60 protein-coding genes (1 of these 60 only partly in view) are annotated in these 57671 nt (G+C 34.0%); 29 read left to right on the forward strand and 31 right to left on the reverse strand.

Features of this window, described 5'->3' with window-relative positions:
* Nucleotides 1-1084, forward strand: partial view of an acetate/propionate family kinase gene (locus EKM77_RS03990; RefSeq protein ID WP_125592766.1) — the 3' portion only. The gene continues 110 nt to the left of window position 1, outside the view; 1084 of the gene's 1194 nt are visible here — the last part of the coding sequence; the start codon falls outside the window, past its left edge; its stop codon occupies nucleotides 1082-1084.
* Here the strand turns inward: EKM77_RS03990 and EKM77_RS03995 are convergent.
* A complete protein-coding gene (locus tag EKM77_RS03995; protein ID WP_125592767.1) occupies nucleotides 1081-1995 on the reverse strand; it encodes a 1,4-dihydroxy-2-naphthoate polyprenyltransferase in 915 nt (304 codons plus the stop codon). The two genes, EKM77_RS03990 and EKM77_RS03995, sit on opposite strands and share 4 nt — an antisense overlap.
* Before the next feature lie 82 nt (nucleotides 1996-2077).
* On the opposite strand from EKM77_RS03995, the gene EKM77_RS04000 reads away from it, so the two are divergent.
* Nucleotides 2078-3049 (forward strand): polyprenyl synthetase family protein, encoded by a 972-nt coding sequence (locus EKM77_RS04000; RefSeq protein ID WP_125592768.1) that lies wholly within the window; start codon nucleotides 2078-2080, stop codon nucleotides 3047-3049.
* Between the two features lie 519 nt (nucleotides 3050-3568).
* Nucleotides 3569-5215, forward strand: a complete 1647-nt coding sequence (locus EKM77_RS04005; RefSeq protein WP_125592769.1) for a hypothetical protein — start codon at nucleotides 3569-3571, stop codon at nucleotides 5213-5215.
* A gap of 68 nt (nucleotides 5216-5283) precedes the next feature.
* Here the strand turns inward: EKM77_RS04005 and cydC are convergent, their stop codons facing one another.
* The 6 genes from cydC to thiD all read right to left on the reverse strand — a co-directional run bounded on the left by cydC (nucleotide 5284) and on the right by thiD (nucleotide 13196).
* Nucleotides 5284-7014 (reverse strand): thiol reductant ABC exporter subunit CydC, encoded by a 1731-nt coding sequence (cydC, locus tag EKM77_RS04010; protein ID WP_125592770.1) that lies wholly within the window; start codon nucleotides 7012-7014, stop codon nucleotides 5284-5286.
* Entirely contained in the window at nucleotides 7011-8750 is a 1740-nt protein-coding gene (gene cydD, locus EKM77_RS04015) for a thiol reductant ABC exporter subunit CydD (protein WP_125592771.1), read from the reverse strand. The genes cydC and cydD overlap by 4 nt, the downstream gene beginning before the upstream one ends.
* Before the next feature lies 1 nt (nucleotide 8751).
* On the reverse strand, nucleotides 8752-9765 hold the full coding sequence (gene cydB / locus EKM77_RS04020; RefSeq protein ID WP_125592772.1) for a cytochrome d ubiquinol oxidase subunit II: 1014 nt from the start codon (nucleotides 9763-9765) through the stop codon (nucleotides 8752-8754).
* Nucleotides 9762-11204 (reverse strand): cytochrome ubiquinol oxidase subunit I, encoded by a 1443-nt coding sequence (locus EKM77_RS04025; protein ID WP_125592773.1) that lies wholly within the window; start codon nucleotides 11202-11204, stop codon nucleotides 9762-9764. Before EKM77_RS04025 ends, cydB begins: the two co-directional genes overlap by 4 nt.
* 176 nt (nucleotides 11205-11380) lie before the next feature.
* Nucleotides 11381-12358, reverse strand: a complete 978-nt coding sequence (locus EKM77_RS04030; protein WP_125592774.1) for a hypothetical protein — start codon at nucleotides 12356-12358, stop codon at nucleotides 11381-11383.
* 28 nt (nucleotides 12359-12386) lie between these two features.
* On the reverse strand, nucleotides 12387-13196 hold the full coding sequence (thiD, locus tag EKM77_RS04035; protein WP_164507726.1) for a bifunctional hydroxymethylpyrimidine kinase/phosphomethylpyrimidine kinase: 810 nt from the start codon (nucleotides 13194-13196) through the stop codon (nucleotides 12387-12389).
* Nucleotides 13197-13338: 142 nt separating this feature from the next.
* On the opposite strand from thiD, the gene EKM77_RS04040 reads away from it, so the two are divergent.
* From EKM77_RS04040 to EKM77_RS04060, 5 genes are all read left to right on the forward strand, one after another.
* Entirely contained in the window at nucleotides 13339-14097 is a 759-nt protein-coding gene (locus EKM77_RS04040) for a MerR family transcriptional regulator (protein WP_125592776.1), read from the forward strand.
* 88 nt (nucleotides 14098-14185) lie between these two features.
* Complete coding sequence (locus EKM77_RS04045; RefSeq protein ID WP_125592777.1) at nucleotides 14186-15565, forward strand: DUF3329 domain-containing protein; 1380 nt, start codon at nucleotides 14186-14188, stop codon at nucleotides 15563-15565.
* 110 nt (nucleotides 15566-15675) lie between these two features.
* Nucleotides 15676-16443: a pyrroline-5-carboxylate reductase gene (gene proC / locus EKM77_RS04050; protein ID WP_125592778.1), complete on the forward strand. Its 768-nt coding sequence runs from the start codon at nucleotides 15676-15678 to the stop codon at nucleotides 16441-16443.
* A gap of 104 nt (nucleotides 16444-16547) precedes the next feature.
* Nucleotides 16548-17138 (forward strand): ECF transporter S component, encoded by a 591-nt coding sequence (locus EKM77_RS04055; protein ID WP_125592779.1) that lies wholly within the window; start codon nucleotides 16548-16550, stop codon nucleotides 17136-17138.
* Between the two features lie 13 nt (nucleotides 17139-17151).
* Entirely contained in the window at nucleotides 17152-17817 is a 666-nt protein-coding gene (locus tag EKM77_RS04060) for a type 1 glutamine amidotransferase (protein ID WP_125592780.1), read from the forward strand.
* A 207-nt stretch (nucleotides 17818-18024) separates the two neighbouring features.
* Here EKM77_RS04060 and EKM77_RS04065 read toward each other — a convergent pair whose 3' ends face one another.
* The 4 genes from EKM77_RS04065 to EKM77_RS04080 all read right to left on the reverse strand — a co-directional run bounded on the left by EKM77_RS04065 (nucleotide 18025) and on the right by EKM77_RS04080 (nucleotide 23227).
* On the reverse strand, nucleotides 18025-18870 hold the full coding sequence (locus EKM77_RS04065) for a DUF3737 family protein (protein ID WP_125592781.1): 846 nt from the start codon (nucleotides 18868-18870) through the stop codon (nucleotides 18025-18027).
* 20 nt (nucleotides 18871-18890) lie between these two features.
* Nucleotides 18891-20678, reverse strand: a complete 1788-nt coding sequence (locus EKM77_RS04070) for an ABC transporter ATP-binding protein (RefSeq protein ID WP_125592782.1) — start codon at nucleotides 20676-20678, stop codon at nucleotides 18891-18893.
* A complete protein-coding gene (locus EKM77_RS04075) occupies nucleotides 20671-22431 on the reverse strand; it encodes an ABC transporter ATP-binding protein (RefSeq protein WP_125592783.1) in 1761 nt (586 codons plus the stop codon). Before EKM77_RS04075 ends, EKM77_RS04070 begins: the two co-directional genes overlap by 8 nt.
* Before the next feature lie 118 nt (nucleotides 22432-22549).
* Nucleotides 22550-23227 carry a type 1 glutamine amidotransferase gene (locus EKM77_RS04080; RefSeq protein ID WP_164507710.1) on the reverse strand — a complete coding sequence of 226 codons (678 nt, stop codon included), beginning with the start codon at nucleotides 23225-23227 and terminating at the stop codon, nucleotides 22550-22552.
* Between the two features lie 48 nt (nucleotides 23228-23275).
* On the opposite strand from EKM77_RS04080, the gene EKM77_RS04085 reads away from it, so the two are divergent.
* Complete coding sequence (locus EKM77_RS04085) at nucleotides 23276-24598, forward strand: C1 family peptidase (RefSeq protein WP_225425182.1); 1323 nt, start codon at nucleotides 23276-23278, stop codon at nucleotides 24596-24598.
* Between the two features lie 43 nt (nucleotides 24599-24641).
* Here the strand turns inward: EKM77_RS04085 and deoC are convergent, their stop codons facing one another.
* Nucleotides 24642-25364 (reverse strand): deoxyribose-phosphate aldolase, encoded by a 723-nt coding sequence (gene deoC / locus EKM77_RS04090; RefSeq protein ID WP_125592785.1) that lies wholly within the window; start codon nucleotides 25362-25364, stop codon nucleotides 24642-24644.
* Between the two features lie 73 nt (nucleotides 25365-25437).
* Nucleotides 25438-26154 (reverse strand): EAL domain-containing protein, encoded by a 717-nt coding sequence (locus EKM77_RS04095; RefSeq protein ID WP_225425183.1) that lies wholly within the window; start codon nucleotides 26152-26154, stop codon nucleotides 25438-25440.
* 90 nt (nucleotides 26155-26244) lie between these two features.
* Here EKM77_RS04095 and EKM77_RS04100 point away from each other — a divergent pair, with 90 nt between their 5' ends.
* Nucleotides 26245-26973, forward strand: coding sequence for a MerR family transcriptional regulator (locus EKM77_RS04100; RefSeq protein WP_225425184.1), 729 nt, complete (start codon nucleotides 26245-26247; stop codon nucleotides 26971-26973).
* A gap of 175 nt (nucleotides 26974-27148) precedes the next feature.
* Here the strand turns inward: EKM77_RS04100 and EKM77_RS04105 are convergent, their stop codons facing one another.
* The 3 genes from EKM77_RS04105 to EKM77_RS04115 are packed head-to-tail and all read right to left on the reverse strand — an operon-like array spanning nucleotide 27149 to nucleotide 30023.
* Nucleotides 27149-28270: a zinc-ribbon domain-containing protein gene (locus tag EKM77_RS04105; RefSeq protein ID WP_125592786.1), complete on the reverse strand. Its 1122-nt coding sequence runs from the start codon at nucleotides 28268-28270 to the stop codon at nucleotides 27149-27151.
* A complete protein-coding gene (locus tag EKM77_RS04110) occupies nucleotides 28260-29078 on the reverse strand; it encodes an SGNH/GDSL hydrolase family protein (RefSeq protein WP_125592787.1) in 819 nt (272 codons plus the stop codon). The genes EKM77_RS04105 and EKM77_RS04110 overlap by 11 nt, the downstream gene beginning before the upstream one ends.
* A 3-nt stretch (nucleotides 29079-29081) precedes the next feature.
* On the reverse strand, nucleotides 29082-30023 hold the full coding sequence (locus EKM77_RS04115; protein ID WP_125592788.1) for a zinc ribbon domain-containing protein: 942 nt from the start codon (nucleotides 30021-30023) through the stop codon (nucleotides 29082-29084).
* Between the two features lie 183 nt (nucleotides 30024-30206).
* Between EKM77_RS04115 and rsmG the strand changes: the two genes are divergently transcribed.
* The 16 genes from rsmG (at nucleotide 30207) to EKM77_RS04190 (ending at nucleotide 43394) form a co-directional block, all read left to right on the forward strand.
* Nucleotides 30207-30932: a 16S rRNA (guanine(527)-N(7))-methyltransferase RsmG gene (gene rsmG / locus EKM77_RS04120; protein ID WP_125592789.1), complete on the forward strand. Its 726-nt coding sequence runs from the start codon at nucleotides 30207-30209 to the stop codon at nucleotides 30930-30932.
* 40 nt (nucleotides 30933-30972) lie between these two features.
* The gene (locus EKM77_RS04125) at nucleotides 30973-31749 is read left to right on the forward strand and encodes a ParA family protein (protein ID WP_125592790.1); all 777 of its coding nucleotides are present in this window, start codon (nucleotides 30973-30975) and stop codon (nucleotides 31747-31749) included.
* Nucleotides 31730-32602 (forward strand): ParB/RepB/Spo0J family partition protein, encoded by an 873-nt coding sequence (locus EKM77_RS04130; RefSeq protein ID WP_125592791.1) that lies wholly within the window; start codon nucleotides 31730-31732, stop codon nucleotides 32600-32602. The genes EKM77_RS04125 and EKM77_RS04130 overlap by 20 nt, the downstream gene beginning before the upstream one ends.
* Before the next feature lie 10 nt (nucleotides 32603-32612).
* Nucleotides 32613-32876, forward strand: a complete 264-nt coding sequence (locus EKM77_RS04135) for a DUF951 domain-containing protein (protein ID WP_125592792.1) — start codon at nucleotides 32613-32615, stop codon at nucleotides 32874-32876.
* Nucleotides 32877-32878: 2 nt separating this feature from the next.
* A complete protein-coding gene (gene ychF, locus EKM77_RS04140; protein WP_125592793.1) occupies nucleotides 32879-33979 on the forward strand; it encodes a redox-regulated ATPase YchF in 1101 nt (366 codons plus the stop codon).
* Between the two features lie 15 nt (nucleotides 33980-33994).
* Nucleotides 33995-34738, forward strand: coding sequence for a DUF1129 family protein (locus EKM77_RS04145; RefSeq protein WP_125592794.1), 744 nt, complete (start codon nucleotides 33995-33997; stop codon nucleotides 34736-34738).
* Between the two features lie 207 nt (nucleotides 34739-34945).
* Nucleotides 34946-35071, forward strand: coding sequence for a hypothetical protein (locus EKM77_RS11125; protein ID WP_263852890.1), 126 nt, complete (start codon nucleotides 34946-34948; stop codon nucleotides 35069-35071).
* Nucleotides 35072-35414: 343 nt separating this feature from the next.
* Nucleotides 35415-36101 (forward strand): response regulator transcription factor, encoded by a 687-nt coding sequence (locus tag EKM77_RS04150; RefSeq protein ID WP_125592795.1) that lies wholly within the window; start codon nucleotides 35415-35417, stop codon nucleotides 36099-36101.
* A 3-nt stretch (nucleotides 36102-36104) separates the two neighbouring features.
* Nucleotides 36105-37232: a sensor histidine kinase gene (locus EKM77_RS04155; protein WP_125592796.1), complete on the forward strand. Its 1128-nt coding sequence runs from the start codon at nucleotides 36105-36107 to the stop codon at nucleotides 37230-37232.
* 2 nt (nucleotides 37233-37234) lie between these two features.
* Nucleotides 37235-38467, forward strand: coding sequence for a D-alanyl-D-alanine carboxypeptidase family protein (locus EKM77_RS04160; RefSeq protein ID WP_125592797.1), 1233 nt, complete (start codon nucleotides 37235-37237; stop codon nucleotides 38465-38467).
* Between the two features lie 20 nt (nucleotides 38468-38487).
* Nucleotides 38488-40002 carry a UDP-N-acetylmuramoyl-L-alanyl-D-glutamate--2,6-diaminopimelate ligase gene (locus EKM77_RS04165; RefSeq protein ID WP_125592798.1) on the forward strand — a complete coding sequence of 505 codons (1515 nt, stop codon included), beginning with the start codon at nucleotides 38488-38490 and terminating at the stop codon, nucleotides 40000-40002.
* 4 nt (nucleotides 40003-40006) lie between these two features.
* Nucleotides 40007-40741 (forward strand): aspartate/glutamate racemase family protein, encoded by a 735-nt coding sequence (locus tag EKM77_RS04170; RefSeq protein ID WP_125592799.1) that lies wholly within the window; start codon nucleotides 40007-40009, stop codon nucleotides 40739-40741.
* A 70-nt stretch (nucleotides 40742-40811) separates the two neighbouring features.
* Nucleotides 40812-41360, forward strand: a complete 549-nt coding sequence (locus EKM77_RS04175; RefSeq protein ID WP_125592800.1) for a hypothetical protein — start codon at nucleotides 40812-40814, stop codon at nucleotides 41358-41360.
* A gap of 122 nt (nucleotides 41361-41482) precedes the next feature.
* On the forward strand, nucleotides 41483-42154 hold the full coding sequence (locus tag EKM77_RS04180; RefSeq protein ID WP_125592801.1) for a metal ABC transporter ATP-binding protein: 672 nt from the start codon (nucleotides 41483-41485) through the stop codon (nucleotides 42152-42154).
* 1 nt (nucleotide 42155) lies between these two features.
* Nucleotides 42156-42953, forward strand: coding sequence for a metal ABC transporter permease (locus EKM77_RS04185; protein WP_125592802.1), 798 nt, complete (start codon nucleotides 42156-42158; stop codon nucleotides 42951-42953).
* An 18-nt stretch (nucleotides 42954-42971) separates the two neighbouring features.
* Entirely contained in the window at nucleotides 42972-43394 is a 423-nt protein-coding gene (locus tag EKM77_RS04190) for a GtrA family protein (RefSeq protein WP_125592803.1), read from the forward strand.
* A gap of 45 nt (nucleotides 43395-43439) precedes the next feature.
* Here EKM77_RS04190 and scrK read toward each other — a convergent pair whose 3' ends face one another.
* The 3 genes from scrK to EKM77_RS04205 are packed head-to-tail and all read right to left on the reverse strand — an operon-like array spanning nucleotide 43440 to nucleotide 46346.
* Nucleotides 43440-44318, reverse strand: coding sequence for a fructokinase ScrK (gene scrK, locus EKM77_RS04195; protein WP_125592804.1), 879 nt, complete (start codon nucleotides 44316-44318; stop codon nucleotides 43440-43442).
* A gap of 21 nt (nucleotides 44319-44339) precedes the next feature.
* Nucleotides 44340-45947 carry a putative polysaccharide biosynthesis protein gene (locus tag EKM77_RS04200; protein ID WP_125592805.1) on the reverse strand — a complete coding sequence of 536 codons (1608 nt, stop codon included), beginning with the start codon at nucleotides 45945-45947 and terminating at the stop codon, nucleotides 44340-44342.
* 30 nt (nucleotides 45948-45977) lie between these two features.
* Nucleotides 45978-46346, reverse strand: coding sequence for a DUF1304 domain-containing protein (locus EKM77_RS04205; protein ID WP_125592806.1), 369 nt, complete (start codon nucleotides 46344-46346; stop codon nucleotides 45978-45980).
* A 178-nt stretch (nucleotides 46347-46524) separates the two neighbouring features.
* Here EKM77_RS04205 and EKM77_RS04210 point away from each other — a divergent pair, with 178 nt between their 5' ends.
* Nucleotides 46525-47079: a TetR/AcrR family transcriptional regulator gene (locus EKM77_RS04210; RefSeq protein ID WP_225425185.1), complete on the forward strand. Its 555-nt coding sequence runs from the start codon at nucleotides 46525-46527 to the stop codon at nucleotides 47077-47079.
* A gap of 314 nt (nucleotides 47080-47393) precedes the next feature.
* Here EKM77_RS04210 and EKM77_RS04215 read toward each other — a convergent pair whose 3' ends face one another.
* The 6 genes from EKM77_RS04215 to EKM77_RS04240 all read right to left on the reverse strand — a co-directional run bounded on the left by EKM77_RS04215 (nucleotide 47394) and on the right by EKM77_RS04240 (nucleotide 49676).
* The gene (locus tag EKM77_RS04215) at nucleotides 47394-47690 is read right to left on the reverse strand and encodes a nucleoside triphosphate pyrophosphohydrolase (RefSeq protein ID WP_125592808.1); all 297 of its coding nucleotides are present in this window, start codon (nucleotides 47688-47690) and stop codon (nucleotides 47394-47396) included.
* 68 nt (nucleotides 47691-47758) lie between these two features.
* Complete coding sequence (locus tag EKM77_RS04220) at nucleotides 47759-47962, reverse strand: helix-turn-helix domain-containing protein (RefSeq protein ID WP_125592809.1); 204 nt, start codon at nucleotides 47960-47962, stop codon at nucleotides 47759-47761.
* On the reverse strand, nucleotides 47959-48441 hold the full coding sequence (locus EKM77_RS04225) for a DUF2975 domain-containing protein (protein WP_125592810.1): 483 nt from the start codon (nucleotides 48439-48441) through the stop codon (nucleotides 47959-47961). The genes EKM77_RS04220 and EKM77_RS04225 overlap by 4 nt, the downstream gene beginning before the upstream one ends.
* 9 nt (nucleotides 48442-48450) lie before the next feature.
* On the reverse strand, nucleotides 48451-48927 hold the full coding sequence (locus tag EKM77_RS04230) for a DUF2975 domain-containing protein (RefSeq protein ID WP_125592811.1): 477 nt from the start codon (nucleotides 48925-48927) through the stop codon (nucleotides 48451-48453).
* 98 nt (nucleotides 48928-49025) lie between these two features.
* On the reverse strand, nucleotides 49026-49340 hold the full coding sequence (locus EKM77_RS04235; RefSeq protein WP_125592812.1) for a DMT family transporter: 315 nt from the start codon (nucleotides 49338-49340) through the stop codon (nucleotides 49026-49028).
* Entirely contained in the window at nucleotides 49341-49676 is a 336-nt protein-coding gene (locus EKM77_RS04240; RefSeq protein ID WP_125592813.1) for a DMT family transporter, read from the reverse strand. It abuts the gene before it with no gap.
* 212 nt (nucleotides 49677-49888) lie between these two features.
* Between EKM77_RS04240 and guaB the strand changes: the two genes are divergently transcribed.
* Nucleotides 49889-51367 (forward strand): IMP dehydrogenase, encoded by a 1479-nt coding sequence (gene guaB / locus EKM77_RS04245; protein WP_125592814.1) that lies wholly within the window; start codon nucleotides 49889-49891, stop codon nucleotides 51365-51367.
* Between the two features lie 53 nt (nucleotides 51368-51420).
* Here guaB and EKM77_RS04250 read toward each other — a convergent pair whose 3' ends face one another.
* Both EKM77_RS04250 and EKM77_RS04255 read right to left on the reverse strand, forming a co-directional pair.
* Entirely contained in the window at nucleotides 51421-51924 is a 504-nt protein-coding gene (locus EKM77_RS04250) for a GtrA family protein (RefSeq protein WP_125592815.1), read from the reverse strand.
* Between the two features lie 90 nt (nucleotides 51925-52014).
* The gene (locus EKM77_RS04255; RefSeq protein WP_164507711.1) at nucleotides 52015-52443 is read right to left on the reverse strand and encodes a MarR family winged helix-turn-helix transcriptional regulator; all 429 of its coding nucleotides are present in this window, start codon (nucleotides 52441-52443) and stop codon (nucleotides 52015-52017) included.
* Between the two features lie 229 nt (nucleotides 52444-52672).
* Between EKM77_RS04255 and EKM77_RS04260 the strand changes: the two genes are divergently transcribed.
* The gene (locus tag EKM77_RS04260) at nucleotides 52673-53221 is read left to right on the forward strand and encodes a GNAT family N-acetyltransferase (protein ID WP_164507712.1); all 549 of its coding nucleotides are present in this window, start codon (nucleotides 52673-52675) and stop codon (nucleotides 53219-53221) included.
* A 114-nt stretch (nucleotides 53222-53335) separates the two neighbouring features.
* Here the strand turns inward: EKM77_RS04260 and EKM77_RS04265 are convergent, their stop codons facing one another.
* From EKM77_RS04265 to EKM77_RS04280, 4 genes are all read right to left on the reverse strand, one after another.
* The gene (locus tag EKM77_RS04265) at nucleotides 53336-54001 is read right to left on the reverse strand and encodes a YoaK family protein (protein ID WP_125592818.1); all 666 of its coding nucleotides are present in this window, start codon (nucleotides 53999-54001) and stop codon (nucleotides 53336-53338) included.
* A 4-nt stretch (nucleotides 54002-54005) separates the two neighbouring features.
* Nucleotides 54006-54944 carry an AEC family transporter gene (locus EKM77_RS04270; RefSeq protein WP_125592819.1) on the reverse strand — a complete coding sequence of 313 codons (939 nt, stop codon included), beginning with the start codon at nucleotides 54942-54944 and terminating at the stop codon, nucleotides 54006-54008.
* 223 nt (nucleotides 54945-55167) lie between these two features.
* On the reverse strand, nucleotides 55168-56544 hold the full coding sequence (locus EKM77_RS04275; protein ID WP_125592820.1) for an amino acid permease: 1377 nt from the start codon (nucleotides 56542-56544) through the stop codon (nucleotides 55168-55170).
* A gap of 253 nt (nucleotides 56545-56797) precedes the next feature.
* Nucleotides 56798-57580, reverse strand: a complete 783-nt coding sequence (locus EKM77_RS04280) for a WxL domain-containing protein (RefSeq protein ID WP_125592821.1) — start codon at nucleotides 57578-57580, stop codon at nucleotides 56798-56800.
* Nucleotides 57581-57671: the final 91 nt, after the last annotated feature.

The following is a 57671-nucleotide window of genomic DNA, read 5'->3' on the forward strand; positions in this document are numbered from 1 at the left end:
AAAATCAGTCTTTAAGCTAAAATATAATGGTGAAAAAATTGAGTATGAACAAGCAATTGAATCAAACGAAATTGCGGTTTTATCAATCCTTGATGCGCTTAAAGATAAAAATATTATTGAAAGATTTGAAGATATTGTTGCTTTCGGTCATCGTGTTGTAGCTGGTGGGGAAGAATTCAAAAAGTCAGAAATCGTTACTGATGAGAATCTTGATAAGATTTTGAAACTGTCTGAATACGCACCTCTTCATAATAGAATTGAAGCTTACTATATCGATGTCTTTAAAAAATTAGTACCTAAAGCAATCCAAGTCGGTGTTTTTGATACTTCATTCTTTACAGATATCCCTGAAAAAAATTATTTATACAGTATAGACTTAGAGGACTATAAGAAATATAAAGTTCGTCGTTATGGTGCCCATGGAACAAGCCACCGTTACATTGCTCAAAGATTAGAGCAAATTGTTGATGGTGGTATTCAAGATAAAAATGTGATCGTTTTACATCTTGGAAGTGGTGCTTCGATCAGTGCTATTAAGAATGGTAAGGCTTTTGATATTTCAATGGGCTTCACACCTTTAGCTGGGATCACTATGAGTACTAGAAGTGGTGACCTTGACGTATCAATGATCCCTTACTTGATGAAGAAGCTTAATCTAAAGGATATCGACGATATGATCGATATTTTAAATCATAAATCTGGCTTATTAGGTATTTCCGGTGTATCAGCTGATATGCGTGATATTGAAGCCGTAGAAGATACAAATGAACGTGCTTCCTTGGCACTAAAAATTTTCCGCAATCGTATTGTTAAATATGTCGGATCATACATTGCTGAAATGGGTGGAGTTGACGTTTTGGCATTCACTGCCGGCGTTGGTGAAAACTCTAAAGAAGTTCGTGAGGATATTTTGAACAGTTTCAGTTATATGGGTGTCAAAGTTGATCCTGAAAATAACAAACTTCGTGGCAAAGAAGTTAAGATCACAACAGATGATTCTAAAATTGCTGCTTATACGATCCCAACAGATGAAGAATTGATGATTGCTCAAGATACTTATGGTTTTGCTAAGCTATTAGACTAGAAATTAAATAGGACACCTAAACCAAAAGTAACGACCTCGGTTAAAGTTATTATTAATAAATTTTTGATTATTAGTGGGAAAGTCTTTTTCTTGATAGGATTTTTAGAAAAGTTTTTAGCGTTTTTATAAACTATCGGTGTAACTAAAAATGTTAGTAACATCATTTTTGGAAGTAATCCGATAATAACTGAACAAGCTAATGCTAAATAACCTAAAACGTATAAAGATTTTAAAATGAAAATGGAATTACTTTTACCTAGATAATAAACAAGAGTTTTACGTCCTAATCCAATATCTTCTTTTTCGTCAGCAATATTGTTTGCTAATAGAAGATTTGAAATTGCAAAGACGGTTAATAGTGATGACAATAGTGCATCACCATAAAATTTAAAATCGAGAATTGCTGTTGGAGAATTATAGGTGTTGATATAAATTGCAATCAAATAAATTACATACCCCATGGTAAATCCAGAAAAGAACTCGCCTAGTGGTCCACGATTAATAGGCTTAGGTCCTCCAGCATATAAAAAGCCAACGGCAAATGAGAATATTCCCATAATTAATAGCGGTATTCCAGTTTTATATACGATAAATAGGCCAATAAGCGCTGAAACTAGACTAAATGAAAAGTCTAACCAACCGACTAGATGTATGTTTAAATTGTTTACACCGATAACGTTAGTTTCACGTCGAAAACTTTCGCTACCAGTGGCATTTTTGTAATCCCAATAGTTATCGTTGATGTCTACTGCCATATTGAATAGAAACATTGCAATAAAGAAGAGAATCAACCAAAGGGTGTTAATTGAATGCCAGTGATAATATGAATACAGGGGACCCATTAAAAATGGAAAGACGCTAGCTGTTTTTGCTTTTATTTCAACTAGTTCGAAGAAAATTGATGGTTTCAAATAATCATTCCTTTTAATTTGATATATTATATTATAAGGTTATTTAAAATATTACTACAAGTAATGGGTAGAGAGGGATTACATGGCGCATTCAATTTGGAAAAAATATTCGCAGATGGGGAAAAGAATCGATCAAACTACCGAATATATTCACCGTATTGTTGATATAAAGAACGAGGAAATAAGATCTATGATCGAGGACCTAACTTCTGGTGGTAAGATGTTGCGCCCAGCTTTTTTTCTCATGTTTAGTGAAATTGGCCCTGAAAAAAAAGATGATTCAAAATTGATACCGTTAGCGGCATCACTAGAACTATTGCACGTAGCAACATTGATCCATGATGATGTCATCGACGATTCACCGTTGCGTCGTTCCAAAACCACGATTCACACCCGTTACGGAAAACGTAACGCTATATATGCTGGGGATTACCTGTTCACTGTTTACTTTGAATTAGCATCGAGATATTTGCCAGAACAAAAATATGTTGTCTTGAATGCATTAAGTATGAAAAAAATCTTAACAGGTGAGTTAGATCAAATGCTGATCAATTATAACGTCAACGCCACAACGAAGATGTACCTGACAGAGATTGCAGGCAAGACGGCTGAATTATTCAGTCTAAGTACGATGATGGGTGCAATTGTTTCGGGTGGAGATGAAAGATTAGTTAATCTGGCAAAAAATATTGGACATGATATTGGAATGTCATTTCAAATCATTGATGATGTATTAGATTTTGGAAACAGCAAGGATACTGGTAAGCCTAATTTTGAAGACCTTCGTAATGGTGTGTATTCTTTACCTTACATATTAGGACTCCAAGATAAAAATACTGATTTAATTGAAATTTTATCCAGAAATAATTTAACAGATGAAGAAATAATTGAAGCAGCTCAAATTGTTGTTGATCAAGGCTATTTAAAAAAAGCCAAGGAGATTGCTTTAACATATAGTAATCATGCACTAAGAAGAATTAACAAATTGCCCAATAAAGAAAATAGTAAATTATTGAGTAAAGTTGTTCAAAAACTAATTGATAGAATAAATTAAAAGGTTCGCCGACGTTATAACGCCAGTGAACCTTTTTGCTTTTTATTAGAGTTTATTTTTTATTAATGTTGTCAAAAAATTCCTTTTTAATGTGCTGAGTTTTTCGTAGAATCTGAGCTCGTTCTTTGATAGTCAAATAAATAGTTACACTGAATAAGATAAGAAATGACAAAGGATCCAATAAAATACTGTCAGAGTAGAGCAAATTGAACCAAAACATAACAAAAATAAATAAACCAGTAATGTAGAAATAATCCCACTTTAGCATTTCAATCACTTCCAGTATTTTTGATCTAACTTCACTCTATGTCGAAAATAGCAACGAAGCAAAGAAGTGATTCTAAATATTTAAAAGTAATTAATGAAGATATATTTTTATTGATATAATCATGATTATGGCTTATTTTTAATAAAAATTAGTAGATGAGATAATTATTTTTGGATTTAGAACAAAAAAGTCGAAATTTATAGTAGAATTAAAAAATTGATGTAATAAATATGAGGGTGAATATTATTTTTATGGGGAAGAATTATAGTCAATTTATTCGAAAACATGTTCCAATGCTTTTGATACTAATATTACTAGTAATATTTGGATTTTTTTTGGTATTTAATTTGGGCAAGATACCTGGATTATATATTGATGAGACCAATTATATGAATGAAGTGGTCAGTAAAGTAAATTATGGAACGGATATACACGGTCTAAGTCATCCAATTTATTTTGCAAGTGTTTGGGGACAAGGACAGTCGATCTTATATTCTTGGATCGTGATTCCTATAATTAAATTATTTGGATTTTCGGTATTTTTATTTAGAATCCCAATGGCGGTATTAAGTTTTCTAACTATCTTGGGTATTATTTTAGCAATTTATTTTAGTTCAAAAGATAAATTTTTAGCAGTTTGTACTACAGTGTCACTAGTAACTACACCTTGGTTATTTATATCTAGCAGGTGGGTTTTAGATGCCAATATTTCTCCTATTTTTGTCATGTTGGGACTTGTTTCATTGTATGGAGCAATGATTTATTCTTCAAATCGTGTTAGATATGTATTACTGGTAGTTTCTTCAGTTCTTTTGGCATTATCAGCTTATGTCTATATCGCTGCTTGGATATATCTTCCATTCTTGATAGTTGCCATATTTATTCTAAGTATCGTGAAGAAATGGTTCTCAATCAAGGAAATGCTAGTATGGATATTTATCATCTTTCTGATAGCATTGCCACTAATAGTGTTTGCGTTTAGAGTCAATATTCAACATATTGATAAATTCTCGAAATTCTTATTTTTTGATTTACCATATTTAAAATCAAATAGAGTTAGTTCACTAATTAGTTTTAAGGGATCTATCCTAAGTAGTATCAAAATAAATGTTGCTGAAGGGGTACGACAAGTAATATTTGGAACTGATAACTTACCTCAAAATAGTGTTGCACCATATGGAGCAATTTTCCCATTTATGATCATCTTTACTTTTATAGGAATGTTTGGAAAGAAATCATTATTTAATGAAAATATTGCAAATTTGCGATTGATTATCCTAGTATCATTATTTTCTTTCTTGCCAGGAATGATGGTTATTAAGCCAAACTATAATCATTGGAATTTCATTTGGTTTCCATTAGCTATTTTAACGGGTTATGGCATTTATTTATCCTTCCAAATGATCAATAAGATTAGTTGGAGTGTTTTTCTTGCTGTCCCAGTTATTGTTTTCTGGTTTTTTGTATTTAATTCTTATTTTGGATTCAATAATCAGGAAAATAGTTTTAATAATTCCAAAGGATCGATTGCGGAGACACAAGTAATTAATGACGAAATGAGTAAAAATTATAAGCATAGTAAGCTTTATATCGAAAGTCTTCCAGAAACATTTAATATTTTTAGGTTAGTTCAAAATCCCATCAGTGATTCTAAATATTTGAGTATGCAAGATAAGGCCACCCGAGTAAGTGGCGGTATTGTTCCGGCACCAAGTTCTTCTTATGGATATTTGAGAGACGTAACTAATATTTCTAAAGCTTCAGATGGAGATTTAGCTATGATCTATGAGGACGATTTAAATAATCAAGGTGCATTTTTATCTAAAAATCACGATTGGCATTTTGTTGCTGATTCATACTTCAATCATCGCAAAGTTAAAATTTTTCAAAAAGAATAGATAACTATTAGACTTTTAAAGTACATAAAAACCGTAATCCGGTAGGATTACGGTTTTTTGTATTACTGTTACAATCCTTGATCCATTTTATACAGTTCCTGAAAATGGGTATTTTTTTGGTAAAGTTCTTTAGGAGAACCTTGCATTTCAATTTTTTCGTCATTCATAAAAACAACTTGATCAACATATTTAATACCTTGAAGATGATGTGTGACCCAGATAATAGTTTTATCATTTAAAACATTAAAGAAAGTATCCAGTAGATTATTTTCAGTAATTGGATCTAAACCTACCGTGGGTTCATCTAGTAAAACAATAGGGGCGTCTTGCAGTAAGATTCTGGCTAAGGCAATTCTTTCTTGTTCACCACCAGAAAAGCGTGCGCCGTTTTCTCCAACGTTAGTATTGTATTTATCAGGTAGTGATTCAATTAAATCTTTTAGACCTACACGTTCAATCGCCTCAATAACATCGGCATCGGAACGGTTTTCATTACCTAAACGTACATTATTTATAACTGAGGTGTTAAATAAAAATGGTTTTTGATTTAGAACGGAAAAAATCTTGTCCCGACTATTCTGGATAGCTTGAATATCAATATCATTTATTTTAATTTCCCCAGATTGAGGAACTAAATCACCTAATATAAGCTGCAAAATAGTAGTTTTACCAATACCGCTCGGACCTAGTAATGCTAACTTTTCTCCACGTTTGATATTTTGAGTAAAGTGTTTAATTAAAATTGGTGAATCACTACTATACTCGAAATTAACGTCGTTTAAATCTAAAGATTTAAAATCATTAGGAGCTAGTTCAATTTGTTCAGGCAATTGATCTGAAACTGGTTGAATTTTATTTAAACGTTCAATAGAGTCACGATACTGGGGCCATTCCTCGAAACCTTGACTAACAGGAATCAAGGTATCAGATAGTGGAAATAAACTTAGAACAACAGCAGCAACGAAGTTAGCTTGTTCCTGATTGTCAGTCATTGTTAAATTTGTAAAAACCAAGAAGCAAATGGCAATGGCAGCAAAGATAAGTTGTAAAACAAAATCACGATTGCGACGAAATGATTTTGATTTATCTTTTGAGCTATTTAATTCTTTGACGTTTTTAGCGGATAAATTTTTGAAATCGTTAAAACGTCCAGAAATGATCCAGTCGTCAACACCCAAAATATTATCCGTCAATTTAGTATACAGAGAGCTCTTTAATTGTTTCTGACGTTCTTTACGGTTTCTCTCGATGGCGACTGAGACAAAGGGAACAACCACAACTTCGATCACTAGAAGTAGAAAAACAAAAATTCCAAAAGCGGGTGTATAAATACCAAGAGCCAAAGATCCTAAGAGTGTCAGTAAATAGGCGATAACAGTTGGGAAGACAGTTCTTAAATATAGATTTTGTAAATGATTAATATCTTCAGATAAAAGACCCATAATATCACCAGATTTATGATGCTCGTTAAAAAATGAAGCATCACTTTCTAGTGTTTTGTATAATCTAGTTCTTAGATTTGAGGTAACTTTTAAAACCCAGTTGTGACTCTTAAGACGTTCAATATATTTAAAAGTAGGTCTACCAATACCAAATGCTCTAGTCAAAAGGATAGGAACATATATCAGCAAAATATTGACTGGCTGGGTTGCAGCTTTATCAATTGTATAACCTGAAGTAAACATTAAAGCGGCTGCACAAAATGAAGTTAATAAGCCTAACAGTAATACGCTGACTAATAAACCTTTATATTTTTTGATGTACGGCTTGACCCAAGTATCATGTTTGAAAACTTTCATATTTGATCACCCCGCATATTATTGATTAATTGACTAAATGCACCGTTATGATCATAAAGACTATCAGGAGTACCTTGTTCAGCTATTTTTCCATTATCCATAACGATAACGTAGTCCATTTCTTTAATCCAGTGAAGTCGATGAGTGGCAAAAATAACTAAATGATTTTCAAATAATTCCTTCATTGTTTTCTTTAAGGCGTACTCGGTCTCAATGTCCAAATGAGCTGTCGGTTCATCAAAAATTAGGATTCGACGTTCGTTAGCTAAGAAAGCTCTGGCAATCATGATCCGTTGTTGTTGACCGCCGGAGATCCCTCGTCCACCTTCGCCGATAATCGATTTGTATCCGTCTGGCAAAGTTGATATAAAGTCTTTTAATCCTGATTTTTCACTCGCGTATTCGATTTCTTTTTCAGTCGCACTAGGCTTGTAAAAAGCAATATTTTCAGCAATCGTTCCTGAGAATAAATAAGGAGATTGTGGCAAAAATGCCAATTCATCTTGCCAGCTACGTTGTTTAAGTGAGTTTATCGACTGATCATTGACTTTGATATCTGCTTTGTCAGGATTTAAAAATCCACCTAAAGTTCGTATCAATGTAGTCTTGCCTGATCCGGATTTACCTATAACGCCGATATGTTGATAACCATGCAACTGAATATCTTTGATATCTAAACTAGCGTCATGATTATTCTGACCGTCAGCATAATTAAAAATCATATCCTTAACAGTTAGACTTGAATTCTGATCCCAAGTTAATTTTTGAAGATCATTGTCGCTATTTTCCTGTTTATCTTTTTCAAGTATGGAAAAGATCGAACTAAGAGCATTCTTACCATCTAAAGTAGCGTGATAATCACTTGAAAAATCTCTTAATGGCAAAAAGTATTCAGGAGCGAGAATTAATGTTACTAAAGCTGGAAAGAGCGGCAAACTACCGTTAATTAATCCTAGGCCGAGAAATACAGCTAGAATGGCAATTCCAAGGGTTGTCAGCCAGTCTAAAGCAAAAGTAGATAGAATAGCAATACGTAAAGTATTCATCGTACGGCGACGATATTCGTCACTGACAGTGTAGATGTTTTTAGCATAACGTTTACTCAATCCCAGCATTTTCAAAGTAGGCAATCCTCGAAGTGCATCCAAAAAGTGATTGGAAAGGATTGTGTATTGATGGTATTGAGCATCGGCTTTAGATTGTGCGGCCAAGCCCAAAATGATCATAAACAAAATAACTAGTGGAACGATAATAGTCAAAGTTATTCCAGAGGCAATATTTTGTGTGTAAATATAAATCAGTAAAATTGGTGGGATAAAAGTCATATTCATCAATTTTGTAAAAATCAATTTGAAATAATTTTCGATCAAATCAATACCATCTAATGAGGCTGTAACGATATTACCAGTTCCCTTTTCAGATAGCAGTGATGGACCAACATCGTAAACACGATCTAATAATTTGGACCGAATATTTTCAGATGTTTTACTAGCATAGTTTTCGACGATTTTGTTGTTAATAAGATTTAGTAAATGACGCAGAATAAAGGCAATCGCAAAAAATGTCATTGGCGTGATGATAGTTTGTAACGCCTTTTGATTCCATGAATTTACTAAAGCTTCTGCTAAATACTTACCTTGAAATAAAACAACAAATGCTTGCAAGAGAGTTAATCCTGCAAGCACAAGTAAGAGTTGTTTTGTTCCTGGTAAGCGAAATAATCGCTTATCAATCATATTAATATTTCACCGTATTACCTTTTGGATTTATTCTCTTAGTAAATAGAGTATAAGACCAAATGAAGTAAATTAGTATGATCGGTACTAATACACAAGCGACAATCGTCATAATCGTTAATGTATAGTGCGAGTTAGCAGCTGTTTTGATCAAGATACTGTGTGCTGGATTTGTAGCAATCATTACACGAGGGAATAATCCGTTGAATAATAGAACGATTACCATACTTAAAGATAATCCACTACCAGCAAAGCTCCAGCCTTCATGATTCTTTAACACACCATAATAGCCTAGAAGTGAGAAGAGGACGATCAAAACTGTAATAAGTAATGATGAGGCAAATCTCTTAGTAAAGAAGTCTGTTTGGAAAAATACCAAAACTGCAAAGACAACTTCACCTGCAAATAAGATCGGATAAACTATTTTATTTAAAGCACGTGCACGGTCACGAAGTGGGCCATCAAGTCTTAATCTGATAAAGTTTAATCCGTGAACTAGTGATAACAATACACCAGCAACACCACCGACTAATGAAAGCCAGTTAACTACATCAAAGAATTTAGGAAAGGCATCACCGTTTGCGTTCATAGGAATACCTTGAACCATGCTCAAAAGCATCATACATAATAAGAACGGTGGTATAACGCTTCCAAGGAAGAATGCCCAAAGCCAGATATTTTTACCAGCTTTAGTTTCGGCATGTTTTGTAAATTCAAATGAAACACCACGAATGATCAAACCAACTAAAACTAGCATTAATAAGTAATAGTAACCTGAGAATAAAGATGCATACCAGAGTGGCAATGAAGCAAACATGGCACCACCAGCGGTAACAAGCCATGTTTCATTTCCATCCCAGTGTGGACCAATGGATGCCATCAAAGCTTCTCGTTCGTCTAGGTCGTGGGCAATTAATCTAGTTGCCATACCGACACCGAAGTCGAATCCTTCGAGGAATAGAAAAATCGCAAACAGAAGTCCGATTATTAGAAACCACAATATACTGAGTGTCATTTTTCAAAGGCCTCCTTTGCAAATGGATCAACATTTTGTATAGAATCCTTCTCTTCAAAATAAGGTCCATGATGAAGAGTCTTTCTACTGTACCAAACCATCACACCACCAAGTAATGTGAATAGGCAGAAGTATAGAATATTACTAAATAATAAACTAGCAACAGTAGATGTAGGAGATACCGCTTGAGCAATTGTGAATAGTCCGTAAACGATCCATGGATAACGTCCAAATTCCGTAATGAACCATCCAGCAGAGTTACCAATAAATGGAACCCAGATACAGATACCTAGTACAACTAACATCCACTTGTGATTTTCAATTGTATCTTTATTCTTACGTGAGAAGATCAAACCGACAAGTGAAACTAGCATGATCAAAGCATCAATACCAGTCATAACTCTAAAACTCCAGAAGAGAGTCTTAGGTGGAACATAGTAATCCATGTTCTTACCGAATTGTTTATCGTACTTAGCATGCAGTTCTTTGTTAATTTCATTCATACCTTTAACAGAACCGCTTGTCTTATGATATGCCAAGATACTCAATACTTTAGGAATCTCGATCGAGTTAGAAGATTTATGACCCTTAGCATCGATCGATTCAACTACAGTCCAAGGAGCTGGATCTTTAGTTGTCTTATAAATACCTTCAGTTGCAGCAAATTTCATAGGTTGATCTTTGATAATTTGTTGTGTTTGAAGATCACCTGCACCAGCAGATAAAATAGCAAAAATTAAACTTGCCCATAATCCAAAGCGAAGTGATTTTTTGAAGAAGTGATTTTCATCTTTCTTCTTTCTAAGCAGTCCCCAGGCACTCATACCTGTAATAACAACTGCGGCTGTCATAAAGGCAGCTATGATAACGTGTGGAAATACCTTCCATAGCTGAGGATTAGCTATAACAGAACCAAAATCTGTTAATTGAATCCTACCGGTTGTGTTATTAATTTTGAAACCTGTTGGATGTTGCATGAAACTATTGGCAGCTAAAATCCAAATGGCAGATAACATAGTACCAATGGAAGTCATCCAAATCATAAATGCGTGAACACCTGGTTTGAAACGATCCCAAGTAAACATCCAAATACCAATAAAGACAGATTCAATAAAGAATGCTAATAAAGCTTCAATAGCTAATGGAGCTCCGAAAACATCACCCATGAATCTAGAGTATTCAGACCAGTTCATACCAAACTGGAATTCTTGAATAATACCAGTAACAATACCTACGGCGAAACTTAATAGGAATATTTTTCCCCAGAATTTCGCCATATCTAAATATACTTTGTCTTTTTTAACAGCGTAGATAGTCTCCATGATGGCGACAAGAAAGCCCATTCCGATTGAAAAAGGAACAAAGAAGAAATGGAAAACAGTCGTCATAGCAAACTGAAAACGTGCTAAAGAGACAATACTTAAACCAATACCTAGCATGGTAAATAGCCTCCTTATAACTTATTTAGAAATCCCTATTTCTACGTTTATCATATGATTAATTAGGGTATTAATCAATATGGATCATTTGAATATAAATATACTTTTTTACGAAAAAAATATCCCAAAAATCGTTTGATTTTTGAGATATTTTTAATAAAAATTTTCACACAATGTTAACGTTTACTACGACGTTTAGAAGGATCAAAATTATTTAAGGCATAAGGATTGTTATTGTTTGATCCTTGAGGTTGGTTATTAGGTTGACTTTGCGGTTGTTGACCTTGTGAAAGTGGTTGATTGTAAGAACCATTATTTAGATTCTTATTAGGTTGATTATTGAACTGGTTATTTGGAAATTGATTTTGCCGACTTTGATAAGAATTATTTACAGAATTTGGTTGATTTGCTTGATTCTGGTTCATTCTGTTCATCGGTCTTGAATTAGATTGATAGTTATTTGGAAATTGGTTTTGTGGTTGTCGTCCTTGATTAAACTGATTATTGTTAGCACCAAAGTTTGAATTAGGATTCATATTGTTTTGGTTCATATTATTTGGATAAGGGTTATTTTGGACAGGTTGATTATATCCATAATTATTATTTTGACCAGAATATTGTTGATTCATATTTGGTGTTTGGTTTGGTTGCTGATATTGATTTGGATACTGTTGATAATTATTTGGATATTGATTGAATTGATTAGGGTACTGGTTCATTTGCTGATTCTGTCCATTGTAATCGTAAGGCTCATTTTGATCCGGTTCTTCATCTTCATCATCGGAAACGGGATGTAAAACAAGATCTGCGATACTAACAATTAAAACAATGGCACCAATAGCAATTCCTACCCATGCCCAAATGATCAGAAAATGAGTTCCAGGGATATTAGCATTAAATAGTCCCATCAATCCACCTAGGATCAAGATGATAAAGCTGACAATATCTGGAACGACACTATATGTTCGATTGGTCAAAATGTAGATAGCGGCGGCAATGATGTATGTGATCGCCATCAAAATTCCAGCAGCACCTCCAATATCACCGGTACCGACTAGAGCAGCAATAAAGTTTTCAAATCCTGATCTAACCATTAAGATAATTGACAAAATGAGTAGTAGAATACCGACAGATATTTTAGTAATTCTTACCATAAATAGATCTCCTCTTTCCTCATTTCAATTATAGTTCATCGTTAATGAAATGATTAATGGGACCAAATTTATGACCTACTTCAATTTCATTTTTGATAGCTCTATAAGTGAATGTTTTTGAAATTCTAATAGCTTCTTCCATGTTTGAACCTTTTGCCATTTCGGCAACAATACTTGCTGACAAAGTATCACCAGTTCCATTAACATGATCTGTTTTGATGTATGGTTCAGAAATCCAGAATGATTGGCCATCTTCTAGCAATACAAAATCTTCAACAGCATCTAATGAATCATCAGCATGTTGTCCCTTGATCAAAATATTTTTAGGACCTAAAGTACGAAGCTTGTGGGCTGCTTGAACGATTTCCTCTTTACTATTTAATTCTAGACCTGATAACTTTTTGGCTTCATAGAAGTTAGGCGTGATCAAATCTGCAAGAGGGAATAATTCATCGATCAAAGTTTGATACGCTTCTTCTTCTAGCAACATTGCACCATGTTTGGTGATGATAACAGGATCGAGAACGAAAGTACCAAATGATTTATCCTTTATTTCTTCGGCAACAGTATGGATGATCTTTGAATCAGATAACATACCTGTTTTAAAAGCGAGAACTTTAAAATCATCTTTGATGTCTTTTATCTGGCTCTTAATGAAACTAGTAGGCATGTTAATACTGTCGTGGATACCGTAGGAATTTCCAGCTACAGCGGCAGTTAAAACTGACATTCCGTAAACACCACGAGCCATGAACGTCTTTAAATCAGCTTGAGCACCGGCGCTTCCGTCGGAGTCGGAGCCTGCAATTGTTAATACTTGAGTAAATTCATTCATAATTTTCACCAACCTATAAAATACCTTTTGTTTTTAATATTAACGTAAATTTTCTTATTTGAGGATAAAAAGCTTCAATTTTTAAAAATTAACTTGACCTTGACGTTACGTCAGTCTTTATTATGAATTTTGCTAGGAGGAAATTATGGAGTATACAGTTAAACAATTGGCCGATCTATCAGGAGTTAGCGCTAGAACATTACGGTATTATGACCAAATTGATCTATTGAAACCAAGTTATATTACTGAAAAAAACTATCGAATTTATGAAGAAAAGCAAGTGGATCGTTTACAGCAGATTCTTTTCTTTCGATCGTTAGATTTTCCCCTGAACAAAGTTAAAAAAATCATGGACGATACTAACTATTCAGAACTTGGTGCCTTGAATACACAAAAGCAACTATTGATCACGCAAAGAAAGCATCTAGATTCACTCCTAGCAAATATCCAAAATACTATTGATAACTATAAAGGAGACATTACTATGACAGATACCGAAAAATTTGCTGCCTTTAAAGAAAAAGCAATCGAAGAAAATGAAAAAGAATTTGGCAAAGAAATTCGTGAGAAATACGGGGATGAAGAGGTTAAACAATCTAATTTAAAATATGGTAATTTAACTGAGATTCAGTTCGATCAAATGAAAACCCTTGAAAAACAAATGATAGCTGATTTAAATAAACTAGTCTTAGTCCCTGAGATGGATTCAAAATTAGCTAAAAAGATTTATCAAGAACATAGAGACTGGTTAGGATTTTCTTGGCCTAATTACAGTAAAGAGGCCCATCGCGGACTTGTTCAAATGTATGTTAATGATAGACGATTTGCCAAATATTATGACAATAAGGCGGGGCAACCTGTAACTGAATTGTTGAAAAAGGTAGTAGATTTTTACACTAAATAGTTAAATTATTTGAAAAAACCGTAAAAGTTTCCTAAGTTCATGATATATTTGTTCTATCCTTGCGTGAAATAAGGGGGATAAAAAACGCATGAATTCAAGCAATAAAAGGAAATACGTACTACCAGCATTGTTATATTTGATCACTTTCTTAGTAGTATTTACACTAAACCATTTTTCATTATTAACGGCGGATGATTTTATTTATCATTTTTTCTATGATGGACCGTCTGTTACGCCGCACACTAGAGAATTTCATAGTATATTTGACATTTTTGCTTCACAGTACAATCATTATTTTATGTGGAATGGACGAATCCTAGCACATAGTTTTGTACAAATTATAATGCAATTTCCAAAGTGGGTCTTTGATATTGTTAACTCGTTTGTCTTTTTAGGATTAGTAGTTCTAATTAAACAAATAGTCCAAACTTTAACTAAAAATGTATTGCCTCTTTTCATAGAGTTTCTAGTTGTAATTGCTTTATGGTTCTTCTTACCATTGCCTGGAACGACCATTTACTGGATTTCAGGTGCTGGAAATTATCTTTGGATGAGTATTTTTTATCTTAGTTTTATGTTATTTGTTCTTAAAAATTTGAAAAAGAATAGTTCCATTTGGATGGTACTTGGAGCAATTGTTTTAGGATTTTTAGCAGGTACAAGTAGTGAAAACAGTGGTCCTAGTGTAGTGATCATGTTGGTTTTATTTGGAATTTATTATTTAAGAAGTTTCAAAGAGATCAGAGTCTGGCATGTTTTGGGAGTAATTTTCAGCATGCTCGGCAGTATACTGATTATTATTTCGCCATCATCTCAAGGCCGCGGTGATAAGAACACAATAATGTTATTAATTATCAAATTTTTAGACATATTAAAACTTATCAAACACAACTCGATGCCACTAATGATTACTTTTCTAGTAGTAATTATTTTGACTTTGATGGTCAGAGTATTGAATCGCAACGATTATGCCAATCTAATAATTCTATTTATCGGATTCTTAGCATCACTATTTTCATTAATATTGTCACCAGCCGGTCCGCTAGAAGTAGTCTCTGGTTCTTACCGAGCATTCTTTGGGCCATATGTTTTCATGATCATTATGATGGCATATATGCTGTATCGAGTGTACCAAAGGAGCAATATTTTTAGCAGTAACGGTATTAAGATAACTATAATGGCGTTATGCTTAGTAGTTTTTGCAATTAGTTTTTCTAGAGCATATTCCGATATTCACTCTGACTATGTTATTCAAACTAATAATGTTAAAAAGATCGCGGCGGCTAAAGCCGACCATAAAAAGAATGTTACGATCAAGATCCTTCCTAATTTGGAAAATGCTGGTCGAACAAATCAATATAATTCCATTAACTATACGGCTAATACCTTAGAAGATCCGGCTTCTTGGATGAATATCTGGATGGCTAAGTATTATGATATTAATAGTATCAGTGGCACGTTTAAATAGAGTCGCCTTTGGGCGGCTTTTTTTGTTGCCATTATAGCTAAATATGAATTTGTATTTATTTATTAATCATTTAAAATAGGGATAATGAAATATGAAAAGGAGATCTGAATATGATTGGTTTTATCGGTGCAGGCAGTATAGGTGGAGCAGTTATAACCGGTTTAGTAAAGAATGGTTATGATGCAAATGAGATTCTTGTCAAAGGTGGCAAATCTTCACGTACGAAAGATTTAAAAGAACAATTAGGATTTCAAATTGCTTCTAAGATCAAACAATTAGCAGACGCTGAAGTTATTTTTATCGGTGTCGGATCTAATGCATTGGATAGTGTCTTACTTGAACTAAAAGATATCGTCGAAGGTAAATTAGTTGTTGCCTTCACAGGTACTGGTACTGTGGCACATTTAAAACAGATTTTGGAATATGACAAGGTAGCACATGCTATTCCTAACACTCCTGTAAAAGTTGGGGCTGGTTTCACAGGTATTACGTATTCTGAAAAATTCACTCCTGAAGATAAGAAAAAAATTGCTTCAGTTCTTGGTTATACAGGACAATTAGTTGAAGTTCCAAGCGAGCAATTAGGTATTTTAGGAACGGTTGCCGGATGCAGTCCAGCATTTTTGGATTTGTTTATTGAAGCTTTGAGTGATGCTGGTGTAAAACACGGATTAAGTAGAAAACTTGCTTATGATGCCGCTATCGGAATGGCTATTGGAGCAAGTAAATTGGCTAAACAATCAGATCTGAATCCATCTGCTTTGAAAGATGAAGTAACATCTCCAGGTGGGTCAACAATTAAAGGAGTCGCAGCTTTGGAAGAAAATGGATTTCGTAGCGCCGTTATAAAGGCTGTAGATGCTGCTGAAGGTGAATAGATTTAAGTAAAGTCTGAAGTCACGTAAATTTTTTACGCTGGACCAAGGACTTTTTTGTATAATAGGATAGAATTAAAGAAATAAATTTGAGGGGTTTATAGTAAATGCAACGAAGAAAAGCTTATCGCATTGCTATTCTAGGCATTTTGATGGCAATAATCTTTGTACAATCATTAGTGCCTTTTTTGGGATTCATACCAACAGGTTTCATTAACATAACGATCATTCATATAACGGTAATTGTAGCTGCCATTGTTTTAGGACCAAAATACGGATCGATCGTAGGTCTTGTTTGGGGACTGGGAACTATGATACGAGCTTTCACAAGTCCAACTTCGATTATTGATACAATGGTATTTACTAATCCGATCGTTGCCATTTTACCGAGAATAATTGTTGGTGTGGTAGCAGGATATGTATATATTGGTTTGAAAAAACATTTTAAAAATCGTTTAATTTCAATGGGAATTGCCGCTGCGGCCGGATCTATAACGAACACAGTTCTTGTTTTGAGTTTAATGAGAGTTATGTATGCTAGTGTTTTATCACAGGCATATGCGACTCAAACTGATCTCTTGAATAAATTATTGCTGATCATTGTGGGAACTAATGGTGTTCCGGAAATGATTGCAGCAATTATTATTGCCCCAGCAATTTCGACAGCTATATTAAAGGCTAATAAATTTTTAGACTAAAGAGGCTTTATTTATGAGGATCAATATTTTACAGCACACACCAAACGAGGGTCCAGGTGCTATTAAAGACTGGGCACATCTTCACGGATATGAGATCTATGTATATCATCCCTATGTATTTGGAATTTTACCAAGTGCACAAGAAACCGACATGTTAGTAATTCTAGGTGGACCGATGAGTCCAAATGATGATCTAGATTGGATCAAAAAAGAACGTGACTTGATCAAACAGTTATTAAAGGATGATATTCCCATGTTTGGTGCCTGTTATGGTGCACAACAAATTACTAAAACTCTTGGCTATCCGGTTGGTAAATCACCAGCAAAAGAAGTCGGTTGGGCTCCAGTTTATTTACAAACTCATGAAATCCCAGAGATTCCAGAAAAATTAATGGCATTGCATTGGCATGAAGAGATGTTTGAGATACCTAAAGAGGCAGAATTGCTCTTTTCAAGCGATTTACTGAAGAATCAAGGCTTCGTTATGAATCATCGAGTTATTGGCTTACAGTTTCATTTTGAGCCACAGGAGGATGATTTAAAAGAGATCGTTGTTAACGATGGAAGCTATGCCGCTGATTCTGAATTGAACCAAACTCCCAAAGAGATTATGGATTACAAAGTACCAGAAGAAAATAAAATCGTTATGTTCAAACTTTTAGATTATATTACCGAATAAGAATATGACTTTTTCTGTTTAAAACAAATAGTAGTGTGACTTAAGTCACACTACTATTTTGTATTACGATTATTGTTTATTGAAACGCGTGCCATAAGGCAGAGACCTCCGCTTATCTACGAACATCAAACAATTGAAAGTACACAATTATTCGATGTTCTAGGATATGCTCATTCTCTAACCGCCTTATGTCACGCTCTAATTTTTTTATTTTGCTGTTACAATTTTTGTTTTATTGGAATCAATTTCAGGATCATCAAAAATAATATCATCAACTGATTCAACTTTGATCGTTCCGCTGATTGGATTCTTAATACTCATAACATTTGTTGTAATCTCAGCATCAATATTTGAGCAGTATTCAAATGCTAAATCGGTTCTTAGAACCTTACAGTTGACCATCTTCAAGTTATCTAGGTAACAAAGACCTTGTTCACTTTCGATCGTACAGTTTACTAAAGTGAGGTTCTTAGTATTCCACGCTAAATATTCACCACTGATTTTTGAATCATAGATCGTTACATTTTCACAATTCCAAAAAGCATCTTTAGAAACAAAAGTAGAATTATGAACTTCAATATTCTTAGCACCGTCAAAGACATAATTACCAACAACATTAATATTTTCAGCGTAGATGTTTTCACTATTCATTCCAAAGTAATTACCGTTGATTTGGACATTTTTTAGATTGATATCCTTACAACTCCACATAGTTTCTTCGGCATCTGAAAAATGAACATTTTCTAATTTTATTTGGCTAGCACGTCTAAATAATTTAGGTGCTTGTAATGCGGAATTTGTGATCTCAATGTTATCGGTATACCAAATACCAGAACGTGACATTGTTTCAAAAATAGAGTCGTCCACTTTAATATTTTTTGAGTACCATAATGGGTATTTCCATTTAAAGACTACGTCACTTAAATTTAAATCATGTGTTTCTTTTAGAGGTGATTCACCCTTGCCAAAAGTTGTGTCATCGATCTCATCATCATGATCCTTAAATAAAGGACGTTCGCCTTCAAAGTAATCTTCTTTAGTTAATTTCTTCATCTTTTCCACCTATTCCCTTTTTAATCTAAAGATTGTAGTTCATAAAGCTCTGAATAAAGTCCACCTAATTTTAGTAATTCATCATGACTACCTCGTTCGGCGATTTTTCCATGATTAAGAACTAAAATTTGATCGGCATCTTGCACTGTGGACAATCTATGAGCAATAGCGATCGTTGTACGATCATCTCTCATTTTTGATAGTCCACGGGTAATACTTTGTTCTGTTTGCGGATCGATATTTGCCGTAGCTTCGTCCAGGATCAATATTTTAGGATTACGGACGATAGTTCTGGCAAATGAGATCAATTGTCTTTGACCAGTTGAAAAACTACTTCCACGTTCAATTACTTTAGCGTGATATTTATTAGGTAATTTTTCGATAAAACTATCCGCATCAACAAATTTTGCTGCTTGTTCAACTTGTTGATCAGAAATATTGTCGTCATACATTCTAATATTTTTAGCAATATCACCGTAGAACAAATATGGTTCTTGAATAACTAAACCTAATTTTTGGCGAAGTTCATTAGTCGAGTAATCACGAATATTACGATCATCGATTAGAATCTCACCTTCGCCAAACTCATAAAATCGTAACAGGATATTTATGATGGAACTTTTCCCGCTACCAGTATGACCAACTAGTGCCAAAGTCTGTCCTGGTTCAACTACAAAGGAAATATCCTTCAAAATCGGTTCACCGGGGACATAGCCAAATGTCACATGTCTAAATTCAATCTTCCCAACAGTTATTTTGGAAGTGCTATTTTCATTTTGAATCGGAGTGGTCGTTGGATTATCAAAGAGTTTCATGATTCTGTATCCAGCAACCATCCCATCTTGAAAATAGGACATGTAATTCATAACGTTGGACAGGGGATTGAAGAAGTTTTGCTGGTATGAAATAAATGCATAAATAACACCGGCCGCCACGATAGTGTGTGTACTCTCCAATCCAAATCCACCTAATGAGATAACTTCTGACAAAGTGAACATCAACGTTATCGTTGGATAAAGTAAGAATGAATTAACATTGATCATTTTATTGCGCTGATTAAAATATTGATTATTCTTATGTTCAAATTCAGAGATCATTCTCTTTTGTTGTCCAAATTGCTGGATGATACTAATACCCATCAATGATTCGTTTAACTTTGTATTTATTTGACCTAAATATTCACGTAAGCGTTGGTATATTTTGGAACTCAAACGTTGATATAACCAAACTAATAAATATAGGGCAATTACAAATAACAAAGTTGCAATCGCTAATATGACGTTCACTGACATCATTGCAAAAAAGGCCGAGATCATCGAGAAGGCTGCGACTAAGATCATTAAAAATAACGTCCAAAAATCATATAGCGTTTTGGTATCATTGGTAACTCTGGAAACGATCGATCCAGCCGGAGTCTTATCAAAATAATCCATGCCTAAAGTATGTAATTTACGAAATAATTGGCTGCGAATTTTTTCTAGAGTTCTTTCTGCACCCATGGAAAAAGCAAAATTTTGAATGAATTGAACAATTGCTTTAATCACAGTTCCTATAAAGTAAACTAAGGCAAAACCAATAATAATTTTGATCCCGGTACTTTGGTGTACTAGATAATGATCCATGTAGTATTGCAATAATCTAGGCAAAATTATATTAATAATACTTAATCCAATCGCAAAAATTATTGCCGTGATGAATTGACGTTTAAAAGCCCAAGCAAAGCTGAACAATCTTTTTAGGATATTTCTTTGCTGCTTTCTAGAAAGTGCATGGATATCGTTAATTTTTTCTTGTTCTTTTTTATCCACGATTATCCAACCTCCCAACTAGTTCAGCATTTTTAGCCTGTAAATTGAAGGTATCATAATACCAACTCTTATTTGCTAATAACTCTTGATGTGTTCCATGTTCAAGAATTGTTCCATTATCAACTACTAAAATTTGATCAGCATGTTCAATTGAACTCAATCTACTTGCCGCAATAATGGTTGTTCCACTGTGTCTGTTCTCAGATATTCTTTGTTCAATGTTGCGTTCAGTCTTTGAGTCGACAGCAGACAGTGAATCATCTAAAATCAGCAGTTCCGGATCACTTAAAATTGCTCTGGCGATAGCTAAACGTTGTTTTTGACCACCGGATAAAGATACCCCCAGTTCACCAACAAACGTGTCATATCCCTTTTCCATATCAATAATGTCATCATCTAGATCGGCAATATGAGCAGCATTTTCAACTTGTTGTTGAGTAGCGTCGATGTTCGCGAATCTAATATTGTCCCTGATATTTGTTGAAAAGAGAAAATTGGTTTGAGGGACGTATCCAATAGTGTCCAAATAATCATCCAATTTAAAATCACGAATGTCATGATCTCCAACGGTTATTTGGCCATTATAATGATCAAAATCTCTCATCAATAAGCCGATTATGGTTGATTTTCCACCACCGGTAGGACCAACAATTCCCATCGTTTGTCCTTCTTTTAGTTCAAAGTTAACGTTATTTAAAGCAGGTGCATTATCGTCAGGGTAATGGAATTTCTTTATTTCAAAATCTAAAGTTCCCTGTGGCGATGTTTTAACTTCATGTCTTGGAGTTACTAGGGATGACTTTTCGCCAAGTAGTTCAGTGATTCGATCATAACTTGCAGAACCACGTTCTAAAATATTGAACAAACTACCGATCGCAAACATTGGCCAAGTTAATTCCGCCATATAGGTAATAAATGAAACCAATTCACCAATAGTAATTTGTGAATGAATAACTGCTAAACCACCTAAAATAATGGTAATAACATATGAGATACCCATTATTATTGAAGTCAGTGGATCAAATAGGGCATCTAATCTATATGACTTCTTGTTAGCTTTTATATTTTTATTAACGTATTTGTCAAAATCTTGTTCATCTTGTTTTTCCTGACCTAAGGCTTTTAATACCTTAATACCAACGATACTTTCTTGTGTTTTGTTATTGATGCTAGAAAAAGCGGCTTGTGATTTCATAAATGCATCATGGATTTTATTACCTAAAACATTTGCCATAACTGCCAATAAGATTAATGGTAGAATCGCATAAAATGTTAACTTCCAGTTAACAAACATCCCCATGGCAAAGATCATCGAAAGACCAGTGATCAATGAGTCAGCTAACGTTAAAACCCCCGGACCGGCAACTTCACGCACTGCATCTATATCATTAGTCGCATGTGCCATGAGATCTCCAGTTCGCCATTTTTTATAGAAGGTAGTGTCCATCTTCATGAAATGACGAAATAAACGATTACGGAGATCACGCTCTAAAACATAAGAACTTCCATAAATCATTTTTTGCCACACAAATCTGAGAAAATAACCTAATATCGCAACCAATACTAATAAACTTAAATTCATTAGTAAGAAACGGATAGTCATTTTTCTGTTGCTTACGGCATCAACTACAATACCAACTATACGTGGTGGGATCACATTACAAATAGCCACTAAAATTAACGCTAAAACACCAAAAGAGTACTGTTTCCAGCGATGTTTAAAAAACCAACTTAAACGAGAAAAAATCCCCATATTATTCCACCCAATTATTAATAATTTAATACAATTTTCACTTTACACCTTAGAGTGGACTACAAGGCAATAGTTAATTTTTAAAAAATTTAAATTTAAACAAAAAAAAGCCTGAAACCTAGGCTTCAGACTTGTTTTCCATGCGTTCTTTATGAGATTTAATTATTTTATCAGCAATTGCACGAGCAATATTTTCATTTTTTAAAATTGGTCCATGGGAGTAACTTCCTATAACGTTCTTATAGCGCATACCTTCTACACCATCTTCCGGATTGTTACCATAACCTTCGATCATTTTGCCTAAAGGTTTGAGCATTGTTTTATCATCGAAATATGTTCTACCACTGTGATTTTCAAAGGCTTTAACAGTACCCCATTCAGTCTTATACTCAGTATCTCCGATCATTCGGCTGTCTGCTTTAAAGACAGTATGGAAGGGTAGGATATCTAAACATTGAATCGTTTCGCCACCACTAGTTTCATAAAATTTACCTAGAAATTGATAGCCACCACAAATACAAAGCATTGGTTTGTCATCTTCAATGTATTCAGTAATAGTCTGCTTGTGTTTAGCAATATCTTTAGCAACGACAGACTGTTCAAAATCCTGTCCACCGCCGAAGAATAAAAAGTCGTAATCAAAGGCATTGAATTCTTCATCTAGGCTAACGTTATCCACTTGTGTATTGTAGCCTTGTTCTTTAAGAAGAAATGACAAAATTTTAACATCGCCACTATCTCCATATGTGTTCATTAAATCTTCGTATAAATAAGCAATTCTAATTGTTTCAGGCATAATTCTCTCCAATATGAATCTTAATATTGTAATATATTTAACTATGAGGTGATTAAGTTGAATAAAGAAATTAATAAAGAAATTTTAGCAGATTTTCGTAAGAACTTAAATCAAGATGCAACTAATAATGTTTTAAAAAATTCGGTTGCGCAAGTAGGTATTTTTAAAACTGCTCAAAATATTGAGGCTAACAGACTAAATCCAACTTTTAACATTGAGGTTCCCACAGGCAGAGTTTCTAATCAAAAACGATCAGGACGTTGTTGGTTGTTTTCAGCACTTACCAATTTGAGAACTGAGTTTGCGATCAAGTATAAAATGAAAGATTTTGAATTATCTCAAAATTATCTTTCATTTTGGGATCGTTTAGAGAAAGCTAATTATTTTTACCAAAATATTATAGAAACGGCAAATTTGCCAGTTGATGATCGTAAAGTTAATTTGCTCTTCACTTATCCTAACGGTGATGGCGGTCAATGGCAATACGCAGCTGATTTAATTAATAAATATGGCGTTGTACCCACATACGCAATGCCAGAAACAAGTGTTTCTGAGAATACATCTGAATTTAATTCCGTTTTGAAGAAAATGATGCGCAAAAATGGGATTGAATTACGTCAATTAGTAAATGAGGGATCAGCTAATATAGATCAGCAAATAGAAGAAATGTTGTCAGAAGTTTATAAGCTATGCGTATACTCATTTGGACAACCACCGGTTGAATTTGAATTATCATTGCGAAATGATGATGATAAATTGATTGAAGAGACAAGTATTACACCAAAAGACTTTTTAAACAAGTATTTCAATATGAAATTAAGCGATTATGTTAATGTGATGAACTCACCACAAAAAAGTAAGAAATATAATCAAGTTTATACGATTGAAACAGATGGAAATGTTGTTGGTGGTACAACTGAAAAATATTTAAATCTACCTATCAAAAGACTAGAAGAATTAAGTATTGAGCAGTTGAAGTCTAACGATACTGTCTGGTTTGGAAATGATGTCTTAAATCAATCACAAAGAACCAAAGGTTTATTGTATGGAAACTTGTACCAAGTTGATAAATTGTTTGGTATGGATATGAAGTTGGATAAAGGGGATGCTTTGGATTACAGACAATCAGAAGTTTCTCATGCGATGGTCTTAACCGGCGTTAATTTAGTTGATCCAAAGCCTAACCGCTGGAAGGTAGAAAATTCTTGGGGTGAAGCCAATGGTGATAAGGGATACTTTACTGCCGATAATGCTTGGTTTGAAGATAATATTTATGAAGTTGTTATTAATAAAAAATTCTTAACTGATGAAGAATTAATTGCGTTTGGTCAAGAACCAGTTGTTTTACCTGCTTGGGATGCAATGGCTTAGTTGAATATCACAGTAAAATAAAAAGCTGCCGTAAGGCAGCTTTTTAACGTCCAATTTTAATTGAGTCAACGTCGTCATCTTTCATACGTTGTTTTAGAGCCTCAATAATTTTAATTCCGCTACTAGTACCAATACGGTCAGCGCCGGCAGAAATCATAGCTATGAAGTCATCAGAATTTCTAATTCCACCTGCTGCTTTAACTAAAACATCATCGCCAACAACTGATTTCATCAATTTAACATCTTCAACTTTTGCGCCACTAGGACCAAAACCGGTTGAAGTTTTAATAAAGTCAGGTTTAACTTTTTTGGCAATTTGAGCGACGGTAGTTATTTCTTCATTCGTCAAATAAGTGTTTTCAAAAATTACCTTTATTAAAACAGAATTTTTACGGCAAATTGCTACCATTTCTGACATTTCTTTTTCAATGTAATCATAATTTTTGTTTTTTAATTCCGTAATATTAATAACGTAATCTATTTCATTAGCGCCATTTTCAATAGCATTTTTAGTATCAAATAGTTTAGACTCAATTGTTGTTTGACCTAGTGGAAAGCTGATTGCTGCTCCAACATCAATATCTGTATCCTTTAATTGCTCATGGCATATTTTTGATTGTACTTGATTGATAGCAACCATTTTAAAATGATATTTTTTTGCTTCATCGCAAAGCTTGATCATGTCCTCATTGGAAGCGTCGGCGTGCAAGTTTGTATGGTCGACCAATTGTGCTAGATTATCTAAAGTGTATTTTTTTATTATCATTGTTCCCTCCGGTAAAACGTTTACATAACCATTTAATTATAAAAAAAACATCAGTTAAATAGCAACTGATGTTTTACACTAAACTGGGTTTTCCGTAGAGATAACCTTGTTGAATATTAATACCAAATTTTTCTGCCAGATTTTGGTCAGAATTGTCTTCTACACCTTCAAGAATTAAGTTTAAGCAATATTTTTTGGCTTGACTGACCCAAAATGAGAGACATTCAGGAATCTTTTCAGCTTCGCCAGACATACGAAGATTTTGCATAGCAAATTTTATTTGATCTACATATGGTAATAAATTTCTAACATTCTTATAAGTATTAGAACCAGTACCAACATCATCCAAAACTAAATCAATATCATACTGATGAAGCATCATACTAATTTCTTTTATTTCTGGTAGAGTTGGTGCTTCAGTTAACTCGATGGTTAGAGAAGCGGGATCGATTCTTTTTTTGAGAGTAATAATTGCGCCAATAGTTAGTGGATCATTTGCTTGCTCATTGTTTAAATTGAAAGCTAAAACTTTATCCTTTGTAGCGGTTTGTAGGATACTAGATGTTTTTTCTACTAAGGCAGTCTGTTCTTTGATCGGTAGTTCGGTAAAATCACTCGGAACATTCCAGTTTCCTTCATCATCTTGTTTACGAAGTAAAACTTCGTATCCGAAAATGGAGTTATTCTTGTAGTTAATTTGTGGTTGAACAAAAAATGTATACGTATAATCAACTCCTTTCTGATTTGATAGTGGTCTATTCCTTTTAGTATACTTTAAAATAAAATTCAATATTTAACAATTATAACGTATCTATAACGTTAAAAGACTTGCTCATGACCTTAGGAGATAATGTATAAAGTAGTCAAGGAGGTGAAGTTTATGTCATATACAACTGGAGAACTTGCTAGATTAGGCAATGTGTCTGTAAAAACTATCCAATATTATGATAAGAAGAATTTACTTAAACCAGTTTCTAGAACAGAAGGTGGTCGTCGGTTATATGATGAACATAATTTAAAGAGATTAAAATTGATTTTATTATTAAAAAGTATGGGTTTGACGTTAGATTCAATACATCAAATTTTATCAAAAAGTAATTCTAGTAAGATTTTAACTCTTTTATTGGATGAACAAGCTAAAAAATTGAAAAATGAGTTAAATGAAGCAGAAATTCAGATAAAGATTATCGAGAATGTTAAAAAAAGCCTGCCTAGTTTAAATAATTTTCCTATAAATTCAATAGATGACATAGACTACATCATGGATAACAAAAAATCTTTGAGAAAATTACATTTTAAAATCATTGGTGGGGGATTAGTAATGGATATTATTGAAGTTGCTACTTTAGTAACTTCAATAATAACGGGAAACTGGATCTGGTTTGGATCGGGAATTTTGTTGGCGTTAGTTGTGGCAGCAATTTTAACTAAAATATATTTTCAGAATACTAGATATATTTGTCCCAACTGCAACACAGAATTTAAACCTGATTTTAAGCAAGCATTTTTTGCAAAACATACATTGAAAACTAGAAAATTAACTTGCCCCAATTGTGGCAAAAAAGATTTTTGTGTGGAAGTTTATAATGCCAAAACGACTTCCGATTAAAACGAATAGAGTCTGGGACCAAATTATTTTGTCTCGAAATATGCAGCATAAACGTGGAACAAAACATAGCTTTTTCCGCTTAAAATAAAAATTACCAGTAATCCAAAATCGGATTACTGGTAATTTTTATCTTAATGCTCGAAAGCTGAACATGTTTTGTCCCACTCTCTAATACCTATCTATACCAAGTCATATGATTTGAATTAAGTTCCAATGAGTCATCGTCTAAGGTATATGAAGCTGTCCAGCCGGGACCGGATTTGCCATCTTCATAATAAGTTATGGAAATTTGATCACCATCCCAAGAATTAACTTTGTAAGTACCAGTTTTGTCATCAAGGCTATAAGTACCGTCACCGCTAAAACTAACTGTGGAAGTATCATTAGTCCAAGTACCTAAGAAAGTATCATCGTCATCATCTGATTCATAATAATCATCGTCGTCATCTTCAGTATAGGTACGTCTATTTGAAGAATTTGAACTTGAATAGTCATTTGAGTCATTGGTTGTTAAATTATCATCATCATCGCTAGTTAAAACCTCTTTGTTGATGGTATATTCGTCTGAATCACCAGCAATAGGAATTATAACTTGTTTAGTTTTTTTGCTGCTAACTGAAACTTTGTATAATCCTGGAATCTTTTTAGCTAGTTTATATTCTCCATCATCATTTCTTGAAGAAATGGTCTTCCCATTAAGTTTGAAGGAAGGATTATTGATGTTTGTTTCAATTTCGATAGCTTGCTTGATTACAACAACTTTATACTTAGGAAAAATTCCTAAATATTTTCCAACTTCAGCTACTTTAAAGTTAGTATCTTGACTGTCTTTTAAAATTGAATTCTTTACTTTATTACTAGTAGAACTCTTTTTCAAATATAGCTTACTTAATGGTTTAAGCTCACTTTGAGAAATTTTGTCACCATCTTCTGTAACGGCAGCAGATGCCATCTTAGAAGTAACGCCACTGGTCAAATTATCAGCTAAAGTTTGAGTTTGTCTGGACTTGCTAAAGTACCAATCCCCTCCAAGATAAGCTGCTATTAATAAAACGATAACCAAGATAATTGGAACAAGTGGAGATTTCTTCTTTTTTTGATTATTTTTTGAGTTGCTCTCTTGAACCGCCGTTTTTGTTTGTACTGGAGTTTTTGGTTGCTCAGATGCAGCAGTATCAGGGGTCTCTGTTTTTGTTTGGTTACGATATTTTTTTAAATCATATCCACAGTTTTGACAGAAATCATCACTTTTAGAAACTGGTTTACCACAATTTGGACAAAATTCTTTATCGTTCATAAGTACCCTCCCTATTTAATTCTTTATTTAAAAGTTCGGCAATTTTATCATGCCCTAATTGGTTGGGGTGGAAATTGTCTCTGGTTAGATAATCTGAAAAATCACTTATAGTTTTTCCGGCAGGACCCGTTACGTCATCGTTATGCTCCCAAATAGTAGACAAATCAGCAACAGGTAAATTTTTTTGTTTAGCAATTTTATAAACTATTTGGTCAAATTGCTTATCATCTGCCGCATGCTCTCCACCTTTAGGCGACCACGTTGTCATTAAAATAATTTGTGCTTTAGTTTTTTCCTGTAAAGTATCAACTATTTGATTCATGGAATTTTCATAAGCATTTAAGGCGCTAGGAGTAGCACCACCGGCGGCATCATTGGTCCCAAATTCAACTGTAACTATATCTGGATTTTTACTAACAATGCTGTTGACTTGATAAACTCCAAAGTTTGATGCTGTCTTACCAACTACTGAAATACCTTGTTCGGATACACTTTTTCCAGTTGCTTTTTCAATATCGTTGGCAAATAAAGTTGTGAAGCGACTGGACTTACTATCAGCGAATAATCCTACGGAAAGAGAATCTCCAAGTGGAGCATAGATCAATTGTTTTTTTGATGATTTTTTTAATCTGTCAGCAACTGTTTTGATTTTTTGTTCCTTCTTTTTTGTAGTGTGATTAGACTTCTTTGTTGTTTTGGATGTTTGGGTCGGTTTTTCTTTTTGGCTACTACATGAACTAAGGAAAACAGTTCCTGAAACCATAAGAAATAAAAGAAGAAAAATTGAGATAATTTTTTTCCTTTTCATATTTTAAGCCTTCTTTTGATTCTTTCCGATGCGGATCAAAGAAGTTATTACTAGAACAACTGAAGCAACTAAAGCTAAGTAGAAACCAGATCCTAAGAATGTAGCTAGAACAGCATAATCAGATCCGCCATTTTTAATTCTAAAGTAAACAAGAATAAAGATCAGTGTTGGAACTGCTCCTGCGATAAGTTGTGCAGGTATTTCGTAGTTCTTGATGAATTTTGAAACTATAGCTAGAAGTGCACAAAAAATAATTACATAAATACCCCATTTTATTTCTGTTAATCCCCGTATAAGTTCCGTGGCCTCGGAAGTTTTATCATCCTTATAATAAGAAGACAGTATGGTTGTCAATTTTGATATTAAGGTACCAAATTTATATAAAGAGATATTTCCACCGTTGAAAATATCATTTAATCTATCGCCAATCGCAGAAGTAAAGATGTTGGAATCGGCCAGTTTGAATATATCTGTTAAATCTAGTATTGGTAATTTAAAAATAGCAATAATATTAGCTCCATATGCCAAGAATTCTAGTAACAAAAATTTATTGTCATTTTGTCCCTTTAACGGGATGATCCCCTCGATTGTTTTATTAAATTCAATTTCTTGGCTAGATTTACCATTTTTTGAATAAAGATACAAAATTCCTAGTATGCCTAGAACAAAAATAATGATTCCAATGTCAGTGTAAAAACAATAGACAAAGGCAGAAAGTAAAACAAAAACAAATATCATTGCTGGATTATTGCTTAAAAAACCTAGAATAGGACTAGTATTTGATGCTTGAGTTGGTTTAGCCTCAACAGGTTTTGCTGGAGAAGCTTCCTTGATATTTTTTGGTTCAGCTTGTTTATTTGGTGCGACACTGGTTAAATCAAAGCCACACTTATTGCAGAATTTTTGGCCAGCTGTAATATCTGCGCCACAATTCGGACATTTCATATAAAATCCCCCCTAATTTTTGGATATAAATATCGTATCAAACATTTGTTCAAAATTTAATAAAAAATCCAATTTTCAGGACATTTTTATACTTCTAAAAAGGAGAACTATCATTGAATTTGTTTCGGGAATAATATACGATTAAATAGTGTGAAACAAGTGTTTCACGAGTGGAGGATCTAAATGAAACCGGAAGAATTTTATCAAGCATTGTCACAACGGGGTATTGAGTTAAGTAATAAACAAAAAGAACAATTTCAAATTTATTTTCATGAATTAGTGGAAACTAATAAAGTAATGAATTTAACTTCTATTACTGAAGAGTCACAAGTATATTTGAAGCACTTTTATGATTCATTAGTTTTGGGATTCGTTGATGAAAAAATTTTAACTGAAGAATTATCACTTTGTGATATTGGATCGGGTGCTGGTTTTCCATCAATTCCTTTAAAAATAGTTAATCCTAAATTGAAGATAACGATGATCGACTCTTTGAATAAAAGAATCAAATTTTTGAATAACTTGGCTGATAAATTAGATTTAACAGGGATCAACTTAGTCCATGGACGAGCCGAAGAACTGGGTAAAAATAAACTTTATCGTGAAAAATATGACATTGTGACAGCTCGCGCTGTGGCAGCAATGAATGTTTTAACGGAGTTATGCTTGCCATTTACTAAAGTAGGCGGAAAGTTTATTGCTATGAAGTCTGAAAAAGCTCCAGAGGAATTAAGCGAAGCAACTTATGCGATTAGTATTTTAGGTGGTAAAGTAGGTGCTCAAAAGTCATTTGAATTACCTAATAATGAGGGAATTAGAAACTTCATTTTTGTTGAAAAAACAAAAGCTACACCTAAAAAGTATCCTAGAAAACCTGGAACACCGGCTAGAAAACCACTCGTTGGATAGAAATCAAATAATTTTTTAAATTGAAGAATAGGGGAATAAAATGGCACGAAAAATATCTGTCGCAAACCAAAAGGGTGGTGTAGGTAAAACAACAACTACTATCAACCTTGGTGCATGTTTAGCTGACCTTGGTCAAAAAGTTTTAATTATTGATACTGATCCTCAAGGTAATGCCACTAGTGGTTTAGGAATAAAAAAAGCTCACGTTGAAAAAGATATTTATGATGTTTTAGTTAATGAATATCCATTAGCTAAAACAATTATTCATTCAAAACATCCAAATCTAGACATTGTTCCAGCCACAATTCAGCTTGCTGGTGCTGAAATGGAACTTACAACAATGATGGCTCGTGAAACTAGATTAAGATCTGGAATTGAAGAAGTTGATGATCAATACGATATTATTTTGATTGATTGTCCACCTTCATTAGGACAGCTTTCAACCAATGCCTTTACTGCAAGTGATTCAATCATTATTCCAGTTCAAAGCGAATATTATGCATTGGAAGGTTTAAGCCAATTATTGAACACGATCCGTCTTGTTCAAAAGCATTTTAATAATAACCTAGCAATTGAAGGTGTTTTATTAACAATGCTAGATGCTAGAACTAATCTTGGCGCTCAAGTAGTTGGAGAAGTTAAGTCTTACTTTGGTGATCGAGTTTATAAAGCAATTGTGCCTAGAAATACCAGACTGGCAGAAGCACCTAGTTATGGTTTGCCAATAGTTGATTTTGATGATAAATCACGTGGAGCAGAAGCCTATCGTGAACTAGCTAAGGAGGTGTTAAAACGTAATGGTATCAAGCAAAAATAAAAAAGGTCTTGGTAAAGGAATCGATGCGATTTTTTCTGAATTTGAAGCAATTGATGAAAATAGTGAGACAGTTGTTGATCTTTCACTCGAAGATATTCGTCCGAATCCCTATCAGCCTAGAAAAACCTTTGACGAACATGCTTTAAATGAATTAGCTAGATCCATCGAACAAAATGGTGTTTTTCAACCTATTATCGTTCGTGAAAGTGTTAATGGGTTTGAAATTATTGCTGGTGAACGCCGCTTTAGAGCAAGTAAGATTGCTAAACAAACAACGATACCAGCAATCATTCGTCCATTAAGTGAATCAGGAATGATGGAGATCGCAGTTTTAGAAAACCTCCAAAGAGAAGATCTAACACCGCTAGAAGAAGCCGATGCCTATCAAACCTTGATTTCTAAACTGAATTTAACACAAGAACAAGTATCACAACGTCTAGGAAAAAGTCGTCCTTATATCGCTAATTATTTGAGATTACTCAATTTGCCGCCAGCTACTAAAAAATTGGTTCAAAATGGTGATCTATCCATGGGCCAAGCTAGAACTTTGTTAAGCCTAAAAGATAAGGACCAGATCGATCAATTAGCTAAAAAGGCCGTCAGTGAAGATCTAACCGTTCGTCAGTTAGAGCAATTAGCGACAGAAACTAAACATGACAGTAGAAAAAAGAAGAAGATCGCCCCAGTTAAATCTCCTTACATTAAAGCTACTGAAGAAAAATTGGTCGAAAAGTTTGATACTCAAGTGGCAGTGAAAGAAAGCCGCAAAGGTAGTGGTAAACTAGAGATTGATTTTTCTAATACTAAAGATTTAAATAGAATTTTAGACTTATTAGGAATTAAATTGGACTAGAGGAGACAACATGTATAATTTAGGAGACGTTATAACGATGAAAAAACCTCACGCTTGTGGGGAAAATCGTTGGGAAGTCATTCGTATGGGCGCAGATATAAAGGTGAAATGTCTCGGTTGTGGACATATTGTAATGATTCCGCGCGGTGAATTTAAGACTAAATTTAAAAAAGTTTTAACTAACGCAGACCAAGTGGATCCTTCAAAAGAACAATTTTATTTAAAGCAAACACAAATTGCACGACCAAATATCAATAGAAATGAGGAAATTTAACAATGGCTCTTACTGCCGGAATCGTCGGTTTACCAAATGTCGGAAAGTCGACACTATTTAATGCCATCACAAAAGCTGGTGCGGAGATGGCAAATTATCCATTTGCTACTATCGATCCTAACGTGGGGATGGTGGAAGTACCTGACAAACGTTTATCAAGAATTGATGAGTTGATCCCTGCTAAAAAGATCATTCATACAACTTTTGAATTTACAGATATTGCCGGAATCGTTAAAGGTGCTAGTAAAGGTGAAGGACTTGGTAATAAGTTCTTGGAAAATATTCGCCAAGTGGACGCCATCGTTCACGTTGTACGTGCCTTTGATGACGACAATATTACAAGTGTTACTGGTAAAGTCGATCCATTAGAAGATATTGAAACTATTAATATGGAATTAAGTATTGCAGACTTGGATAGTGTTAATAAACGCTATACAAAAGTTGAAAAACAAGCTAGAAGTAAAGATAAAGAAGCTATTGCTGAATTTGAAGTTTTGAAAAAGATCAAACCAGTCCTTGAAGAAGGCGGTTCAGTTCGTGAGATCGAATTTAACGAAGAAGAACAAAAAATCGTTAAAGGACTATTCTTGTTAACTTCAAAACCAGTTTTATATGTTGCTAATATTGCTGAAGATGATATGTCTGATCCAGAAGCTTCTAAATACTTCAAAGTTGTTGAGGATTTTGCTAAGAAAGAACATGCTGAAGTTATCGGTGTTTCTGCCAAAACAGAAGAAGAAATCGCTGAACTTGACGATGATGACAGAAGAGATTTTCTAGAAGCAGAAGGTGTTAGTGAATCTGGTCTTGATAAGTTGATCAAAGCTAGCTATAAATTACTAGGATTAAGAACTTTCTTTACTGCAGGTGGTAAAGAAACACGTGCCTGGACTTTCCATAAAGATATGAAAGCACCGCAAGTTGCTGGTATTATTCACTCTGACTTTGAACGTGGATTTATTCGAGCAGAAGTAATGTCCTTTAAAGATCTCGATGAATGCGGCAGTAGCGCTGCTGTTAAAGAAGCAGGTAAGTTGAGACTTGAAGGTAAAGATTATGAAGTACAAGATGGGGATATTATTGAATTCCGCTTTAATGTCTAGCCAGGGGGAGAATTAATGTCAGACGATATAAGAGAAAAGAACCAAAAAGCAGCTGTTAAGCAAAAAAGTAAAGTTGCGAAACAAGAAAAACAGGAATTGACTAGAGAAAAAATTCAAAGTGCTAATGTTGATGATTTACGTAAGCAATTATCAAATAAAAATGAGGAATATGTTTTCAAGTTGAATAAGAGATTGATTCAAGACGGCTTTACTGAAGATGAAGCCAAAGAGTCAGTCGATAATTTGATCAAAGAAATCATTGAAAATCAAATTAAGGGTATTCCAGCAAATCAATTATATGGGCCAGTTACTAAAAAATCTGGCGATATTGCTCATCCAGTTAAGCCCAAAAAGAAAACACCATTTTGGGCTTTAGGAATTGATACTTCATTATTATTCCTAACAATGTTTGGATTACTTTATGGTGTCGTGGCACTAACTAATAAAAAACAACCTACTAATCAGACAGGATTTTTGACACTTTTAATTTTGTCATTCCTTTGGGGTTACTTATTAACATGGTTCAATATACAAATGAGAAAACCAAAGAACGAAAGACCAGGCTGGTTAGTAACGATCGGTTATTTAGTAGCTGGTTTGGCAATGATGATGGTCTTCTTAGGCTTGGCCCAAGCAATTCCAACATCTATTAATCCTTCACTAAGTGGAATTGGTTACTTAATAGTTGCAGCAGTTGCCTTTGGAGCAAGATTCCTATACCGTAGATTTATGGATATTCATGAAAGAAGCTTCTTCTAAATCAGCACTTTATTTTAGTATTTTTAATGATTTGTGTTACTATAATCTCGATTGGACATATGAATTACTGAAAGAACAGGCGTCAACGCTGACTAGCAAGATAGTTAACGCCAACTGGTATGGACAATCACATACTGCTACCTATTTTCTTTCTCTTTAACTCATATTAAGGTCTTTAAAAGACGTAATATATGGAGGTTTTAGATTATGAAAAAGTTAGATAAAGCTGAAAAAAAGAGATTAAGTAAGTTGGCTGCATCAAAGGTCAATAGTAAGGGCGCTGACATTAAGAAGTCATCATTCAAGGAATGGATGTCAGAAGCTGAACATTAGAATATAAAAAGCCTCAATCAGTGTGAGTTCACTGGTTGAGGCTTTATTTTTTTCTATTTTACCCTGAAAAACTGAATAACACTGTATAGCGCAAAGCCACCACAGAATATTTTCAGCATCTCCGAGATAAAAACAAATCTATTACTAGTTAACCCAGGGTTATTTTTTATTTCCCATTGGACTAATGCTAGAATTGCTAACGAGAAGATAAAGATAAGGATAAAACGGATTCTTTTTTTTAGATAATTCATTTAGTATTCCTTTGTTTTTCTAAGTTAGTAATACACTAACATAATATTGTATAATAATACTATATTGTAAATTTCACTGTGAGGTTTGTCTTATGAAAATTTTGGTCGTTGATGATGATAAAGAAATTGTAGAGCTGCTAAGTATCTACATTAAAAATGAGGGTTATGAACCCGTTACGGCCTATTCTGGACAAGAGGCTTTAGACGCATTAAGGGATCATAGTGATATTGCATTGATGATCTTGGATATTATGATGCCAGGACTTGATGGGATCGAAGTAGTTAAAAGAGTTCGTAAGGATTCGCAAATTCCAATTATTATTGTTTCCGCTAAGACAACTGATATGGATAAGATCCAAGGTCTGATCACTGGTGCTGATGATTATGTTACTAAACCATTTAATCCATTGGAAATCATGGCTAGGATCAGATCACTTCTGCGTCGCAGCCAGCAATTATCAGCTAAAAATGTGCCTGATAAATTGGAAATAGGTCCGATCACTATCTATAAAGATTCCCACGAAGTTGTAACATCATCTGGTAGTAAAGTACAATTAACTGCACTTGAATTTGGAGTTTTGTATTTATTAGCCAGCCATCCTAATAAGGTGTTTTCAGCAAATGAAATTTTTGAACGAGTTTGGAAACAAGAAAGTGTAGTCTCTGCCAAAACAGTTATGGTTCACGTTAGTCATTTACGTGACAAATTAGAAGAAGCCACTGATGGAGAAAAAGTTATCGAAACCGTTTGGGGTGTTGGTTACAAAGTGGAGGTTTAGTTCTTGGATAAGAAAATTAAGTTGAACGGTAAAGAAAAAGGTGTCCTCCTAACAGAAGGAATAGGCACCTTTCTTTTATTTCAAATAGTAAATTCAATTTTGATCGTTATATCAGAACTCTTTTTTAGTCATCAGAAGTTTAGTGGCCTAAGCTCAATTATGGCAGCTTTAAAAACTGATTTGATACATTCAAATTGGAGTATATGGTTCTTTTTGGCAATCGTTATTATTATCGAATTAGCCGTTTCAATAAATGTAGCGGTGAAAACTTATCAACAATACGAGGTACGTAAGGTTGAAAGACAATTAGAAGTAATTGCGGCTGGTAAATTAGATCAAAAAATTGATTTAGAAGTAAATAAGAAACTGCAAGGGATCGTTAATAGTATAAATCTATTAATATCCAATACTAATGAACACATTGAAGAACAAAAACGTTCAGAAAAAAGTAAAGATGAATTAATTACTAATGTGAGCCACGATATAAGAACACCATTAACGTCTATTATTGGTTATTTAGGGTTGATCGAGAGTCAAAATTACCAAGATCTTGATCAGATTTTAAAATACACTCACGTTGCTTATAAAAAATCTCTAGAAATGCAAAACTTGGTAAATTCACTATTTGAATATGCTAATGTCCAGCATGCCACGAGTAAATTGAATCTAACGCATTTTGATATGGTGCAAATGTTGGAACAGCTATCAGCCGATTTTGAACTGGAAGCAAAAAAACGTGACATTAAAATTAATGTTGAATCTGATCCTAAGACAATTATGATGAATGGTGATACCGAAAAATTAGGCAGAACATTCAATAATTTAATCACCAACGCATTTAAATATGGAGCTGGGGCTACAGATCTATATTTAAAGGCGAAAGAAAAAAATAATGAAGTCGTTGTAACGATAGCCAATAACGGTCGTTCCATTCCTAAAGAATCACTGCCAAATTTGTTTGATCGTTTCTATCGAGTTGAAGATTCACGTTCTAAGAAAACTGGCGGAACAGGTTTAGGATTAGCAATTGCTAAAAGTATGATCGAAATGCATGGTGGCACTATAACTGCAACCTCAAATGAGAAATTGACCTCATTTACGATTCGTTTTCCAATGATTAGCGAGGAATAAGTATGAACAAATTTTTAAAAAAGTTTTTAATTGTCTTATCAGTTTTGATCGTTACACTACCCGTACTTAATTTAAAAAATGTTAAAGCTGCTACTGAACCTGATGTTAATGCTAGTGCCGCTATGGCGTTTGATGTTAACACCGGCCAAATAATTTATTCAAAAGACCCTGAAAAGAAGGTGGCAATTGGTTCGATCACCAAAATTATTACTCTTTATCTAGTTACAAAGGCTATTAAAGAAGGTAAATTGAGTGAGTCTGATCAATTAACTCCAACTGTTGAACAGTCAGAAATGACCCAGAGTGATGAATTGACGAATGTGCGATTAGATGTTGATAAAGCCTATACAGTTAAAGACCTTTATAACGCAGCTTGGATCGTTTCGTCTAACTCTGCTGCAATGATGTTGGCACAAAAAATCTCTGGAGATCAAGCTAGTTTTGTTAAATTAATGCGCAAGACTTTAAAAGAATGGGGCATTAAAGATGCTGAGATCAACAATGCATCTGGGCTAAACAATAGTGATCTTAAAAAGGGAATGTATCTTGGTAAAAGTGATGCTGAAAATAAGTTGTCAGTAAATGATATTGCAATTATTGTTAAGCACGTTTTAAATAAGTATCCTGAAATTTTGAAAACAACTTCCAAGCAAAATTTCCTTTTCCCTGAAGGTAGTGAGACTAAGACATATACTTCTCTTAATCTATTGTTAAATGGTAATCGAGATTATCAAGAAGGCTATGAGTTCGATGGTTTGAAAACCGGTACGACTGATCAAGCTGGAGACTCTTTTGTTGGAACCCTACCAATGGGGGATAGTCGGATCGTAACGATCGTTATGGATGCCGGTGGAGATGATGATGATCAGGATAAGCGCTTTAGAGCCACACAAAATTTGGCAAAATATGTTAAAGATAATTTTACTAACAAAAAGATCTTGTCTAAAAATCAAGAAATTACAATCGCTCATAATAAAAAGAAATATAAAAATGAAAACGATGTATATATGTGGCTCCCAAAAGATTTCAATGAGAATTCGTTAAGCTATAATGTATCTAAGACCGATTTAGGATTTAAGACAAAAGTAAATAATAAGACGTATAAATTAATTGCAACTAATACTCCAAGTGGTTATTTACCTTATCCTAAAGAAGAAGTTGTTATTAAAAAAATCAAAAAAGTTCAGAAGTCCTTATGGCACCAAATCACTGAATTTTTTGAGAATCTATTTTAGAGGCAGGTTGAAATAGTAAGATGAGTTTAAGTATAGATAAAGCTATCAGTTTACTAAAAGAGCATGATTTATTGGTTTCTAGTCAAATCAGTAATGATCAAGAAATTGTTAAAAATATCAGTTATAACTCAAAGGAAGATCAAACCGATGGAATCTTCTTTTGTAAAGGAAATAATTTTAAACCAGAGTACCTTCAACAAGCCTTAAATAAGGGCGTAAAAGTATATGTGGCAGAAAAAGAATTTGATAAAGAAACGGATCATTTAATTGTTAATGATATTCAAAAATCATTGTCATTATTAAGTGCCGCATACTTTGGTAATCCAGAGAATGATTTATTTATAATCGCCTTTACTGGGACAAAAGGTAAAACAACAACGTCATATTTCACATATGATATGTTAAAACGTGCTTTCCCAGGTCAAGTGGCACTATTTTCAACAGTTGATCGAATCGTTGGACCTAAGCCAGAAGATAAATTTAAATCTGATTTAACAACTCCTGAATCTTTAGATCTATTTAGAGATATGCATCGTGCCGTGAAAAATGGTGCAAAGTATTTAGTAATGGAAGTTTCATCTCAAGCTTATAAAAAGAACCGTGTATACGGCTTAACATTTGATATTGGTGGATTTTTAAACATTACTCCCGATCATATTGGTGAAAACGAGCATCCAACTTTTGCTGACTACTTATACTGTAAAAAACAATTACTAATAAATTCCAAAGTTAATATTATCAATCGTCAAACAAATGAATTCGAGACGGTTTATTCAGCAGCCAAGGAAACTAGTTCAGATGATCAAATTTATTTATTTGGACGTGAAGATGCTGATGTAAACATTACAAGTAAAGAAACAACTTTAAGCGATAGTATTTTTGAACTTTCAGCAACTGATGATAAAGCTGAAAAGTTAGATCTAGCTGGCAAATACAAACTAGGTTTAGTTGGTGATTTCAATGAGTTGAATGCTGCCGCCGCAATTATTGCCGCAAGAATTGCCAAAGTTGATCGAAAAGATATCGTTGAAGGTTTAAGAAGTGCTCGAGTTCCCGGTAGAATGGAGCATATCAATACCAAAAATCACGGGACAATTTTTGTGGATTATGCCCATAATTATGCTAGTATGAAGGCTCTACTAGGATTCTTGCGTGAAGAGTATCCTAAGTCAAAACTTAAAGTAGTTGTCGGCAGTCCAGGTAATAAAGGTGTATCACGCCGGGCCGGATTTGGTAAGGCATTAACGGAATCTGCTGATGCAGCAATTTTAACAACAGATGATCCAGCCTTTGAAGATCCAGCTGATATTTGTCGCCAAATTGATGAAAACATCGATCATTCTAAAGTTGACGTAAAGACAATTATTGACCGTCCAAGCGCGATTCGTGAGATGATTGAGAACAGCAGCGGTGATGATATTGTGGTTTTAGCTGCTAAGGGTGACGATCCATATCAAAAAATTAAAGGTGTAGATGTGCCTTATCCAACCGACACGGTAATTGCTAAAGGTATTTTGAAAGATATCGAGGGATAACAATATGAAGAAATTCTTTACAGTTATTGGTGGAATGGGAACTCTTGCAACCGAGAGTTATATCCATCTATTGAACCAAAGAACCAATGCAAAAAAGGATCAAGATTATTTAGATTACATTATTGTAAATCACGCTACTGTACCTGATCGAACAGAACATATCTTAGATCACAGTAAGCCTAGCTTTTTACCTCCATTACTTGAAGATATTAAACAACAAAGTAAACTTGATCCAGAGTTTATGGTGATCATTTGTAACACAGCACACTATTACTATAAGGAATTGCAGGCGGCAACTAAAATACCGTTGATTCATATGCCACATATGGCAATTTCAGTTATGAAAAAGAAATACCCTAATGCTCGAATTGGTTTAATTGCTACAAAAGGTACGATCGAAGATCATATTTATGAAGATGAAATAAAGGCAGCTGGATTTGATTATTCTTTAGGCGATAAAGCAGTTCAAGACCAAGTTGAAAGCTTGATCTATGATGATATTAAAGAAAAAGGTGTCATGGATGCTGATAAGTATCATGATATTTTAAAAACTATGCATGATAAATTTAATTGTGATGTGATAGTTTTGGGATGTACAGAATTATCTTATGCCCAAGAAAAGGCACCAGACCACGATTACAATGTAATTGATGCACAGAGTATTATTGTTGATAAATCTATTGAATATTCGAGAAAATTTAGAAGTGGTGAAAAAATCGATTTTGATAAGATTTATTAATGTTTATTGTGAACTATTGAAATAAAATCTACCCCTTAGATACAATATACCTAACAGGGAGGTACCCGAAATGTTTAAAAAATTATCACTAGCTGCTGTTGCTCTTGCTTCCGTATCGCTTGCTGGATGTGCCAGTCAGCAATCTGCTGATACATCATCAGATTCAAATACTAAATCATCCAAAACTAGTAATTCTGCATCGAAAAAGACTACTAAAAAAGCAGCTACGAAGAGTAGTGCTCCAGTAAATAACTCATCAAGTAGCAGTAATGATGATAGTAATACTGGATCACAGAACCAACAAAGTACAAATGATAAGACAACTTCAAGTACAAATTCTAATACTAGTGCCAATAATAATAGTTCTAGTAATGATCAAACAACGCAATCTAATAGTCAAAATTCTGTAAATATAACAACTGCTGATCAGGCAGCTTCATATTTAGGAACTGCTCTAGCAGCAACTTATGATCGTTCTACAACACAGTATGTTTCAAATGGTAAAGTAACTTGGAACAATGTTGAAGGATATCAAGTAAATGTTTATAGCAAAGATTCTGACTCACCATTAGGAAGTTATTTAGTACCTGCAAATGGTCAATATTTCCAAATTTGGTAACAGTTTGATTTGCCATAATTGAAATAATCATATAATATGCATAGGGCATAGTATGTCCTCAATGTTAGAGGTCTGAACTTTGTTCAGACCTCTATTACTTTTTTATGGAAAGGGAAAATTCAGTGATTGAAGCAAAAAATCTAGAGAAACGATTTGGTAAGCAATTAGTTTTTAAAGACGTTAATTTTAAAATAAATGACGGTGAATTTATTAGTTTGATCGGACATAATGGATCTGGTAAAACAACACTAGTTAAAATCATGATGGGACTTGAGAAAAAAAGTGATGGCGAGATATTGATCGATAAGAAACAGACTATTGGTTATGTACCGCAGTTTCGTAATATTGATTTAGATTATCCATTAGATATTGAACAATTCGTTCGCTTAAATTTAAAGTGGAAGTTTAGCGCAAGTAAACGTCATGAGGATAACGAATTAGTAAATGAAATTCTTGAAAAAACTCATTTGACAGAATTGAAGAATCGACCTTTAGGTTTAGCCTCTGGTGGTGAAAAGCAAAAGGCTTATTTAGCCCAATCACTTTTGAATGATCCAAAGATTTTGATCCTTGATGAATCCACTGCCAGTTTGGACGTAGAAGTAAAAATGCAATTGATGGATCTGGTTCAGGAATTAAATAAAAAATTTAAATTAACAGTTATTTTTATTACACATGACTATGAATTATCAAAGAAATATACTAAAAGAGCATTGTTCTTTGCAAATAAGACGATCAAACCAATTAGTATTGATGATGTATCAGAAGACATGTTTGAGTTAGGTGGTAGATAAAATGTTTGGTTATGAATTTATGAGGGAAGCCTTTATTGCCAGTACCTTTATCGCTATAACAGCCGGAATAGTTGGGGTTTTTGTAGTCTCAAGAAATATGTCATTTTTATCGCATACACTATCAGAAATCGGATTTGCCGGAGCATCATTTGGCGTTTTGATCGGGATCTCGCCTTTAGCGGGGATGATTTTATTTACGATGGTCAGTTCTATTGCGGTTGGTAGTTTAAGTAGTGAATCGTCAAGGCGTGAAGCTTCTATAAGTACGATCTCGTCACTATTTATTGGTTTGGGAATCTTATTTTTATCGTTATCATCACAATCTAGCAGTTATGCAACGAATATCTTGTTTGGTAGTATTGTTGGTATCAGTACTAAAGAAGTTCAACAGTTGATGATTTTGGCGGTTGTTGTTATTTTGATTATTTTAGTATTTTATAAATCGTTAACGTTTGATTCTTTTGATCACATCGGCGCACGTGCTGCTGGTCTTAAAACGAGATTATTGTCAGTAATATTTTTGATCACTCTAGCACTTAGTGTCAGTATTGGTTCGCAAATTGTAGGTTCAATGTTAGTTTTCGTCTTATTAACTCTTCCTGGCGCAACGGCGAGATATTTGGTACACTCAGTTCCAAAGTTAATTATGGTATCAGTCGGTTTATCTCTAGCAGGCGTTTGGTTAGGATTATACTTAGCCTTTGTTACTAATTGGCCTGTGACGTTCTTTATTTCGTCGTTTGAAGTGATTGTTTACTTCTTAGGACTAAGTTATAAGAACTGGAAATTAAACCACTAGGAGAACTGGAAGTTAATTATGGAAGAATTATGGAATAAATATAAAGATACGATCCCCTATTTATTTTTTGGAGTTCTAACAACGATTGTAAATATCGTTGGTTTTTGGTTCTTCAATTATGTAGCCGGACTAAATTATCAAATTGCTAATATTATTGCCTATTTTTTGTCAGTTGTATTTGCATATGTAACTAATAAGTTGTGGGTTTTTGATTCACATACCGATACAACCAAGGCCTTTTTATTGGAAATGGGTTCATTCTTCTTATTCCGTGGCGGATCATGGGTAATCGACCAAGGAACAATGACGATCGGTGTTTCACTTCTACATATGAACGATTTAATTGTTAAATTCATCGCTAATGTAGTCGTGGTAATTTTGAATTATATTTTTAGTAAGTTTATTATCTTTAGAAAAAAAGAAAAATTAGATGGAAAATAAATGTAATTAAATAAAACCAGTAATCCAAGCGGATTACTGGTTTTATTATTCTACAGTTTTCATTTCACGAATTGCTAAGGCAAAATCTCCTAAAGTTGCCGATCCGTTATTTTTTACGAGTGGCATAGTAATATATTTATCTAATTCAGGTACTTCAACGTAATTATTCAATAGTTCTTGAAATTGACTACGAACTTTAACTAAGAAGGCCTCACTAACAACGCCGCCACCGAAGACAATCTTGTCAGGTCTAAGGATCAGCGTTACTTGAATTGCTGCTTGGGCAACATAATATGCCATGATATCCCATGTGTTATCAGTCATTGGCACGTCTTTACCAGGTTTTCCTAGTCTGGCATCAAAAGTTGGACCAGCGACTAATCCCTCTAGACAGTCACCGTGAAAAGGACAAATGCCTTTAAAATCTAAATCATCAGGATGTCTTTTTAGTAAAGTGTGTCCCATTTCAGGATGTCCCATGCCGCCAACAAATTTTCCATCAAAAATTGCTCCTGCGCCGACTCCTGTACCGATCGTGTAATAGACTAAAGAATTGATTTTTTCATTTGTCAAAGTGGACATAACGTATTCTCCATAAGCTGATCCATTGACGTCAGTTGTCCAAAACATTGGAATATTCAATTCTTTCTTTAGCGTACCGATAAAGTCAGTGTCCTGCCAATTAGGTTTAGGGGTTGATGTAATATAACCGTATTTTGGTGAATTTTTACGTAATTCGATGGGTCCAAATGATGCAATTCCTAAGGCTTCGATATCGAATTGTTTAAAATAATCAATCGACTTTTGTAGAGTTTCTTTTGGTGTAGTGGTTGGGAAATGGATACTATCTTTAATACGATAATCTTCATCACCAACGGCACAAACGAATTTTGTACCTCCGGCTTCGATACTTCCAACTAGCATAGAATGCCCTCCATAAGTTTACTAATAGATTTCTGTTCCACGTATTTCTTTAATAACTTTAAGTGATCCGTCTTTATAAGCTAAGAAGCCATAGACGATAATTCCAATTACGGCACAGATCGACAAAATTATCGTAGCACCAATTTTAGTATTGCTATTAATAACTTTTGTTAGTAAGAAATCCGCACCATAAACGATCACTAACATTACAGCAGAATCAAAAACGATTTTAAGTAGTTTTATACCGAGTGTTTTATCAACAATATTATATTGCTTATTAATTATTCTAAAGGCGAAGTGCCCCATGATCATAAAGGCGACAGTTGTAGCAACTACAGGTCCAAATGCTCCTATGTAGATAGTTAATGGGTACTGTAGGACAACTTTGATCAAATAAGCTAAAGCTAAATAAATCATTGAAGTTTTAGTACGGCCATCTACTTGTAAAACATTTTCCAAAATCATAAAGACACAATAGAATAAGGCTTCAGCACATGATACGATCAGGATTCTTGTACCTAGGACACTAGTACCGTAAAAGACGGTCCAAAGCTGACTGCCAATACCGATCATACCAAAGGCTGCAGGTAGCGTGATAAAAATAGTAAATTGTACGATGTTGCGCAACAGTTTTTGAATATCTTTTTGTTTAGCTTTACGACTGATCAGTGCTGATAAAGCAGGGATGATCGTAGCTGAAACTGAGATTGCTAAAGATACTAAAACCATGATCAGCTTGTTAGCTTGGAAACCAAACATAGCATATAAATTATCGATCGTTCGCTGACTAGCGTGGATCACATTTTGATAGATCCAGACAAAAGTCGTCTGATCAAATAATTGTAAAACAGTCATGATGGTATCAACTAAAAGAAACGGCAGGGCTGATTTTATCATTGAGCCAAAGTTAACTTGAGTCAATCTACTATCAGGAACTTCAGCAGATGTCTTAATATCCTTTTCGGGAATTGATTTACGAACACGATGTCTCATCCAGATCAAGAAAGCATATGCCAGTGTTGCACCAATAAACGAGGCAAAAGTTGATTGGTTAACAGCACTCATATAGCTGCCCTTTTGTAAAATCATGATCGTATATGTGGCATAGAGCATGTAAGCAACACGGGCGATTTGCTCAATAACTTGTGAAAAGGCTGAGAATGAAATAAAGGCATAGCCTTGAATATATCCACGCATAATACCTAAGGCTGGGATAATAAGAATTGCTATACTCAAATATTTGATAGGCGTTATAACACGCATATCGCCAGCCGCAAAGATGATCGCAACATATTTAGCGCCAAAGAACATAAATCCGGCCAAAACGATACCGACTAAAGTCATATACAGAGTATATTTTTTTAGTAGTTTTTCACTTTGATCATAACGGCCTAAAGCATTATGAGCTGCGACTTCTTTAGAAATAGCTGATGGTATCCCAGCTGTCGCAATAATCAGGAACAAATTATAAATATTGTAAACTTTCCCATATAAGGCGTTAGCAGCGCCCAGGGCAATCGGCCCGATCCAAATATTCCAAGGAATAATGTAGACAACGGCCAGAATCCTTGAGAAAATACCGCTGATTGAAATCCAAAGTGAACTTTTAAGTAGTGAATCTTTTTTCATTGAAAGTACCCATTTCTATAATCAAAATTTCTAGTAAAAAAGTGCAACTAAAATTAAAGCAACTAGTGCAGGTAATCCTTGTAAGAATAAAATTTTCTTAGTAGCAGTAAAAGCACCATAGACAGCAACGATAATAATATAAATCATTAATAGAATTAAAATCGTTTTTAAAACGGCACCAGTAAAGAAAAGGATCATAGCTAGGATCAATATTCCAAACATACCATTGTAAATACCTTGATTTGACAAGGCAATTTGAGCGCTTTTTTGTTTAACGAAGTCTTCTGACATGTCGAAGGCCTCCGCTTGTGTTTTAGGTGAAGCAAATATTTCTAATATAGCGATGCCGATATGTTCAACGGCGACTAGTGCCACTATAAAAAGTGTCAATATTTCCATATTGAATATCTCCTTTAAATATAGTTAATATCTTAAACTGTTTTATTAATTGATACAATAATTCCTTGATTTTTCAATGTATACCAATTTGTCAAAAAATGTTTTTTAACAAATAAAATTATGATATTCTTATCTTTGAGAAGGTTTCCTATAAATAAACTCTGCAGGGGATAATATCATGAATACGACAAAAGCGTCTTTAGCTAATGCATTAATGAATATCCTTAAAACCAAGCCATTCAATAAAATCACGGTAAGAAATGTCGTTGATGAATGTGGATTGACCAGACAAACTTTTTACAATCATTTTGGTGATATGTATGAACTGGTCGAATGGACATGTCTGCAGGCTATCAAGGAATCACTCCAAGATAACTGTGATTATGATCACTGGCAAAAAGGTCTTTATAAATTGATGCTAGCTATTAAAAAGAATTCATTACTAGTAAACAATATGCAACGATCTGATAACCGAGATATATTGGTTAGATATATCTATAAAATAATTAATAACTATGTGACAACAGTTGTCGAAAAACAATCCTACGGGCTAAATATTAGCTCTGAAGACAAAGGTTTAGTTGCGCATTTTTACAGTTTAGCTTTCATTGCCATTATCGTTGAATGGATAAAGAACGATATGAGAGCTGATCCGAAAGAAGTATCAGAAAAAATCGGGACTTTATTAAAAGGTAATTTCCGAAATGATTTGGAAAAATACGATAGGTCTTAATTAATTTATTATTTTTTACAAATACGGTAATTTGTAAATTGTATAAATTTTAAGATAGATTTATTGTATATATGTAGGGCAGGGCAATGGAAATTATGTGTCTTTTGACAAGCAAGATATGTAATTTCTCATTGGGTAACACCGGCTCTTAGATCACTTTTTCTTTTCTGATTAAAGGTATGTTTAGCAGTCACATCACTCGTATCTAATATCTTACACACCATAAATTTATAATTTCATAATTCTATCGCAATGCGGTGGGCTGCTAATACCTTGCACCAAATAGGACCTAAGACGTTATCTTAGGTCCTTTTTTATATACTCATGGCAATTTTATTTTCAAATTTACCATGTTGAATAATTTTAGATTGTCTAATACTATCCATTTCTTCATATGTAATAGATGCATCAGTTAAAATAGCACGCAAAACCTCTTCGAGATCTCCTAATTCCTCGACAAGATTAGCACGAGAACTTGATTCTTTTACTTCATTTGCCTCTTCGACTAATTTTTCGCGGAGTAATGTGCGGTAATCATCATTTGACAAAATATCAAACGATACATTTTCATTGGCAATATCTGGAATCTTATCTCGAACCAATTTTTTCATAAAAAATTCCCCCTCAATTGGTGTGTGTAATGAATAGTACCATTAAGTTAGGAATTCTACAAAATTGGTTAGTCCACTCGATACTCTAAAATATCACCTGGCTGACAATTTAAAGCTTCACAAATTTTGATGAGTGTAGAGAAACGAATAGCTTTTGCTTTACCATTCTTGAGGATCGATAAATTTGCTATAGTTAATCCGACTTGGTCAGATAATTCTGTTAAGGACATTTTTCTCTTTGCTAAAAGAACATCTAAATTGACTACGATCATATTGTTAACTCGTTTTCTATTTGAAATTTGGTGATTTTACTGCAAATTCTTTTAAGCAGTTGGGCAAATACACCAATGGTTATGCCTAGACCAATTAAAAAAATATTTACAAAAAACATCCCCAAGGTACTACTACGTCCATCATCTGATAAAGCAAGGATACTTGGTATCATCAGCATATAAATAGCAGCAATCGAATATCCTAATAGTTTGATCATATTTAGAGAAAAGATGTTGGAATTTGTAAAAATTTGATTGGTATCTATTGAACGTAATATTCTCCAAGTGAAGAAAATAATAGTATAAGAACCTATGGCAGAAGCATATAATCCAATTCCAAAGATAATTGTTAAGATAGTATTTGCTTTAAATAAAGCCATAAATAAAAGGACATTGGGAAAGAAAAATATACAGATCAAAGTTAGAAAAAACAGCATAATACAAAGAGAAAATCTCAAAAAAATCGTTAATTTTTTCATAATTGCCTCCTAAATTGTCAAATCATTTTCGGATTTTATTTTTATTGCTTGATTTAACAGTTTTTGTAACATACTAGCAAATAAAGCAATGACTAAAGCAGTACCAGCCAATATTATTCCGATCACAACAACTCCAGGGGCATCGTCTTTATCAGCAAACATGTAGAAAAATGGTGATTCAAGAATATAAATCAGACAAGCGAGGTAAGCCGCAATTTTTATCTTTTTAAGGTTATTGACGGAGAATTTTGAAAAAGCTTTGTTTTGATCGATCAAATGTAATAATTTCAAAGCCTGCCACAAAACTGTGAAGAATAATAACGCCGTCAAATACATTCCAGATCCAAGGATCCAATTATAAAACAAGTTATGCATCAACTTATTTGCTCCAATTAGATGATGAGGAATGACAATAATACAAATTGCTAGCATGATCAATGCCATAATATAAATTGCTATTCGTAAAAAAATAGTTTCCCGTTTCATATAGGCTCTCCTTTTTGAAAATATTATAGCATGTATTTATCGAATATCGATAATAAATTATTGATAATAAATAAAAAAGATAGAAAACTATTTGTTTTCTATCCGATGAATTTCAAACCTATCACAGAAATAATAATTAAGAAAATAAAGAAAAATCGCTTAAAACTTTTCGACTCATTGAAGAGCCACATGTTCATTAATGATCCTCCAGCAGCGCCTATCCCAGTCCAGATCGAATATCCAATTGACATGGGGATGGTTTGTAACGATAAATATAAAAAAGTGAAACTAAAAATAAACGATATTATCATGGCAACAAGAGCCAGTTTATTTTTATAATTTGAGTAATATCCTAGAGATGTAACTCCGGACATTTCGCCAAATCCAGCGAGTATTAAAAATATCCAGTCCATTTAATGTGCCTGTCTTTCTTCAATATCGGTGACAATTTTTAGGCCAATAACACCAACAGTTAATAGGATGAGAAAGAACAATTTAGTAAGATTAAAGGCCTCATGATAGACAAATACTCCTGCTAAAACGACGAATAAAGACCCTAATCCAACGTAAACAGCATAGGTAGTCCCAGCAGGGATGTTTTTACTAGCATCAATCATTAGATAAAAACTTAAAATAAGAATAAGTACGACGATAGTTGCTGAAATTAATGAATGCTGATGTTTCATCGCTGATACCCAAACTACTTCGAGTAAGGCGCCAATAAATATTTCAAACCAGCTTTTAGTCATTTTGATCACCTCAAAAAAGATATGGAACGTAAAACTAATCGCCATTATTTTAGCACAGCTAGGACGATAAAACCGATTATAGCGGTACTTTGTAAGTGCTTTTAGTTCCGCAGGACCAATCTGTATAATTGACTACTACGTTAAAATCGGCTATCATATCCTATAAATTTTACCCTTAGAGAGGGTAACAAAAAATTCTAGGAGGATTATCCATGTCGGCATGGGAAACAAAGTTTGATAAAAAAGGATTCACTTTTGATGATGTCTTATTAGTACCTGCAGAAAGTCACGTTTTACCTAACGAAGTAGATCTTTCAGTTCAATTAGCAAAAAATATTAAGTTAAATACACCTATCTTGAGTGCAAGTATGGATACGGTCACTGAAGCACCAATGGCAATTGCCATGGCTAGACAAGGTGGCCTAGGGGTTATTCATAAAAATATGAGCATTGAGCAACAGGCAGACGAAGTCTTAAAAGTTAAACGTTCAGAAAATGGCGTCATCATTGACCCAATCTATCTAACAGTGGATTCTCCAGTCAGTGCAGCCGAAGATTTGATGCATACATATCGAATCAGTGGTGTTCCAATTGTTTCTAACATGGAAGAGTTAAAATTGGTTGGTATTATTACTAACCGTGACTTACGTTTTATTAATGACTATTCAATTAAGATCGACGAAGTTATGACAAGAGAAAATCTTATAACAGCTCCCGTTGGAACTTCTTTGAAAGATGCCGAGAAGATTTTACAAAAATATAAGATCGAAAAACTTCCTTTAGTTGATGAAAAAGGTCGTTTGGGCGGATTAGTAACTATTAAAGATATTGAAAAAGTACAAGAATTTCCTAATGCTGCTAAAGATGAATATGGTCGTTTATTAGTTGCCGCTGCAGTTGGTGTAACGAGTGATACTTTTGAACGTGCCGCTGCGTTATTAAAGGCTGGAGCAGATGCAATTATTATTGATACAGCACATGGCCATTCTGCTGGAGTTCTAAGAAAAATCACTGAAATCAGAGAGAAATTCCCTGAAGCAACTTTAATTGCTGGTAACGTTGCTACTGCTGAAGGTACTAGAGCTTTGTATGACGCCGGTGTTGATGTAGTTAAAGTTGGTATTGGACCTGGTTCAATTTGTACAACAAGAATCGTTGCCGGTGTCGGTGTTCCTCAATTAACTGCCGTATATGATGCAGCAAGCGTTGCTCATGAATACGGTAAGACAATTATCGCCGATGGTGGAATAAAGTATTCAGGTGATATGGTTAAAGCACTAGCTGGTGGTGGTAACGCCGTTATGCTTGGTTCAATGTTAGCCGGTACTGATGAAGCACCTGGCGACTTTGAAATTTTCCAAGGACGTCGTTTCAAGACATATCGTGGTATGGGAAGTTTAGCCGCTATGTCGCATGGATCATCAGATCGTTATTTCCAAAGTGGAGTTAACGAAGCCAACAAACTTGTTCCTGAAGGTATTGAAGGACGAGTTGCAGCTAAAGGTGCCGTTGGCGACGTAATTTATCAAATGCTAGGCGGTCTTCGTTCTGGTATGGGTTATGTGGGAGCACATAATTTAACCGAACTACAAGATGCACAATTTGTTCAAATTTCAAATGCTGGATTACGCGAATCACATCCGCATGACGTTACAATCACTAAAGAAGCACCTAATTATTCAGTACGTTAGTCTATAAATCAAAAAGAGTGAGCAACCTTTTAAGGTGCTCACTCTTTTTATGCTTAATTTCTATTTTTAAAAATAAAGAATTTGGATAGAACATAATTTCCAATGATTGCTAGAAGCTGGCCAACGATCTTAGATCCAGTACCATCTGCACTTAGAAGAGATATCCCGATCCAAAGTGTGGCCGTTTCGATTAAGAAAGTTAAGATCCTAGTTCCATAAAAGGCCAGCATTTCTTTAAAAGCAGTATTTGATTTGTGATGGAAAACAATAACTCGATCGACCCAAAAACCAACTTGAACTCCTAAAAACCAAGCAACAATGTTAGCAAATTGATAATTAAGATGGATCGTGTGGTACAAGAGGAAGAACGTTCCAAAATTTACCACAACTGAAAGTAATCCCCAAAGTAAGTAGCGAACCGCTTCTTTACCAGTGCTATCTTTAGTGGATATTTCTTCTGAATTAAACACGGTACCAGCATCGTTAATACCTTCTGAAATATCGTCAATAACCTTTGTTAATGAGCTTTCTTTATCAACAGTTGTTTTTTTATTCATTTCAATTTCTCCCCAAGTTTAAAAGTGCAACTTAATAGTAACCCTTTTTGTCCAATTTAGAGAAATATTCTGAAAACCATTTTACAATTTCTATTCGCTGATTTCTTCATCCATTTTTCTTAGTAAATTAAGTAATAATTTTGTTTCGTCTTTTTCAAGCGGCTTTACGATTTGTCTTTCGACATCTTCAAAAAGATTTCCCAACTCTTTTATTATTTCTTCACCTTTATCTGTCAAAAAGATACGCTTATTTCTATCACTGCGACGATCTTTACGTCTTTTGACATAACCGTCGCGCTCTAAATTTTTGAGCATACTAGAAACACTAGCATCACGAATACTTAGAGCCTCAGCAATTTCACGCTGAATCATACCAGGATCTTTTTGAATTAATTCTAGGGTCCTGGCCTGTTGAACTGTTAAATCTAAATTTGTTGATTGCTCGTTGAATAATCTTTGCTCGTTAAAAAGGATCGAATGCAGCAAATAATTTATTTCCTGGGCACCTTTGTCCTCCATATAATCCTCCATATTATGAGTCTAATATTCTTAATTATATCACATGACACGCTAGGATATGCCGTTTAACTAAGGATTTACATACTTTGATTACTTATAGTTAGATATTTAATAATTAAACACTTGACAGTCACTAAAAAAGAGATTATAACTTAACTTATCGATATTTAAATGCTTAGGTATCTAAGTGTTAAAAAGTGGAGAAATAAATTGTAAAGAAGTGAGAACAATGTTGTTACGTCGTGCGGAAATGAAAGATTTACCACAAATTAAACAAATAATCTTGGATGGGAAGGCCCACCTGGCGGCCCAAAATATCAACCAATGGAGAGGACAATACCCGAATATGGATGTCTTAGTCCACGATATTAATAATGGGTACAACTATGTTCTCGTGGAAGACGATGAAGTTTTGGGAACTATTTCGGCTATTTCTGGTCCAGATATGAGCTATCAAACACTTGATGGTCAATGGATGACAGAAGAGGGAGAATACGTTGCTCTACATCGAGTTGCTGTATCAGCTAATCATCGTGGAGAGGGATTATCCACAAAATTATTCAATGCGGTATTAGATGAATTAAGTCTTAACCCAATGATCAAAGGCGTTAGAATTGATACACACCAAGAAAATTTTGGCATGCAACACGTTATAAAGAAAATGGGCTTTGCTGAAACAGGTTTAGTTAAAGTATTGAACAGTAGCAATGTTGAACAAGTTTATAATATCGGCTACGAGAAATTGAACTTGCCTGTTTCATTGCCAATGGCAAACTAAAAAGTATTTAAAAAGCAAATAATAACTTCGTAAACGTTTATAATTTAATCATAAAGTAATTACAGTAGTAATATAAAAAATCGCTGAAAAAGTCTTAAAAGACTAATTCAGCGATTATTTTTTATTATTTAAATGAATTACGATAAGTGCGATCAATAAAATCAACACTTCAAATAAAATAGCTTGGCGATCCAGTATTCTTACAGCTGCAGCACTGACAATAATACCAACAAAGAATGCCAAAATCAGTAATAAACTTCTTTGTGCTCGTCTGATCGATTTAGGCTTTTTGTTTACAATGCCATCTACAGTCAGCATACCGACCTTTTTGATATTACCTGACATCATCAAAGTATTTACCGGCATACCATGTAGTGAACTAAATTCAACAAATTGTGCCGAGATAGCAAAAGATATCATCAAAATCGTGATATTCAGAGGAACAATATCACCAATAATGGCAACTATTAAGAAGACTAACATTTCAAAAGTTAAGATCAATGACTGCCGATCGATCCTAGATTCATTTGGAAAATGAAATTGGAACCACTTAGTAATAGCGTCAGCCAGACAATAAGTAAGAATTGGAAGTAGGTAATTTAAAATAACGGAAAATTTACCGTCTATTATATTCACGCCTAATAAAATCAAATTACCAGTTTGCATACTAGCGAAAACATGTCCGTGTGTCAGATAAGAGTATGCATCTATTCCACCGGAAGTCATTGCCATTAATTGTGCAATAACCGTCCGTTCATAAATTGGGAATTTTTTTTCCATTAATTTATTTAATGATCATCATCAATATGGGAATTACTACTAAACTCATTAAGGTAGTTTCAGTTACCATAACGGCAGCGTAGTTTGAATCGGCGTGATAAAGTTTAGCAACAACTGGTGCATTAGTCATAACGGGCATGGCAGCTTGAATAATGAAAACTTGTTTCATCAAAGCTGGTCCAGGAATAAATAAGAATAAAGCACTCATTAATAATGGCGCACAGATAAAACGTCCAAATAATACACCGACATTTTCTTTGTGTAAGGTTAAATTGCTTAGTCCAGCACTAGCAATTGAGATACCAATGAAAATCATCGACATAGGAATAGTTAAATTACCCAAGTATTCAAAATCAGACATTAAAAAACTAGGAAGTTGAATATGGAAAATAACTAATAATAGACCGACTATGAATCCCAATAATGGTGGAGAAAATAATTTACCTAAAGTCTTCTTCCAACTAAAGGTACCTTTTTTTTCACCGTCGACTTGAATTAAGTAAGTACCTAAAGTCCAAAAGAAAGTTGTGTTAGCCATATAATAAACTAAAACATAAGGAAGACTTTTTGAGCCAAAAAGTGCCATATTTACAGGTAGACCAACGAAGACGGTATTAGAATTGAAAAACATTGAAGAAAATAATCCACGATGTTTGGGGTCTATTTTTAATATACGAATCATTAAGACAGAGACGCCTATTAAAATGGTCATAGAAAGGCAGGGTATGACTAAATTAGGCAATAAAGTAATTAATTTGTGAGCCGTAAAATCTTTAGTGATAGTAAAGATCATATATGCCGGTAAGGCAATTTGTGTAACTAATTTGGCAATTAATTTAGTTGTATCTTCAGTAAACCAACCTCTTAAAGCTAAAGCATATCCAACAGCAATGAGTCCGATAATAATGAAGATACCCTGAACACTTTGAAAAAATACTTCCATATAACAAATTCCCCTTAGTAAATATTGTGTATACCATAACATGTTACACTTTTAAACTGTTGACGAAACTATTTTTTGTACAGAAAATAAAAAAGCGTTTGTGACAAAACTATTATTCTTATTAAATATTCAGGATAATTATTTTTCAAAACATAAGCCCGGCAATCCGAAATCGGATTACCGGGCTAGGTTTTAATGTTTTTAAAAGCATAAACTCTGTTAATTAAGCTTTGTTCAATCTTTCTCTAATGAAGTAAATAATAGTCATGACGACAAGAAAGACTACCCCTACTAACAATGAAACGGTTGTTTCAGGATTCAAGAACATGAATACTAAAATAATTAATAGAGAAATAATGGCAAAGTAATTACTGAATGGATACCATGGCATCTTGAATGGATGTTCATCCATGTGTTGTTGATTTAATTTTCTAAACTTCAATTCACTGAATAAGATAACAAACCAAGGAACCATACCAGGTAAAACACTTGAACTATACACAATAACGAAGACGTTATTTGAAGTGTGGAATAGTGCTGGAAGTGAGAAATTCAATAAAAGACCAATTAAAATACCGGCTGAGATCGTGATAACTGGTAAGTATGGAACGTGATGTTTTGATAATTTTGTAAATGCTTTTGGTAAATTGTGTTCCATACCTAATGTATAGAGCATTCTACTAGAACTGAAGATACCAGAGTTACATCCTGATAAAGCAGCAGTAAGAACAACAAAGTTAATAATTTCAGCGGCAAAAGTAATACCGACTTTAGCAAATGTTTCAGTAAATGGAGAACCGATCGTACCAAGCTTATTCCATGGGTAGATCGAAACGATAACAAAAATTGCACCAATATAAAAGATCAAAATTCTACCAACGATAGTTCTGATAGCTTTAACGATATTTTTTTGTGGATCTTCAGCTTCACCAGCTGTGATACCAATAACTTCGATACCTTGATAAGAACCAACAACGATTGATAAAGCAAAAACAAATCCCTTAAAGCCACCTGTGAAGAAGCCTCCATTTGTCCAAAGGTTACTAATACCAACAGGTTGACCATGATTACCAACACCAAAAATAATAACTAAAAGACCCATAATGATCATAAAGATGATCGTAAGAACTTTTATTAAAGCAAACCAAAATTCCAATTCACCATAAGCTTTAACAGATGCTAAGTTAGCAGCACAAAGTGTAATGACAACTATTACTCCTGCGATCCATTGTGGCATATTTGGCCACCAAAATTGTAAATAAGTTCCAACAGCAATAACTTCACTAATACCAACGCAAAGATACTGAAAAACATTACTCCAAGCTGTCAAATAACCAACAACTGGATGAATATATTCGGCACCGAATTTTGCGAATGAACCTGTTGATGGGTCAACATAGATCATTTCACCTAAAGCACGCATAACCATGTATAAAATTACACCTGCAAAAGCATAAGCGAGTAACACTGAAGGTCCGGTCCATTTAATAGTGGAGGCAGATCCCATGAAGAGCCCAACCCCAATAGTTCCTCCAAGAGCAATCATCTGCATTTGGCGTGACGATAAACTTCGGTTTAACGTTTTGTTTTCTTTATCCATAAATATGGACCACCTTTCTATTTAATCCCTGTTCACAGTTGATAAACAACTGTAACTTCACTTTAGGGTCTTATCTTACTACAAACTTTCAAAAAAAGCTCGATTTTTTTAATAAAATTCTAATAAATTTTAAATTAACACGTTTATGATAATGAACAATTATGTGAAAGGGCTTTTATAATCCAAAATAAAAAACCTGAAATCAAATTTTAGATTTCAGGTTTTATCTACTGTAATAATTAAAAAACAAATTTTAAGGTGCAACGGTACTTTGAGGTTTTGGAGTAAGTGTCCAAGTTATAACAGCGTTATACTTTTGCTCCGAGGCCCTAGATGTCCCAGTTGATCCCTTTGGAAGATACAAACTAGCACCATCAGTAAACTGTGAAAATATTGCCGAAACAACGCCCGGAGTATATTGACCCGCGTTTAGATCAATTACATTGGTATCAGAAGTATTAGTGTCTGATATTACCGCTTTTTTGGAAAATATTGTAAAGCTATTATTAGAATCTATGTCATTACCCTGATCATCAACTAAAGCCTGCGGATTTAAAGTTAAGCTAAACCCTGAAATAGGTTTATCCTGACTATCAAATGGTTGGAGACTAGAAATACTTGCTCCTAAGGTAAATCCGGCTGAAGTAGCGCTTTGATCACCTGTTATCGAAACTCTAGAATCAGTAACCTGAAGTAGTCCAGAGTTATTACCGTCACTTTCGCCATCATTGGCTGTCGCAGCACCGGCAGTATTATTTGTGTTATCAGTAGTATTAGAAAGTAGTCCAACTTTTGCTCCATCAACCGCACGGAAACTAAAGTCGGGGACTGCATCTAAAGTTAAAATACCAGAAAGGACGGTAACTGAAACTGTTGAAGTCTTTGAATCGACAACCGTACCGTCAGCAGCTGTACTTGTTCCATCGGAGGCAACTGTTGCAGAAGTAGTGTCTGCTTTAACTATGTTTGTGGACAAAGTTAGGAGAGTAGAAGTTGCTATTAACAAGCTAAATAGAACTTTTTTTATTTTTTTCACAGTATACCTCCTCCCACAAAGATTCTATTTCAATAATATCAGACAACCAATTGTTTATTTCATCAGCTTTCGTAAAGGATTTTTATAATTT

It is taken from the genome of Companilactobacillus baiquanensis, from assembly GCF_003946605.1.
Lineage (GTDB): Bacteria > Bacillota > Bacilli > Lactobacillales > Lactobacillaceae > Companilactobacillus > Companilactobacillus baiquanensis.

Excerpts from the sequence above, each read along its gene's own strand:
- EKM77_RS04000 (WP_125592768.1), top strand. The coding sequence starts at position 2,078 with ATGGCGCATTCAATTTGGAAAAAATATTCGCAGATGGGGAAAAGAATC.
- EKM77_RS04005 (WP_125592769.1), top strand. The coding sequence starts at position 3,569 with ATGGGGAAGAATTATAGTCAATTTATTCGAAAACATGTTCCAATGCTT.
- cydC (WP_125592770.1), bottom strand. The coding sequence starts at position 7,014 with ATGAAAGTTTTCAAACATGATACTTGGGTCAAGCCGTACATCAAAAAA.
- cydD (WP_125592771.1), bottom strand. The coding sequence starts at position 8,750 with ATGATTGATAAGCGATTATTTCGCTTACCAGGAACAAAACAACTCTTA.
- cydB (WP_125592772.1), bottom strand. The coding sequence starts at position 9,765 with ATGACACTCAGTATATTGTGGTTTCTAATAATCGGACTTCTGTTTGCG.
- EKM77_RS04025 (WP_125592773.1), bottom strand. The coding sequence starts at position 11,204 with ATGCTAGGTATTGGTTTAAGTATTGTCTCTTTAGCACGTTTTCAGTTT.
- EKM77_RS04030 (WP_125592774.1), bottom strand. The coding sequence starts at position 12,358 with ATGGTAAGAATTACTAAAATATCTGTCGGTATTCTACTACTCATTTTG.
- EKM77_RS04040 (WP_125592776.1), top strand. The coding sequence starts at position 13,339 with ATGGAGTATACAGTTAAACAATTGGCCGATCTATCAGGAGTTAGCGCT.
- EKM77_RS04045 (WP_125592777.1), top strand. The coding sequence starts at position 14,186 with ATGAATTCAAGCAATAAAAGGAAATACGTACTACCAGCATTGTTATAT.
- proC (WP_125592778.1), top strand. The coding sequence starts at position 15,676 with ATGATTGGTTTTATCGGTGCAGGCAGTATAGGTGGAGCAGTTATAACC.
- EKM77_RS04055 (WP_125592779.1), top strand. The coding sequence starts at position 16,548 with ATGCAACGAAGAAAAGCTTATCGCATTGCTATTCTAGGCATTTTGATG.
- EKM77_RS04060 (WP_125592780.1), top strand. The coding sequence starts at position 17,152 with ATGAGGATCAATATTTTACAGCACACACCAAACGAGGGTCCAGGTGCT.
- EKM77_RS04065 (WP_125592781.1), bottom strand. The coding sequence starts at position 18,870 with ATGAAGAAATTAACTAAAGAAGATTACTTTGAAGGCGAACGTCCTTTA.
- EKM77_RS04075 (WP_125592783.1), bottom strand. The coding sequence starts at position 22,431 with ATGGGGATTTTTTCTCGTTTAAGTTGGTTTTTTAAACATCGCTGGAAA.
- EKM77_RS04080 (WP_164507710.1), bottom strand. The coding sequence starts at position 23,227 with ATGCCTGAAACAATTAGAATTGCTTATTTATACGAAGATTTAATGAAC.
- deoC (WP_125592785.1), bottom strand. The coding sequence starts at position 25,364 with ATGATAATAAAAAAATACACTTTAGATAATCTAGCACAATTGGTCGAC.
- EKM77_RS04100 (WP_225425184.1), top strand. The coding sequence starts at position 26,245 with ATGTCATATACAACTGGAGAACTTGCTAGATTAGGCAATGTGTCTGTA.
- EKM77_RS04105 (WP_125592786.1), bottom strand. The coding sequence starts at position 28,270 with ATGAACGATAAAGAATTTTGTCCAAATTGTGGTAAACCAGTTTCTAAA.
- EKM77_RS04110 (WP_125592787.1), bottom strand. The coding sequence starts at position 29,078 with ATGAAAAGGAAAAAAATTATCTCAATTTTTCTTCTTTTATTTCTTATG.
- EKM77_RS04115 (WP_125592788.1), bottom strand. The coding sequence starts at position 30,023 with ATGAAATGTCCGAATTGTGGCGCAGATATTACAGCTGGCCAAAAATTC.
- rsmG (WP_125592789.1), top strand. The coding sequence starts at position 30,207 with ATGAAACCGGAAGAATTTTATCAAGCATTGTCACAACGGGGTATTGAG.
- EKM77_RS04125 (WP_125592790.1), top strand. The coding sequence starts at position 30,973 with ATGGCACGAAAAATATCTGTCGCAAACCAAAAGGGTGGTGTAGGTAAA.
- EKM77_RS04130 (WP_125592791.1), top strand. The coding sequence starts at position 31,730 with ATGGTATCAAGCAAAAATAAAAAAGGTCTTGGTAAAGGAATCGATGCG.
- EKM77_RS04135 (WP_125592792.1), top strand. The coding sequence starts at position 32,613 with ATGTATAATTTAGGAGACGTTATAACGATGAAAAAACCTCACGCTTGT.
- ychF (WP_125592793.1), top strand. The coding sequence starts at position 32,879 with ATGGCTCTTACTGCCGGAATCGTCGGTTTACCAAATGTCGGAAAGTCG.
- EKM77_RS04145 (WP_125592794.1), top strand. The coding sequence starts at position 33,995 with ATGTCAGACGATATAAGAGAAAAGAACCAAAAAGCAGCTGTTAAGCAA.
- EKM77_RS11125 (WP_263852890.1), top strand. The coding sequence starts at position 34,946 with ATGAAAAAGTTAGATAAAGCTGAAAAAAAGAGATTAAGTAAGTTGGCT.
- EKM77_RS04150 (WP_125592795.1), top strand. The coding sequence starts at position 35,415 with ATGAAAATTTTGGTCGTTGATGATGATAAAGAAATTGTAGAGCTGCTA.
- EKM77_RS04160 (WP_125592797.1), top strand. The coding sequence starts at position 37,235 with ATGAACAAATTTTTAAAAAAGTTTTTAATTGTCTTATCAGTTTTGATC.
- EKM77_RS04165 (WP_125592798.1), top strand. The coding sequence starts at position 38,488 with ATGAGTTTAAGTATAGATAAAGCTATCAGTTTACTAAAAGAGCATGAT.
- EKM77_RS04170 (WP_125592799.1), top strand. The coding sequence starts at position 40,007 with ATGAAGAAATTCTTTACAGTTATTGGTGGAATGGGAACTCTTGCAACC.
- EKM77_RS04175 (WP_125592800.1), top strand. The coding sequence starts at position 40,812 with ATGTTTAAAAAATTATCACTAGCTGCTGTTGCTCTTGCTTCCGTATCG.
- EKM77_RS04185 (WP_125592802.1), top strand. The coding sequence starts at position 42,156 with ATGTTTGGTTATGAATTTATGAGGGAAGCCTTTATTGCCAGTACCTTT.
- EKM77_RS04190 (WP_125592803.1), top strand. The coding sequence starts at position 42,972 with ATGGAAGAATTATGGAATAAATATAAAGATACGATCCCCTATTTATTT.
- scrK (WP_125592804.1), bottom strand. The coding sequence starts at position 44,318 with ATGCTAGTTGGAAGTATCGAAGCCGGAGGTACAAAATTCGTTTGTGCC.
- EKM77_RS04200 (WP_125592805.1), bottom strand. The coding sequence starts at position 45,947 with ATGAAAAAAGATTCACTACTTAAAAGTTCACTTTGGATTTCAATCAGC.
- EKM77_RS04205 (WP_125592806.1), bottom strand. The coding sequence starts at position 46,346 with ATGGAAATATTGACACTTTTTATAGTGGCACTAGTCGCCGTTGAACAT.
- EKM77_RS04210 (WP_225425185.1), top strand. The coding sequence starts at position 46,525 with ATGAATACGACAAAAGCGTCTTTAGCTAATGCATTAATGAATATCCTT.
- EKM77_RS04215 (WP_125592808.1), bottom strand. The coding sequence starts at position 47,690 with ATGAAAAAATTGGTTCGAGATAAGATTCCAGATATTGCCAATGAAAAT.
- EKM77_RS04220 (WP_125592809.1), bottom strand. The coding sequence starts at position 47,962 with ATGATCGTAGTCAATTTAGATGTTCTTTTAGCAAAGAGAAAAATGTCC.
- EKM77_RS04225 (WP_125592810.1), bottom strand. The coding sequence starts at position 48,441 with ATGAAAAAATTAACGATTTTTTTGAGATTTTCTCTTTGTATTATGCTG.
- EKM77_RS04230 (WP_125592811.1), bottom strand. The coding sequence starts at position 48,927 with ATGAAACGGGAAACTATTTTTTTACGAATAGCAATTTATATTATGGCA.
- EKM77_RS04235 (WP_125592812.1), bottom strand. The coding sequence starts at position 49,340 with ATGGACTGGATATTTTTAATACTCGCTGGATTTGGCGAAATGTCCGGA.
- EKM77_RS04240 (WP_125592813.1), bottom strand. The coding sequence starts at position 49,676 with ATGACTAAAAGCTGGTTTGAAATATTTATTGGCGCCTTACTCGAAGTA.
- guaB (WP_125592814.1), top strand. The coding sequence starts at position 49,889 with ATGTCGGCATGGGAAACAAAGTTTGATAAAAAAGGATTCACTTTTGAT.
- EKM77_RS04250 (WP_125592815.1), bottom strand. The coding sequence starts at position 51,924 with ATGAATAAAAAAACAACTGTTGATAAAGAAAGCTCATTAACAAAGGTT.
- EKM77_RS04255 (WP_164507711.1), bottom strand. The coding sequence starts at position 52,443 with ATGGAGGACAAAGGTGCCCAGGAAATAAATTATTTGCTGCATTCGATC.
- EKM77_RS04260 (WP_164507712.1), top strand. The coding sequence starts at position 52,673 with ATGTTGTTACGTCGTGCGGAAATGAAAGATTTACCACAAATTAAACAA.
- EKM77_RS04265 (WP_125592818.1), bottom strand. The coding sequence starts at position 54,001 with ATGGAAAAAAAATTCCCAATTTATGAACGGACGGTTATTGCACAATTA.
- EKM77_RS04270 (WP_125592819.1), bottom strand. The coding sequence starts at position 54,944 with ATGGAAGTATTTTTTCAAAGTGTTCAGGGTATCTTCATTATTATCGGA.
- EKM77_RS04275 (WP_125592820.1), bottom strand. The coding sequence starts at position 56,544 with ATGGATAAAGAAAACAAAACGTTAAACCGAAGTTTATCGTCACGCCAA.